Annotated in this window: 51 protein-coding genes and 1 pseudogene (2 of these 52 running past the window's edge); 25 read left to right on the top strand and 27 right to left on the bottom strand. The window is 50.7% G+C overall.

Annotated features, from left to right (window positions below; all coding sequences use genetic code 11):
• The 3 genes from tal to M977_RS07895 form a co-directional block, all read left to right on the top strand.
• Nucleotides 1-126 carry the 3' portion of a transaldolase gene (tal, locus tag M977_RS07905; protein ID WP_064513817.1) on the top strand. 828 nt of this gene lie to the left of the window's left edge, so only the last 126 of its 954 coding nucleotides appear in the window; its start codon lies beyond the left edge, outside the window; it ends in the stop codon at nucleotides 124-126.
• A 110-nt stretch (nucleotides 127-236) separates the two neighbouring features.
• A complete protein-coding gene (mog, locus tag M977_RS07900) occupies nucleotides 237-824 on the top strand; it encodes a molybdopterin adenylyltransferase (RefSeq protein ID WP_064513815.1) in 588 nt (195 codons plus the stop codon).
• Between the two features lie 123 nt (nucleotides 825-947).
• Nucleotides 948-2,273, top strand: a complete 1,326-nt coding sequence (locus M977_RS07895) for an MFS transporter (protein ID WP_064513813.1) — start codon at nucleotides 948-950, stop codon at nucleotides 2,271-2,273.
• 55 nt (nucleotides 2,274-2,328) lie between these two features.
• Here M977_RS07895 and satP read toward each other — a convergent pair whose 3' ends face one another.
• Nucleotides 2,329-2,898 (bottom strand): acetate uptake transporter, encoded by a 570-nt coding sequence (satP, locus tag M977_RS07890; protein ID WP_064513811.1) that lies wholly within the window; start codon nucleotides 2,896-2,898, stop codon nucleotides 2,329-2,331.
• A gap of 123 nt (nucleotides 2,899-3,021) precedes the next feature.
• Here satP and M977_RS25215 point away from each other — a divergent pair, with 123 nt between their 5' ends.
• From M977_RS25215 to nhaR, 5 genes are all read left to right on the top strand, one after another.
• Nucleotides 3,022-3,195, top strand: coding sequence for a hypothetical protein (locus M977_RS25215; RefSeq protein WP_154150710.1), 174 nt, complete (start codon nucleotides 3,022-3,024; stop codon nucleotides 3,193-3,195).
• Nucleotides 3,196-5,115: a molecular chaperone DnaK gene (gene dnaK / locus M977_RS07885; RefSeq protein WP_064513809.1), complete on the top strand. Its 1,920-nt coding sequence runs from the start codon at nucleotides 3,196-3,198 to the stop codon at nucleotides 5,113-5,115. It abuts the gene before it with no gap.
• 97 nt (nucleotides 5,116-5,212) lie between these two features.
• Complete coding sequence (dnaJ, locus tag M977_RS07880) at nucleotides 5,213-6,352, top strand: molecular chaperone DnaJ (RefSeq protein ID WP_034459395.1); 1,140 nt, start codon at nucleotides 5,213-5,215, stop codon at nucleotides 6,350-6,352.
• Between the two features lie 222 nt (nucleotides 6,353-6,574).
• Complete coding sequence (nhaA, locus tag M977_RS07875; RefSeq protein WP_064513807.1) at nucleotides 6,575-7,753, top strand: Na+/H+ antiporter NhaA; 1,179 nt, start codon at nucleotides 6,575-6,577, stop codon at nucleotides 7,751-7,753.
• A 66-nt stretch (nucleotides 7,754-7,819) separates the two neighbouring features.
• On the top strand, nucleotides 7,820-8,713 hold the full coding sequence (nhaR, locus tag M977_RS07870) for a transcriptional activator NhaR (RefSeq protein WP_064513805.1): 894 nt from the start codon (nucleotides 7,820-7,822) through the stop codon (nucleotides 8,711-8,713).
• A gap of 74 nt (nucleotides 8,714-8,787) precedes the next feature.
• On the opposite strand, the gene rpsT is transcribed toward nhaR, so the two are convergent.
• Nucleotides 8,788-9,051, bottom strand: coding sequence for a 30S ribosomal protein S20 (gene rpsT / locus M977_RS07865; RefSeq protein WP_064513803.1), 264 nt, complete (start codon nucleotides 9,049-9,051; stop codon nucleotides 8,788-8,790).
• A 326-nt stretch (nucleotides 9,052-9,377) separates the two neighbouring features.
• On the opposite strand from rpsT, the gene ribF reads away from it, so the two are divergent.
• Genes ribF through ispH form a run of 5 tightly spaced genes read left to right on the top strand, consistent with a single transcriptional unit; the run spans nucleotide 9,378 to nucleotide 15,066 of the window.
• Nucleotides 9,378-10,310 carry a bifunctional riboflavin kinase/FAD synthetase gene (ribF, locus tag M977_RS07860; RefSeq protein ID WP_064513801.1) on the top strand — a complete coding sequence of 311 codons (933 nt, stop codon included), beginning with the start codon at nucleotides 9,378-9,380 and terminating at the stop codon, nucleotides 10,308-10,310.
• A gap of 28 nt (nucleotides 10,311-10,338) precedes the next feature.
• Nucleotides 10,339-13,155 carry an isoleucine--tRNA ligase gene (gene ileS, locus M977_RS07855; RefSeq protein ID WP_064513799.1) on the top strand — a complete coding sequence of 939 codons (2,817 nt, stop codon included), beginning with the start codon at nucleotides 10,339-10,341 and terminating at the stop codon, nucleotides 13,153-13,155.
• Nucleotides 13,155-13,661 (top strand): signal peptidase II, encoded by a 507-nt coding sequence (gene lspA / locus M977_RS07850; protein ID WP_064513797.1) that lies wholly within the window; start codon nucleotides 13,155-13,157, stop codon nucleotides 13,659-13,661. Before ileS ends, lspA begins: the two co-directional genes overlap by 1 nt.
• Before the next feature lie 3 nt (nucleotides 13,662-13,664).
• Nucleotides 13,665-14,135, top strand: coding sequence for an FKBP-type peptidyl-prolyl cis-trans isomerase (gene fkpB, locus M977_RS07845; protein ID WP_064513795.1), 471 nt, complete (start codon nucleotides 13,665-13,667; stop codon nucleotides 14,133-14,135).
• Nucleotides 14,116-15,066 carry a 4-hydroxy-3-methylbut-2-enyl diphosphate reductase gene (ispH, locus tag M977_RS07840; RefSeq protein WP_034459385.1) on the top strand — a complete coding sequence of 317 codons (951 nt, stop codon included), beginning with the start codon at nucleotides 14,116-14,118 and terminating at the stop codon, nucleotides 15,064-15,066. Before fkpB ends, ispH begins: the two co-directional genes overlap by 20 nt.
• A gap of 71 nt (nucleotides 15,067-15,137) precedes the next feature.
• On the opposite strand, the gene M977_RS07835 is transcribed toward ispH, so the two are convergent.
• The 6 genes from M977_RS07835 to M977_RS07810 form a co-directional block, all read right to left on the bottom strand.
• Nucleotides 15,138-16,043, bottom strand: coding sequence for a dihydrodipicolinate synthase family protein (locus tag M977_RS07835; protein WP_064513793.1), 906 nt, complete (start codon nucleotides 16,041-16,043; stop codon nucleotides 15,138-15,140).
• Nucleotides 16,043-17,755, bottom strand: a complete 1,713-nt coding sequence (gene ilvD / locus M977_RS07830) for a dihydroxy-acid dehydratase (RefSeq protein WP_064513792.1) — start codon at nucleotides 17,753-17,755, stop codon at nucleotides 16,043-16,045. Before ilvD ends, M977_RS07835 begins: the two co-directional genes overlap by 1 nt.
• A gap of 14 nt (nucleotides 17,756-17,769) precedes the next feature.
• Nucleotides 17,770-19,176, bottom strand: coding sequence for an MFS transporter (locus M977_RS07825; protein ID WP_064513789.1), 1,407 nt, complete (start codon nucleotides 19,174-19,176; stop codon nucleotides 17,770-17,772).
• Nucleotides 19,177-19,236: 60 nt separating this feature from the next.
• The gene (locus M977_RS07820; protein ID WP_064513787.1) at nucleotides 19,237-19,878 is read right to left on the bottom strand and encodes a 2-dehydro-3-deoxy-6-phosphogalactonate aldolase; all 642 of its coding nucleotides are present in this window, start codon (nucleotides 19,876-19,878) and stop codon (nucleotides 19,237-19,239) included.
• Nucleotides 19,875-20,777 carry a 2-dehydro-3-deoxygalactonokinase gene (locus M977_RS07815; RefSeq protein WP_064513784.1) on the bottom strand — a complete coding sequence of 301 codons (903 nt, stop codon included), beginning with the start codon at nucleotides 20,775-20,777 and terminating at the stop codon, nucleotides 19,875-19,877. Before M977_RS07815 ends, M977_RS07820 begins: the two co-directional genes overlap by 4 nt.
• 98 nt (nucleotides 20,778-20,875) lie before the next feature.
• Nucleotides 20,876-21,607: a FadR/GntR family transcriptional regulator gene (locus tag M977_RS07810; protein ID WP_064513783.1), complete on the bottom strand. Its 732-nt coding sequence runs from the start codon at nucleotides 21,605-21,607 to the stop codon at nucleotides 20,876-20,878.
• Nucleotides 21,608-21,707: 100 nt separating this feature from the next.
• On the opposite strand from M977_RS07810, the gene rihC reads away from it, so the two are divergent.
• From rihC to M977_RS07795, 3 genes are all read left to right on the top strand, one after another.
• Nucleotides 21,708-22,625 (top strand): ribonucleoside hydrolase RihC, encoded by a 918-nt coding sequence (gene rihC / locus M977_RS07805; RefSeq protein WP_064513781.1) that lies wholly within the window; start codon nucleotides 21,708-21,710, stop codon nucleotides 22,623-22,625.
• 102 nt (nucleotides 22,626-22,727) lie between these two features.
• The gene (locus M977_RS07800) at nucleotides 22,728-23,291 is read left to right on the top strand and encodes a glucose-6-phosphate isomerase family protein (protein ID WP_064513778.1); all 564 of its coding nucleotides are present in this window, start codon (nucleotides 22,728-22,730) and stop codon (nucleotides 23,289-23,291) included.
• Nucleotides 23,284-24,066 (top strand): glucose-6-phosphate isomerase family protein, encoded by a 783-nt coding sequence (locus M977_RS07795; protein WP_064513777.1) that lies wholly within the window; start codon nucleotides 23,284-23,286, stop codon nucleotides 24,064-24,066. The genes M977_RS07800 and M977_RS07795 overlap by 8 nt, the downstream gene beginning before the upstream one ends.
• 84 nt (nucleotides 24,067-24,150) lie before the next feature.
• Here the strand turns inward: M977_RS07795 and M977_RS07790 are convergent, their stop codons facing one another.
• From M977_RS07790 to M977_RS07770, 5 genes are read right to left on the bottom strand one after another with little or no spacing between them, the layout of a single operon-like run.
• The gene (locus M977_RS07790; protein ID WP_034459364.1) at nucleotides 24,151-24,966 is read right to left on the bottom strand and encodes a PTS system mannose/fructose/sorbose family transporter subunit IID; all 816 of its coding nucleotides are present in this window, start codon (nucleotides 24,964-24,966) and stop codon (nucleotides 24,151-24,153) included.
• Entirely contained in the window at nucleotides 24,966-25,763 is a 798-nt protein-coding gene (locus M977_RS07785) for a PTS mannose/fructose/sorbose/N-acetylgalactosamine transporter subunit IIC (RefSeq protein WP_064513773.1), read from the bottom strand. Before M977_RS07785 ends, M977_RS07790 begins: the two co-directional genes overlap by 1 nt.
• Before the next feature lie 11 nt (nucleotides 25,764-25,774).
• Entirely contained in the window at nucleotides 25,775-26,269 is a 495-nt protein-coding gene (locus M977_RS07780; RefSeq protein ID WP_064513771.1) for a PTS sugar transporter subunit IIB, read from the bottom strand.
• 9 nt (nucleotides 26,270-26,278) lie between these two features.
• Nucleotides 26,279-26,707 carry a PTS sugar transporter subunit IIA gene (locus tag M977_RS07775; RefSeq protein WP_064513769.1) on the bottom strand — a complete coding sequence of 143 codons (429 nt, stop codon included), beginning with the start codon at nucleotides 26,705-26,707 and terminating at the stop codon, nucleotides 26,279-26,281.
• Nucleotides 26,708-26,711: 4 nt separating this feature from the next.
• On the bottom strand, nucleotides 26,712-28,457 hold the full coding sequence (locus tag M977_RS07770; RefSeq protein WP_064513766.1) for a class I mannose-6-phosphate isomerase: 1,746 nt from the start codon (nucleotides 28,455-28,457) through the stop codon (nucleotides 26,712-26,714).
• Nucleotides 28,458-28,655: 198 nt separating this feature from the next.
• Between M977_RS07770 and M977_RS07765 the strand changes: the two genes are divergently transcribed.
• From M977_RS07765 to kefC, 7 genes are all read left to right on the top strand, one after another.
• The gene (locus M977_RS07765) at nucleotides 28,656-29,663 is read left to right on the top strand and encodes a LacI family DNA-binding transcriptional regulator (protein ID WP_064513763.1); all 1,008 of its coding nucleotides are present in this window, start codon (nucleotides 28,656-28,658) and stop codon (nucleotides 29,661-29,663) included.
• 169 nt (nucleotides 29,664-29,832) lie between these two features.
• Nucleotides 29,833-30,654 (top strand): 4-hydroxy-tetrahydrodipicolinate reductase, encoded by an 822-nt coding sequence (gene dapB, locus M977_RS07760; protein WP_064513762.1) that lies wholly within the window; start codon nucleotides 29,833-29,835, stop codon nucleotides 30,652-30,654.
• Nucleotides 30,655-31,120: 466 nt separating this feature from the next.
• Nucleotides 31,121-32,281 carry a glutamine-hydrolyzing carbamoyl-phosphate synthase small subunit gene (gene carA / locus M977_RS07755; RefSeq protein WP_064513760.1) on the top strand — a complete coding sequence of 387 codons (1,161 nt, stop codon included), beginning with the start codon at nucleotides 31,121-31,123 and terminating at the stop codon, nucleotides 32,279-32,281.
• A gap of 19 nt (nucleotides 32,282-32,300) precedes the next feature.
• The gene (gene carB / locus M977_RS07750) at nucleotides 32,301-35,525 is read left to right on the top strand and encodes a carbamoyl-phosphate synthase large subunit (protein WP_064513758.1); all 3,225 of its coding nucleotides are present in this window, start codon (nucleotides 32,301-32,303) and stop codon (nucleotides 35,523-35,525) included.
• A 162-nt stretch (nucleotides 35,526-35,687) separates the two neighbouring features.
• A complete protein-coding gene (locus tag M977_RS07745) occupies nucleotides 35,688-35,921 on the top strand; it encodes a YgdI/YgdR family lipoprotein (protein ID WP_064513757.1) in 234 nt (77 codons plus the stop codon).
• Between the two features lie 104 nt (nucleotides 35,922-36,025).
• Entirely contained in the window at nucleotides 36,026-36,556 is a 531-nt protein-coding gene (kefF, locus tag M977_RS07740) for a glutathione-regulated potassium-efflux system oxidoreductase KefF (RefSeq protein ID WP_064513756.1), read from the top strand.
• A complete protein-coding gene (kefC, locus tag M977_RS07735) occupies nucleotides 36,549-38,405 on the top strand; it encodes a glutathione-regulated potassium-efflux system protein KefC (RefSeq protein WP_064513755.1) in 1,857 nt (618 codons plus the stop codon). The genes kefF and kefC overlap by 8 nt, the downstream gene beginning before the upstream one ends.
• A 54-nt stretch (nucleotides 38,406-38,459) precedes the next feature.
• On the opposite strand, the gene M977_RS07730 is transcribed toward kefC, so the two are convergent.
• Nucleotides 38,460-39,074, bottom strand: a complete 615-nt coding sequence (locus M977_RS07730) for a LysE family transporter (protein ID WP_064513754.1) — start codon at nucleotides 39,072-39,074, stop codon at nucleotides 38,460-38,462.
• A gap of 282 nt (nucleotides 39,075-39,356) precedes the next feature.
• Between M977_RS07730 and folA the strand changes: the two genes are divergently transcribed.
• Entirely contained in the window at nucleotides 39,357-39,836 is a 480-nt protein-coding gene (gene folA / locus M977_RS07725; RefSeq protein WP_064513752.1) for a type 3 dihydrofolate reductase, read from the top strand.
• Nucleotides 39,837-40,007: 171 nt separating this feature from the next.
• On the opposite strand, the gene apaH is transcribed toward folA, so the two are convergent.
• From apaH to lptD, 6 genes are read right to left on the bottom strand one after another with little or no spacing between them, the layout of a single operon-like run.
• Nucleotides 40,008-40,859, bottom strand: a complete 852-nt coding sequence (gene apaH, locus M977_RS07720; protein ID WP_064513751.1) for a bis(5'-nucleosyl)-tetraphosphatase (symmetrical) ApaH — start codon at nucleotides 40,857-40,859, stop codon at nucleotides 40,008-40,010.
• A 4-nt stretch (nucleotides 40,860-40,863) separates the two neighbouring features.
• Nucleotides 40,864-41,241, bottom strand: coding sequence for a Co2+/Mg2+ efflux protein ApaG (gene apaG / locus M977_RS07715; RefSeq protein ID WP_034459334.1), 378 nt, complete (start codon nucleotides 41,239-41,241; stop codon nucleotides 40,864-40,866).
• 2 nt (nucleotides 41,242-41,243) lie between these two features.
• Nucleotides 41,244-42,068: a 16S rRNA (adenine(1518)-N(6)/adenine(1519)-N(6))-dimethyltransferase RsmA gene (rsmA, locus tag M977_RS07710; RefSeq protein ID WP_064513749.1), complete on the bottom strand. Its 825-nt coding sequence runs from the start codon at nucleotides 42,066-42,068 to the stop codon at nucleotides 41,244-41,246.
• Entirely contained in the window at nucleotides 42,065-43,054 is a 990-nt protein-coding gene (gene pdxA / locus M977_RS07705) for a 4-hydroxythreonine-4-phosphate dehydrogenase PdxA (protein ID WP_064513746.1), read from the bottom strand. Before pdxA ends, rsmA begins: the two co-directional genes overlap by 4 nt.
• Entirely contained in the window at nucleotides 43,047-44,339 is a 1,293-nt protein-coding gene (gene surA, locus M977_RS07700) for a peptidylprolyl isomerase SurA (protein ID WP_064513744.1), read from the bottom strand. The genes pdxA and surA overlap by 8 nt, the downstream gene beginning before the upstream one ends.
• Before the next feature lie 53 nt (nucleotides 44,340-44,392).
• Nucleotides 44,393-46,756, bottom strand: a complete 2,364-nt coding sequence (gene lptD / locus M977_RS07695) for an LPS assembly protein LptD (RefSeq protein WP_064513742.1) — start codon at nucleotides 46,754-46,756, stop codon at nucleotides 44,393-44,395.
• Between the two features lie 183 nt (nucleotides 46,757-46,939).
• Between lptD and djlA the strand changes: the two genes are divergently transcribed.
• On the top strand, nucleotides 46,940-47,749 hold the full coding sequence (gene djlA, locus M977_RS07690) for a co-chaperone DjlA (RefSeq protein ID WP_034459322.1): 810 nt from the start codon (nucleotides 46,940-46,942) through the stop codon (nucleotides 47,747-47,749).
• Nucleotides 47,750-47,780: 31 nt separating this feature from the next.
• On the opposite strand, the gene rluA is transcribed toward djlA, so the two are convergent.
• From rluA to araA, 7 genes and pseudogenes are all read right to left on the bottom strand, one after another.
• The gene (rluA, locus tag M977_RS07685) at nucleotides 47,781-48,440 is read right to left on the bottom strand and encodes a bifunctional tRNA pseudouridine(32) synthase/23S rRNA pseudouridine(746) synthase RluA (RefSeq protein WP_064513740.1); all 660 of its coding nucleotides are present in this window, start codon (nucleotides 48,438-48,440) and stop codon (nucleotides 47,781-47,783) included.
• A 137-nt stretch (nucleotides 48,441-48,577) separates the two neighbouring features.
• Nucleotides 48,578-51,484 carry an RNA polymerase-associated protein RapA gene (gene rapA, locus M977_RS07680; RefSeq protein ID WP_064513737.1) on the bottom strand — a complete coding sequence of 969 codons (2,907 nt, stop codon included), beginning with the start codon at nucleotides 51,482-51,484 and terminating at the stop codon, nucleotides 48,578-48,580.
• 222 nt (nucleotides 51,485-51,706) lie between these two features.
• Nucleotides 51,707-54,067, bottom strand: coding sequence for a DNA polymerase II (gene polB, locus M977_RS07675; protein WP_064513735.1), 2,361 nt, complete (start codon nucleotides 54,065-54,067; stop codon nucleotides 51,707-51,709).
• 435 nt (nucleotides 54,068-54,502) lie between these two features.
• Nucleotides 54,503-55,378 (bottom strand): hypothetical protein, encoded by an 876-nt coding sequence (locus M977_RS07670; RefSeq protein WP_064513733.1) that lies wholly within the window; start codon nucleotides 55,376-55,378, stop codon nucleotides 54,503-54,505.
• A gap of 80 nt (nucleotides 55,379-55,458) precedes the next feature.
• Nucleotides 55,459-55,855: pseudogene (locus tag M977_RS24315) on the bottom strand (Hcp family type VI secretion system effector); the annotation flags it as partial.
• A gap of 177 nt (nucleotides 55,856-56,032) precedes the next feature.
• The gene (gene araD / locus M977_RS07660; RefSeq protein WP_064513731.1) at nucleotides 56,033-56,728 is read right to left on the bottom strand and encodes an L-ribulose-5-phosphate 4-epimerase; all 696 of its coding nucleotides are present in this window, start codon (nucleotides 56,726-56,728) and stop codon (nucleotides 56,033-56,035) included.
• Nucleotides 56,729-56,799: 71 nt separating this feature from the next.
• Nucleotides 56,800-57,671 carry the 3' portion of an L-arabinose isomerase gene (araA, locus tag M977_RS07655; RefSeq protein ID WP_064513729.1) on the bottom strand. Its footprint extends 631 nt past the window's final position, so the window shows 872 of its 1,503 coding nt (coding positions 632-1,503); its start codon lies beyond the right edge, outside the window; the stop codon is at nucleotides 56,800-56,802.

Raw genomic sequence — 57,671 nt, 5'->3', positions numbered from 1 at the left:
ACTGAATCCCAGTTCCTGTGGAGCCACAACCAGGATCCAATGGCAGTTGATAAACTGGCTGACGGCATCCGTAAGTTTGCTATCGACCAGGAAAAACTGGAAAAAATGATCGGCGACCTGCTGTAATCATTACGTGTGGCAGGCTCCGCCCTGCCACGCTTTTTAGTGTTTCACCTCTGTCTGCTGCTCCCTCCACCGTGTATCATTCCGTTAAGTTTTGAATCTCCGGGAATGATATGAATACCTTACGCATTGGCTTAGTTTCCATCTCCGACCGCGCTTCGAGCGGTGTATATCAAGATAAAGGCATTCCGGCGCTTGTTGACTGGCTGGAGCGCACCATAACGACTCCTTTCCAAATTGAAACGCGCTTAATCCCTGATGAACAACCGCTTATTGAGCAGGCGCTGTGTGAGCTGGTGGATGAAATGGCATGTCATTTGGTGTTAACCACTGGCGGCACAGGCCCTGCACGCCGCGATGTCACTCCTGATGCAACGCTTGCGGTTGCGGATCGTGTAATGCCTGGCTTTGGCGAGCAGATGCGCCAGATAAGCCTGCACTTTGTGCCGACGGCAATTCTTTCACGCCAGGTTGGAGTGATTCGCAAGCAGGCACTCATTCTGAATTTACCTGGGCAGCCGAAGTCAATTCAGGAAACCCTGGAAGGCGTAAAAGATGCTGACAACAAGGTGGTAGTGTCGGGTATTTTCGCAAGTGTACCGTATTGTATACAGTTATTAGATGGTCCTTACATTGAGACGGATAGCTCTGTGGTAGCAGCTTTTCGCCCTAAAAGTGCCATTCGCGATACAAACTCCTAAAACCAAGTTGTTTGCGGTATAAGATGTAGTCACTCTGGTATGTGGAGTGTGGTTCGTTATAGTGAATTTGCTTTACAGCAAAATGGAAGCTAATAACCACACTCACTCTGGAAGCAGGCTCTTATGGCACAACAACTCAATTCAACACATCGCACCAGGCCCTTGAATCGTCAGGATTACAAAACCCTGACCCTTGCCGCTTTGGGTGGTGCGCTAGAGTTCTACGACTTCATCATTTTCGTCTTTTTTGCCACCGTCGTTGGAGCGCTTTTTTTCCCGGCCGATATTCCCGAGTGGCTTCGTCAGCTACAAACTTTTGGTATCTTTGCTGCAGGCTATCTGGCTCGTCCGCTGGGTGGAATCATCATGGCGCACTTCGGCGACCTGGTTGGTCGTAAAAAAATGTTCACCTTGAGCATTTTACTGATGGCGCTGCCAACGCTTGCGATCGGGATGTTGCCAACCTATGAAACGTTGGGTATCGCGGCACCTGTATTATTGCTGCTGATGCGCGTTCTTCAGGGGGCGGCAATCGGTGGTGAAGTGCCCGGAGCATGGGTATTTGTCGCAGAACACGTTCCCTATAAACGTATTGGTATTGCATGTGGCACCTTAACTGCTGGTTTAACTGCCGGTATTTTGTTGGGGTCCGTGGTTGCTACCATCATTAATACCTCGATGACCCAGCAGGCAATTCACGATGGCGGCTGGCGTATACCGTTCTTCCTCGGCGGGATTTTCGGCCTGGTGGCAATGTATTTGCGCCGCTGGTTGCAAGAAACTCCCATCTTCCTTGAGATGCAGCAACGCAAAGCGCTGGCGGAAGAGTTGCCGTTGAAATCGGTCATCGCAAACCATAAAAAAGCGGTCGTGATTTCGATGCTGCTGACCTGGTTGTTGTCAGCGGGGATTGTGGTGGTCATTTTGATGGCGCCAACCTGGCTGCAAAAACAGTTGGGTATTGCACCCGCGTTGACGCTTCAGGCGAACAGTATCGCCATCGTAATGTTGTGCATTGGTTGTATTCTGGCTGGGCTGATTATTGACCGTATCGGTGCCAGCAAAACCTTTACTTTCGGCAGCTTACTATTGGCTGTGTGCAGTTGGATGTTCTATCACCTGACGGCAATTTATCCTGAATATCTTTTCTTATTCTATGGGCTTGCTGGTTTGAGCGTTGGGGTTGTGGGGGCAGTGCCGTTTGTGATGGTGCGAGCGTTTCCGGCGGAAGTGCGTTTTAGCGGTATCTCGTTCTCTTACAATATGTCGTATGCCATTTTTGGTGGCCTGACGCCAATCTTTGTCACGATGTTGTCTGCCATATCACCAATGGGACCTGCCTGGTATGTACTGGCACTGGCAATGGTTGGGCTGGGATTGGGGATTTGGTTGCGCAAAGATTTAACGCATGAAGATAAGGTGGTTGAAAGGCCGCTGCAACATTCATAAAAAAACGCGGAGGCTAGCCTCCGCGTTTTTGTTTTCTTACACGTAAGTGCAGGAATTAGTGTTTTTCACCAATTGGCAGCACGGTTCGGCCAAACTGCTCATTGAGCACTTCGCCCATTGCCAGATAAATGGCGCTTGCACCACAAACCAGGCCAATCCAACCCGCAATGCGAACGATGCTTTCGTTATCTACCAGGTGGCCAATAGCCAGCAGGGCAAACAGTACTGTCAAGCTACCAAACACGAACTGCAGCATGCGTGGCGCAGAAGCCAGGGTGCCGAAGAACATGAACAGTGTGAATACGCCCCACAAACCGAGGTACGCACCGAGGAAGTGTGCGTTCGCAGCATCTGCAAGACCCATCTTAGGCATGATCAGAATGGCGACCAGAGTCAGCCAGAAAGAGCCATAAGAAACGAAAGCTGTCAGGCCGAAAGTATTACCTTTCTTAAATTCTAACAGGCCGGCAAAAATTTGTGCGATACCACCGTAGAAAATGCCCATTGCAAGGATGTTGACATCAAAAGGGAAGATGCCGGTGTTATGCAGATTGAGCAGAATGGTGGTCATGCCGAAGCCCATCAAGCCCAGGGGAGCTGGATTAGCCAACTTAGTGTTGCCCATAGTTCCTCTAAAATTCGTCTGAAAATGATTATATGTAGTCGCCACACAACTGCTAAAGGGCAGCGGGGCGCGGCATCATAATCAGGTCGAGAGCCTGAGTCCATGATCTAAACAGGTGTGAAGATGAAAATTTTTTTTGCCTTGCCCCTTGATGGCGAGCCGAGTGACCCCATCTTGTATGCAACCGCAGTTGATGGACCTGTAAAAAATCATGTTTGGGCAGTTGAAAGACTCTTGTTTGCCCGCATAACAGGTTCACGACCATATGACGAACAAATTTTAAGTGGAGACGTTTAGATGGGTAAAATTATTGGCATCGACTTGGGTACTACCAACTCTTGTGTAGCGATTATGGATGGTACTACTGCTCGCGTTCTGGAAAACGCCGAGGGCGACCGCACCACTCCTTCTATCATTGCTTATACGCAAGATGGTGAGATTCTGGTTGGTCAGCCGGCTAAACGTCAGGCAGTGACTAACCCGCAGAACACACTGTTCGCGATCAAACGCCTGATTGGCCGTCGCTTCCAGGATGAAGAAGTGCAGCGTGATGAAGCTATCATGCCGTACAAAATTATTGGCGCTGATAACGGTGATGCATGGATTGACGTTAAAGGCCAAAAAATGGCACCTCCGCAGATCTCTGCTGAAGTGCTGAAGAAAATGAAGAAAACCGCTGAAGATTACCTGGGCGAACCAGTAACTGAAGCTGTTATCACCGTTCCTGCATACTTCAACGATGCTCAGCGTCAGGCAACTAAAGATGCTGGCCGTATCGCAGGTCTGGAAGTAAAACGTATCATCAACGAACCAACCGCAGCGGCTCTGGCCTACGGTCTGGATAAAGAAGTTGGCAACCGTACTATCGCGGTATACGACTTGGGTGGTGGTACTTTCGATATCTCTATTATCGAAATCGACGAAGTTGATGGCGAGAAAACCTTCGAAGTTCTGGCAACCAATGGTGATACCCACCTGGGTGGTGAAGACTTCGATAGCCGTCTGATCAACTACTTAGTGGAGGAGTTCAAGAAAGATCAAGGCATCGATCTGCGTAACGATCCACTGGCTATGCAGCGTCTGAAAGAAGCTGCTGAAAAAGCGAAAATTGAGCTGTCTTCTGCTCAGCAGACCGACGTGAACCTGCCGTACATCACAGCAGACGCGACTGGTCCAAAACACATGAACATCAAAGTGACTCGTGCGAAACTGGAATCCCTGGTCGAAGACTTGGTAAACCGTTCTATCGAGCCGCTGAAAGTTGCGCTGCAAGATGCTGGCCTGTCTGTATCCGATATCCAGGATGTAATCCTGGTTGGTGGTCAGACTCGTATGCCAATGGTGCAGAAGAAAGTTACTGAGTTCTTTGGTAAAGAACCACGTAAAGACGTTAACCCGGACGAAGCTGTTGCAATCGGTGCAGCTGTTCAGGGTGGTGTGCTTGCTGGTGATGTGACTGACGTACTGCTGCTGGACGTTACCCCGCTGTCTCTGGGTATCGAAACCATGGGCGGTGTGATGACTTCACTGATCAACAAAAACACCACTATCCCGACTAAGCACAGCCAGGTGTTCTCCACAGCTGAAGATAACCAGTCTGCGGTGACTATCCATGTGATTCAGGGTGAACGTAAACGTGCAGCTGATAACAAATCTCTGGGTCAGTTCAACCTGGATGGTATCAGCCCAGCACCACGTGGCATGCCGCAAGTCGAAGTTACCTTCGACATCGATGCTGACGGTATTTTGCATGTGTCTGCAAAAGACAAAAACAGCGGTAAAGAGCAGAAAATCACCATCAAGGCTTCTTCTGGTCTGAATGAAGAAGAAATCCAGAAAATGGTGCGCGATGCGGAAGCTAACGCCGAGGCTGACCGTAAGTTCGAAGAACTGGTTCAGACTCGCAACCAGGGTGACCACCTGATGCACAGCACTCGTAAGCAGGTTGAAGAAGCAGGCGATAAACTGCCAACTGACGACAAAACTGCAATCGAGTCTGCACTGAGCGCACTGGAAACTTCTCTGAAAGGCGAAGACAAAGCTGACATCGAAGCGAAAATGCAGGCGCTGGCAGAAGTTTCTCAGAAACTGATGGAGCTGGCTCAGGCACAGCATGCAGAACAGCAAGCAGGTAACGCTACTGACGCTGGTAACTCTGCAAGCAAAGACGACGATGTTGTTGATGCTGAGTTCGAAGAAGTTAAAGACAAAAAATAATCGCCCTTTTGTAAGTTAAAGTGTGATGTGAATAGAAGCACGGGCGTTGAGGTTTTCCTCTGCGCCCGTGCCCGCATGTTAGGGGCAGACAAAAAAGATGGCGAAGAGAGACTATTACGAGGTTTTAGGCGTTCCGAAAAACGCGGAAGAGCGTGAAATCAAGAAAGCCTATAAACGCCTGGCAATGAAGTTCCACCCAGATCGTAATCAGGGTGACAAAGAGTCCGAAGGCAAGTTTAAAGAAATTAAAGAAGCCTACGAAATCCTGACCGACGAGCAAAAACGTGCAGCCTATGACCAGTATGGTCACGCCGCGTTTGAGCAAGGCGGTATGGGCGGTGGTGGTCACGGCGGATTTGGCGGTGGCGGTGCTGACTTTGGTGATATCTTTGGCGACGTATTCGGTGACATCTTCGGTGGTGGCCGTCGTCAGCGTGCATCCCGCGGTGCCGATTTACGCTACAACATGGACTTAACGCTGGAAGAAGCGGTTCGTGGCGTCACCAAAGAGATCCGCATCCCAACGCTTGAAGAGTGTGGCGTTTGTCACGGTAGCGGCGCGAAAGCGGGCTCCAAGCCACAGACTTGCCCGACTTGTCATGGACAAGGCCAGGTGCAAATGCGTCAGGGCTTCTTCACCGTGCAGCAAAGCTGTCCACACTGTCAGGGTCGCGGTTCAATTATTAAAGATCCGTGCAACACCTGTCATGGACATGGTCGTGTTGAAAAAACCAAAACGCTGTCGGTGAAAATCCCGGCTGGCGTTGATACAGGCGACCGTATTCGTCTGGCAGGTGAAGGCGAAGCGGGTGAGCACGGTGCACCATCAGGTGATTTATACGTCCAGGTTCAGGTTAAACAGCACCCAATCTTTGAGCGTGAAGGTAACAACCTGTATTGCGAAGTGCCTATTAACTTTGCAATGGCCGCTTTGGGTGGTGAGATTGAAGTCCCAACACTGGATGGGCGTGTAAACCTGAAAGTGCCTGGTGAAACGCAAACTGGTAAATTGTTCAGAATGCGTGGTAAAGGGGTGAAATCTGTACGTGGCGGGGCCCAGGGTGACCTGTTATGCCGCGTTGTTGTAGAAACCCCAGTTAGCCTGAATGAAAAGCAGAAACAATTGCTGCGCGATCTGGCGGAAAGTTTTGGTGGGCCGAGTGGCGAAAAGAACAGTCCGCGTTCAAAGAGCTTCTTTGACGGCGTGAAGAAATTCTTTGACGATCTAACCCGCTAAACCTAACTTCCTTATTGGTAGTAAAAAAGCCTGAATCGAATATTTTTGATTCAGGCTTTTTTTATGCGCCAGGTATTCATTAGTTTTTTATGTGATTTGATTCGTTATTTCCGATCATTGAATGCAATATAATCTACTTTTATCGATGTGTTAGGCGCGCTATGCTTAATACATATTAATGCCCTAAATGATTTAAGGCAGTTTGAAAACCGGGATGAAAAGATGACAAAAAAACTAAAATACTTTTTCAATAATGATGCCTCCAGCGGCATCTTTTTAATCCTTGCCGCTGTGTTGGCAATGGTTCTTGCCAACTTGAGCTCCACCAGTGACCTGTACCAGTCGTTTTTAAATACGCCGGTAGAGGTGCGTATTGGTTCGCTGGATATCAGTAAAAATCTACTGTTGTGGGTCAACGATGCATTGATGGCAATCTTCTTCCTGATGATTGGCCTTGAAGTAAAACGCGAAATGGTAAGTGGCTCACTTGCCAGCATGCGCCAGGCATCGTTCCCGGTTATTGCGGCATTGGGCGGTATGGTCGTCCCTGCAGCAATCTATTTGCTGTTCAACTTCCAGGACCCGATTACCCGTGAAGGTTGGGCGATTCCGGCGGCAACCGATATCGCTTTCGCACTGGGTATTCTGGCATTGCTGGGCAATCGTGTACCGGTCGCACTTAAAGTGTTCCTGATGGCTTTGGCCATTATTGATGATTTGGGCGCGATCGTAATTATCGCTCTGTTCTACACCAGCGATCTCTCCATCCTTTCGCTGGCTGTTGCTGCTGGTGCTATTGCTGTACTGGCATTACTGAATATCTGCAATGTGCGCCGTACTGGTTTGTATATTTTGGTTGGCGTGGTGTTGTGGACCGCAGTATTGAAATCGGGCGTTCATGCAACGCTTGCTGGGGTAATTATTGGTTTCCTTATCCCACTGAAAGAAAAAGATGGGCGCTCTCCAGCTAAAGAACTGGAGCATGTGCTGCATCCTTGGGTTGCATTTTTGATTCTGCCGTTGTTTGCTTTTGCCAATGCGGGCGTTTCATTAAGCGGTGTGACTTTTGCCGGGTTAACCTCATTGTTACCGATGGGGATTATGGCGGGTCTGTTTATCGGCAAGCCACTGGGTATTAGCCTGTTCTGCTGGGCAGCACTGAAGCTGAAACTGGCAACGTTGCCTGAAGGGACGACCTGCAAGGAGATCATGGCGGTCGGTGTGCTGTGCGGGATTGGCTTCACAATGTCTATCTTCATTGCATCGCTGGCATTTGACGGTGCAGACCCGGCGCTGATTACCTGGGCCAAACTGGGTATTCTATTAGGATCACTGTTCTCAGCCGTCGTCGGTTACTGCATGTTGAGAAGCCGCTTCAGCTCGCAATTACAGCATCATTAATTTATATACTAACGGCTCCTCGGGAGCCGTTAGCTAATGGATTGTTTATCAGGGAGTGAAAAACATATGTCACACATAAATTACAACCATCTCTATTACTTCTGGCATGTCTGCAAGGAAGGGTCAGTGGTAGGTGCTGCTGAAGCGCTGTATTTAACGCCACAAACCATAACCGGCCAGATCAAAGCGTTGGAAGAGCGCCTGCAAGGTAAACTGTTCCGCCGCCAGGGGCGTGGTCTGGTGCCTTCTGAATTAGGCCAGCTTGTTTTCCGCTATGCAGACCGTATGTTTACCTTAAGCCAGGAAATGCTGGATATCGTGAACTACCGCAAAGAGTCCAGCCTGTTGTTTGATGTCGGTATTGCGGATGCGCTATCAAAACGCCTGGTGAGCGGCGTGCTTGATGCGGCTGTCGTTGAAGACGAGCAAATCCACCTACGCTGCTTTGAATCGACTCACGAAATGCTGCTTGAGCAATTGAGCCAACACAAACTGGATATGATCATCTCTGACTGCCCGATTGATTCAACTCAGCAGGAAGGGTTGTTCTCGGTGAAAATTGGCGAATGTGGCATTAGTTTCTGGAGCCAAAATCCGGTGCCAGATTTGCCTTTCCCTGCCTGTCTAGAAACCCGACGCTTATTGATTCCAGGCCGCCGGTCGATGTTAGGGCGTAAGATTTTGAACTGGATTAACACTCAAGGATTGAAGGTTGAAATTCTCGGTGAGTTTGATGATGCGGCGCTGATGAAAGCCTTTGGTGCGGCACACAATGCGATTTTTGTCGCGCCGACCCTATACGGGCAGGATATCTATAACGACGAGAATATTGTTGAGATTGGGCGAATCGAGAATGTTATGGAAGAGTATCACGCCATATTTGCTGAACGAATGATTCAACACCCGGCGGTGCAGCGTGTGTGCAATCGGGATTACTCGGCTTTGTTTAAAGAGATTTAAATCAGGACTCAAATTTCAGATATAAAAAAACCGGCATAAGCCGGTTTTTTTTCAAGCTAACAACAAGTTGGCGATTAAGCCAGTTTGTTGATGTGCGCTACAAGGTTAGCCTTATGACGCGCAGCTTTGTTTTTGTGGATCAGACCTTTGCTAGCCTGACGATCCACGATTGGTTGCATTTCGTTAAATGCTTTCTGTGCAGCAGCTTTGTCGCCAGTTTCAATCGCTGCGTATACTTTCTTGATGAAAGTACGCATCATAGAGCGACGGCTTGCGTTGTGCTTACGAGCCTTTTCAGACTGTACAGCACGTTTCTTAGCTGATTTGATATTAGCCAAGGTCCAACTCCCAAATATGATCTATGTAGACAATTCAAAGGCCGAGGAATATGCCCTCTTAGCCTTCTTTTGTCAATGGATTTGTGCAAATAAGCGCCGTTAAATTTCCGGAGCCTCTTACGTTGTGATGGCGCGGATTCTACCAGCATAACGGTCATGAATACAGCTTTAAGCAACAAAAATCGTCCAGTGATGTGCATCCATGTAGAAACCAGGCGCCAGTTCGATGAAATCCTTGATGCTTTATGCCAAAGGGTACAATCGCCGGTTAACCTTCACCGTGGTAATTGATATAATCCGCCGATTTCCACTGTTTTGAGCCAGCCATGAAGCTGATACGCGGCATACATAATTTACGCCAGAACCACCACGGGTGTGTCCTCACCATTGGTAATTTTGATGGCGTGCATCGAGGCCACAAGTCCCTTTTAAAAGGGTTGTGTGCACAAGGGCGTGCGCGAAATCTTCCGGTGATGGTCATGATCTTTGAACCGCAACCGCTTGAGCTGTTCGCGGGTGATAAAGCCCCAGCGCGTCTCACACGCCTGCGCGAGAAGCTGCGTTATCTGGCTGAGTGTGGTGTGGACTATGTACTATGCGTGCGGTTTGATCGCCGCTTTGCGGCACTCACAGCACAAAGTTTTGTCAGCGATCTGTTGGTAGACCGCCTCGGGGTAAAATTCCTCGCGGTCGGTGATGATTTCCGCTTTGGTGCTGGTCGCCAGGGGGATTTCTTGTTATTACAGAAGGCTGGCCTCGAATATGGTTTTGACGTTACCAGTACGCAAACTTTCTGCGAAGGTGGCGTGCGAATCAGTAGCACGGCTGTTCGCCAGGCACTGGCTGATGACGACTTAACGCTTGCCGAAAGTCTATTGGGTCATCCGTTTATTATCTCCGGGCGTGTCGTCCATGGTGATGAACTGGGAAGAACCATTGGTTTCCCCACGGCGAATTTACCGCTGCGTCGTCAGGTTTCCCCGGTGAAAGGGGTGTTTGCAGTAGAAGTCGCAGGCCTTGGCGATAAACTGCTGCCGGGTGTTGCCAATATTGGTACACGGCCAACGGTGGCGGGCCTGCGCCAACAGCTGGAAGTCCATTTGCTGGACGTTGCAATGGACTTATATGGGCACCATATTGATGTGGTGCTACGTAAAAAAATACGAAATGAACAACGGTTTGCTTCGCTTGATGAACTGAAAGCGCAAATCGCCAAAGATGTGGTAACCGCCCGCGAATTTTTTGGGCCCAATACCTGAGCAAGCTAACTACGGAACCGAGAATCTAATGAGTGACTTTAAATCTACCCTGAATTTACCGGAAACAGGGTTCCCGATGCGTGGCGACCTCGCCAAACGCGAACCGGGCATGCTGGCTCGCTGGAATGATGATGACCTGTACGGCATCATCCGTAATGCAAAGAAAGGCAAAAAATCCTTCATTCTGCATGATGGCCCTCCATACGCGAACGGCAGCATTCACATTGGTCACTCAGTTAACAAGATTCTGAAAGACATTATCGTGAAGTCCAAAGGTCTTTCCGGTTTTGACTCTCCGTATGTTCCAGGTTGGGACTGCCACGGTCTGCCAATCGAACTGAAAGTAGAACAGCTGATCGGCAAGCCAGGTGAGAAAGTTTCTGCGGCTGAATTCCGCGCTGCATGCCGTAAATACGCGGCAGAGCAGGTAGACGGGCAGCGTGCCGACTTCATCCGTCTGGGTGTGTTGGGCGACTGGTCACGTCCGTACCTGACTATGGATTTCAAAACCGAAGCGAACATTATCCGTGCGCTGGGTAAAATCGTCGGTAACGGCCATCTGCATAAAGGGGCTAAACCTGTGCACTGGTGCGTTGACTGCCGTTCAGCTCTGGCTGAAGCGGAAGTTGAGTACTACGACAAAACCTCTCCATCTATCTTCGTTAGCTTCCAGGCTGTTGATGCTGACGCGGTAAAAGCGAAATTTGGCGCAACTCAAGTTGATGGCCCGGTTTCTATGGTTATCTGGACCACCACTCCGTGGACTCTGCCAGCTAACCGTGCGGTTTCTCTGAATGCAGAATTCGAATATGCACTGGTGCAGGTTGATGGCCAGGCGTTAATCGTTGCTAAAGATTTGCTCGAAAGCGTAATGAAGAGCGCGGCTATCACCGAATGGACTGTTCTGGGCACCGCTAAAGGCGCCGATCTGGAACTGACTCGCTACAAGCACCCGTTCTTAGATTTCGATGTGCCGGCGATTCTTGGCGAGCACGTTACGCTGGAAGCAGGTACTGGTGCAGTGCATACCGCTGGCGGCCACGGCCCTGACGACTACGTGATCAGCCAGAAATACAATCTGGAAATCGCTAACCCGGTTGGCCCGGACGGTTGCTACCTGCCAGGTACTTATGAAGGTCTGGATGGCGTACAGGTGTTCAAAGCGAACGACCTGATCGTTAACATCCTGCGTGATAAAGGCGTTCTGCTGCACGTTGAGAAACTGCTGCACAGCTATCCGCACTGCTGGCGTCACAAAACACCAATCATCTTCCGTGCAACACCTCAATGGTTCATCAGCATGGATCAAAAAGGCCTGCGCGCGCAGTCACTCAAAGAGATCAAAGGCGTGCAGTGGATCCCGGACTGGGGCCAGGCGCGTATTGAATCTATGGTTGCTAACCGCCCTGACTGGTGTATTTCCCGCCAGCGTACCTGGGGCGTGCCAATGTCGATGTTTGTACACAAAGACACTGAAGAGCTGCATCCGCGTACTCTGGAATTGATGGAAGAAGTTGCTAAGCGTGTTGAGCAAGATGGCATCCAGGCGTGGTGGGATCTCGACCCGCGCGACATTCTGGGTGACGACGCTGACAACTACACCAAAGTGCCAGACACCCTGGACGTGTGGTTCGACTCCGGTTCAACGCATTCATCTGTTGTTGATGTACGCCCTGAATTCAACGGCCATGCAGCAGATATGTATCTGGAAGGTTCGGATCAGCACCGCGGCTGGTTCATGTCTTCACTGATGATTTCGACGGCGATGAAAGGCAAAGCGCCTTACCGCCAGGTACTGACTCACGGCTTCACCGTTGATGGTCAGGGCCGCAAAATGTCCAAATCCATCGGTAACACCGTTTCTCCGCAGGACGTGATGAACAAACTGGGCGCGGATATTCTGCGTCTGTGGGTGGCATCAACGGATTACACCGGTGAAATTGCGGTGTCCGATGAGATCCTGAAACGCGCTGCTGATTCTTATCGTCGTATCCGTAACACCGCTCGTTTCCTGTTGGCGAACCTTAACGGCTTCAATCCAGAAACCGATATGGTGAAACCGGAAGAGATGGTTGTTCTGGATCGCTGGGCTGTCAGCTGTGCGCAGGATGCACAAACCGATATCCTCGCGGCTTACGAAAACTACGATTTCCACGAAGTGGTGCAACGCCTGATGCGTTTCTGCTCCATCGAAATGGGCTCGTTCTATCTCGACATTATCAAAGACCGCCAGTACACCGCGAAGCCTGACAGCATAGCGCGTCGTAGCTGCCAGACTGCACTGTTCCACATTGCAGAAGCGCTGGTTCGCTGGATGGCACCAATCATGTCCTTCACCTCTGACGAAATCTGGGCGTTCCTGCCAGGCAATCGTGAGAAATACGTCTTCACCGGCGAGTGGTACGAAGGTCTGTTCGGCCTGGCTGACAGCGAAACGATGAACAATGAATACTGGGACACGCTTTTAACTGTGCGTGGCGAAGTGAACAAAGTTATCGAACAAGCGCGTGCTGATAAGCGTGTGGGCGGCTCTCTGGAAGCAGCAGTTACCCTGTATGCCGACAGCGAACTGGCGGCGAAGCTCAACAGCCTGGGCGAGGAATTGCGATTTGTCCTGTTGACCTCAGGTGCTGAAGTTGCCGATTATTCGCAGGCAACTGATGACGCACAGCAAAGCGAAATCCTGAAAGGATTGAAAGTTGCCCTGCGTAAAGCCGACGGTGAAAAATGCCCGCGTTGCTGGCATTACACTACCGACGTCGGTCTGGTTGCGGAACACGCAGAAATCTGCGGCCGCTGTGTCACCAACGTAGCCGGTGACGGCGAAAAGCGTAAATTTGCCTGATGAGTAAATCGATTTGTTCGACCGGACTGAGCTGGCTGTGGCTGGTGGTCGTGGTACTGATTATCGATCTGGGCAGCAAATACCTGATCCTCCAGCATTTCATGCTGGGGGACACCGTATCGCTGTTCCCGTCGCTGAATCTGCACTATGCCCGCAATTACGGTGCCGCGTTTAGTTTCCTTGCGGATAAAGGCGGCTGGCAGCGCTGGTTCTTCGCGGGTATCGCCATCGGTATCTGTGTGATTCTGGCGGTGTTGATGTATCGCGCCAAAGCAAGCCAGAAGCTGCATAATATCGCCTATGCTTTAATCATTGGCGGTGCACTCGGTAACTTGTTTGACCGGTTATGGCACGGTTTTGTGGTCGACATGATTGATTTCTATGTCGGCGACTGGCACTTCGCCACGTTTAACTTAGCTGATACGGCAATCTGTATCGGTGCGGCGCTGATTGTCCTGGAGGGGTTCTTTGTCTCCTCCGACAAGCCCGCAAAGCAAAAAGGGTAACCCATGGCTGAGTCTATCCAGGCCAATAGCAGAGTTTTTGTGCATTTCACGCTGAAACTCGAAGATGGTTCCACAGCCGAGTCGACCCGTAATAACGGCAAACCGGCACTCTTCACGCTGGGTGACGAAACACTGTCACCGGGCATGGAAGACCAGCTTGTCGGCCTGAAAGCAGGGGACAAAAAAGCCTTCTCACTGGCACCTGAGTCGGCGTTTGGTATTCCAAGCCCGGACATGATTCAGTATTTCTCACGTCGTGAATTTATTGATGCGGGTGAGCCGGTGCCAGGGGCGATTATGCTGTTTACTGCAATGGATGGCAGCGAGATGCCAGGTGTTGTGCGTGAGGTTAATGGTGATTCCATCACCGTTGACTTTAACCACCCACTCGCCGGGCAAACCATTCATTTTGATATCGAAGTACTGGAAATTGACCCGGTACTGGAGGCGTTGAATGCAGATCCTGTTGGCTAACCCTCGCGGCTTTTGTGCCGGGGTAGACCGCGCTATCAGCATTGTTGAAAACGCGCTGGCCATTTACGGCGCGCCAATTTATGTCCGTCACGAAGTGGTGCATAACCGCTACGTGGTTGACAGCCTGCGCGAACGTGGGGCGATTTTCATCGAGCAAATCAGTGAAGTGCCTGATGGCGCAATCCTGATTTTCTCCGCACATGGTGTTTCCCAGGCGGTGCGTAACGAAGCCAAAGGCCGTGATTTAACGGTATTCGATGCGACCTGCCCGCTGGTGACCAAAGTGCATATGGAAGTGGCTCGCGCCAGCCGCCGTGGTGAAGAATCCATTCTGATTGGCCATGCTGGTCACCCGGAAGTGGAAGGCACCATGGGCCAGTACAGCAACCCAAAAGGTGGTATGTATCTGGTTGAATCACCTGAAGATGTCAGCAAGCTGGATGTGAAAAACGAAGCCAAACTTTCGTTTATGACCCAGACCACGCTATCTGTGGATGACACTTCTGATGTGATTGACGCGCTGCGTAAACGCTTCCCGAAAATCATTGGCCCGCGTAAAGACGATATTTGCTACGCCACTACCAACCGTCAGGAAGCTGTGCGTGCGCTGGCTGATGAAGCGGATGTGGTGTTGGTGGTTGGCTCGAAAAACTCGTCCAACTCCAACCGTCTGGCAGAGCTTGCACAACGTATGGGCAAGGCCGCATATCTGATTGACGATGCGACCGATATCCAGGAATCCTGGGTTAAAGATGCGGTTTGTGTTGGCGTTACGGCAGGGGCTTCTGCGCCAGATATTCTGGTGCAAAACGTTCTGGCTCGCCTGCGTGAGTTAGGCGGCAGCGAAACCCGTGAGCTTGTCGGGCGCGAAGAAAACATCATTTTTGAAGTGCCGCGTGAACTGCGTATGGATGTGAAAGAAGTCGAGTAATCGTTATCCATCGCAAACACCAAATTCAAAAGGGGAGCTCATGCTCCCCTTTTTTGATCAAGCGTCACTCCTCACAGTTGGAAGTCAGTCAGGAAGCGATCAATTATCTGATAGTCTTCACTGGACAGTTGCCAGCCAGGCTTGCGGCAATAGTCCGTTGCGATAATCCCACGCTTCATCAAAATCGTTTTCTCAACCTGAATGATGTATTCGCAATGCGTCATCCAGCGTTGGATATAGGGTAACAGCGCCTGATGCAGTGCCTCTGCCTGTGCTGTTTCGCCCCGCTGCCAGTGCTGATAAATCCGCACATACACTTCAGCAAAAGAACAACCCGGCATCACGCCTTTTCCGCCTGCTGTCAGCATTTGCAACATGTACAAACCGGCATATCCATTGAGTACGCTGGCCTGTGGGGCTTTAACGAGAAACTCCCTTGTATAATCCACTGGTGGATTACACTCGATTTTGAATACCGCATGCGGGTAGCGGTCTGCGACTGCTGCTAGTTGTTCAGGCGTAATCGGCAACCCGGTTTCACCCGGCGCGTACTGCACCATCACCGGAATATCCACCGCTTCCAGCACGGCAAAAATATGTGCCTGAATCGCTTGTGGATTAGGGCTGAGGAAAAACGGTGGCAGCAGCATCAGCGCATCCACACCCAGAGAGGCGCAGTATCGGGCGCGTTTCACGGCCACTTCCGTGCTGTGATCGGTCACCGACATCGCCCGATAAAGCGGGCTACCTGCCAGTGTGCTGACAAACATTTGTGCAAGCCGGTTACGCTCGCTGTCTTCCAGTTTGGGAAACTCGCTGGCGATACCAAAAAGCGTGGTGCCTTGCACGCCAGTCGTCGCGAGATGCTCCAACAGGCGCACAAAACTCACTTCATCAATTTCGCCGCTAGAGGTAAAAGGCATCGCAACAATCGGATTTACCCCGACGATATTCGTCGCGCTATAGCGCTGAGTCATCAGTCTTCCTCCCGGTCAGCCAGCACGGCACCCTGTGCGGCTGGCAGTGCCCAACGGCGATACAAACGCAGGAAGCCGCGTGGCACTTCTTTATCTACCGGTTTCCAGTGCTCGCGACGGGTTGCCAGTTCGGTTTCTGAAACGTGCAATGTCAGCGTGCGGGTTGGGATATTTATAGAGATTTCATCGCCATCTTCTACCAGACCCAATTCGCCGCCATCCACCGCTTCCGGTGAAATATGGCCGACGAACAGACCACGGTTGGAGCCTGAGAAACGCCCGTCAGTAATCAACGCACAAGTATCAGAAAGCCCCATACCTTCAAGCGATTTCATGGGCTTGTACATCTCTGGCATTCCCGGCCCGCCTTTTGGCCCTTCATAACGCAGCACCAGCACGCTACCCGGCTGGATTTGGCCGGACATGATGGCTTCCACAGATTCCTGCTCACTGTTAAACACCACCGCAGGGCCACGGAACACCATCAGGTTTTCCGGTACGGCAGCAGGTTTCACCACGCATCCTAGTGGCGACAGATTGCCGTGCAGCACAGCAACACCGGCCTCATTACGCACGGGAATGGCTAAGGTATGGATGACTTCCGGGCGGCAACTCCGGGTTGCTTCGGTCAGCAACTCAGCTTTGGTTTTTCCAGCCACGGTCAGCGCATTCAGATCCATCAATTTGCTGATTTCATATTCGACCGCTTGCACACCACCGGCTTCCCAGAAGTCGATCATGTCGTGTTCAGAGGCCGGATAAAGCGAGGCAACCAATGGCACCTGATGGCTTAACTCATCAAAAGCAGACAGCGGCAAATGGCCCAGCTCTGCTTCATAATAGATTGCCTGTAAATGCAGAATTGCGTTGGTCGAACCACCCGTAGCCAGCAAATAAATCATCGCATTGCGGATGGATTCAGCGGTAATGATCTGGCGTGCATTAACGCCATCCAATACCAGTTTGACGGCCTGACGACCGGTTTCCACAGCACATTCGCGGCGCTCTTTTGAGATAGCAGGCAGCGTACTGCTACCCGGTAAACTCATTCCCAGCACTTCTCCGATACAGCACATGGTGTTCGCGGTGCCATACATGGTGCAGGAGCCAGGGCCGGGTTCGGCTATATTTTCAATGTGGGCGAACTCTTCTTCGCTGATTTCACCGCGCATTTTCCAGCCAATGGCTTCGGTGACGATATTGCCGTCCCAGTGTTTACCTTTATATTCAGCCGGGTACATTGGGCCGCCGTTAACCATAATCGCTGGGATATCCAGGCGTGCAGCGGCCATTAGCATCGCCGGAACGATTTTGTCGCACGAGCCGAGTAGCACCATGCCGTCAAAACGGTGGGCGCGCATCATCACTTCAATCGACGCGGTGATCACTTCACGGGCAGCGAGGATGTAACGCATCCCCAGATGCCCTTCAGCTATCCCGTCGCAAGGGGCGATAGTGCCAAACACCATTCCGACACCACCGGCTTCATCAATGCCTTCGAGCACTTTGGCGGTCAGTTCATTCAGGTTTGCATGTCCCGCCGTCGCATTGGTGTAGCTGTTCACTACTGCGATTACAGGCTTACGCAGTTGTTCATCGGTATGACCCATGGATTTGTACAGCGCACGTTTCAGTGCGCCATCGTCACCTTCGAGGATCGGGTTGAAATGCGTGCCACAACTGGCACATCCGCCACCGCCACATCCACTCATAGTTTCTATCTCTTCTAAACGTTGCGATTAATAGTCGCGTTAATATGTTGGGCAGCATCAAGCTGCTCACCGCTCTGTTCGGGTACAGCGATAACTTTCTTCGGATTCGCCAGCCGTGCTGGCAGGGCGAGAATGAGTGGCGCACACAGCAGCAAGAAGGCCGCGAGGATATATAAGCCCGTGTCGGTGCGCCCGGTGGTGTCTTTCAGCCAGCCCAATACTGTCGGGCCAAAGAAACCTGCCAGGTTGCCGATGGAGTTGACGAAGGCGATACCTGCGGCTGCGGCCGTGCCGGAAAGCAGGGCGCCAGGCAGGCTGATGTAGGTTGGAATCAATGCCAGGGTGCCGGACATCGCCACGCAAATCCACGCCATCATCCAGAAGGTGGATCCGCTGCAATACGCACTCAATGCCAGGCCCACGCAGCCAATCATGGCGGGAATAGCGATGTGCCAACGACGTTCTTGTTTCAGGTCAGAATGGCGACTGTTCCACACCATAAAACAGGCACCGAAGACATATGGCAGTGCCGCGAGCAGGCCGATATGGAAATCGTCGCTGACGCCTGAGGATTTGATGATCGACGGTAGCCAGAAGTTGATGCCGTAGTAACCGATGTTGAAGCTAAAGAACACCACCGCCAGCAGCCAGACGTAGCCGTTTTTCAACATTCCTTTCACGCTGCTATCCACTTTGCCTTGGTTGGCACGTGCACGATTGGCGGCATCTTTTGCCAGATCGTTAATGACGACCTGTTTTTCGGCATCGCTCAGCCACTTCGCTGACTTCACATCGTTATCGAGATAACGCAGCACCACAAAAGCGAGCAGGAAAGAGGGAATTGCTTCAACCAGGAATAGCCACTGCCAGTTGTGCAGGTGGCCAACTCCTTCAAACATCTTTAGGATCAAGCCCGAAAGCGGGCTGCCGATAATGGTCGAAAGCGGCGTAACCAGAATAAACAGACCGAGCGTGCGAGCAGAGCGCCACGACGGGAACCACAGCGTGAGATAGAACACGATTCCAGGGAAGAAGCCGGCCTCTGCCACACCGAGTAAAAAACGCACTATGTAAAACTGTGTCGGGGTGGTGACAAACATCATGCCAGCCGAAAGCACCGCCCAGGTTGCCATAATGCGGGCAATCCAGAAACGCGGCCCGAAACGCTGCATCAGCAAGTTGCTCGGCATCTCAAACAGGAAATAACCGATAAAGAAGATGCCCGCACCCAACCCATACACGGTGTCACTGAAGTTCAGTGCATCTTGCATGTGTAGTTTAGCGAACCCGACGTTAACGCGGTCCAGATAGGCGAAGAAATAACATAAGATCAAAAACGGGATTAGGCGTCGCGTTATCTTGCTATAAACCTTTGACTCCGCTGTCGAAGCTGTGGGTTTGTTGTCCAGAGTTTTGCTCATTGTTCTGTCTCCAGAAAATTCAGGGTAAGAGGTTTTTTATTGTGTAGGGAATCTAATGTTCTATTGCTCAAGCCAGGCTTGCTGATATGCCTGCGCCCGTTCACGTAATACAGCCATGCTCATACCTGCCTGATACAACCCGCCACCCAGGCCAAAACCATCGGCTCCTGCCTGAATATAGCTACGCATTTGCGCGGCATCCGGTTGGATACCACCGACGGGTAAACAGGCCACTTCACGTGGGACGACTGCGCGGAACGCTTTGGTTATTACTGGGGTGATATGCTCGGCCGGGAATAATTTCAGCGCGCTCGCCCCGGCATCTATGGCGCTAAAAGCCTCGCTGGGTGTCATGACGCCAGGGAGACTTATCAAGCCGCGTTTCACCGAATGGCGAATCACATCGGGATTACAGTTTGGGGAGATGATCAATTGCCCGCCGCATTCAGCAACGCTATCAACTTGTTCCACATTTAACACCGTGCCCGCACCCACATAGCCACGGTTGCCTACGGTGTCTCTCATCAGGTGAATAGATTTCAGTGCAGATGGGCTATTAAGGGGGACTTCCAGGTAATGGAAACCGCACTCCAACAGAATTTCTGCGGCTTCAACAGCGTGCTCGGGCGTTATACCGCGCAAAATGGCAATCAACGGTAGAGGCTCTTGTTGCCAGCGGGCAATAAATTGTTCCGGGCTCATTTTTGCATTCCTTGTAGTCGAGTAAAGAGGTGACTGAGGCCCGTCACGAAGCAGGCGTCGCCATCAGCCGATAGCAGATTGAGATCCATCTGGTTTGCTGCAAGTTGATATCGAGCTATCAGCGCCGGGTTGCCCACAACCCAGGCGTGTTGGCCTGCGGGAAGTGCTTTAAGTTCATAGCCAATCACCAGGCCTGAGAGATAGCTGTGAACGTGGGATTCCTGGATTTCTAAGGCCAGACGGAGTGTTCGCGCTGAAAAGATCAGGTGACTGAATGGCGCATCACGCAGGGCTGTTGCCACGCCAAGCAAGAAAGCCTCTTCACTTTCTTTCTGTTCTGGTAGTGCGCGCCCAAGGATTGAGTGCTGGCTTAAAAGCGAGAAGAGTTCACCGCTCATAAATGTTGAGAAGGCGGTGATTTCCCCGTTCACGATCGTCGCGTGTTTGCTGTGAGTGCCTGGCAGCAAGACCAGATGTTCATTTGCAGGATGTAATGCGGCGAGCCCCAGTAATTGGACTTCTTCGCCACGCATGACGTCGGGCTGGTGGTATTGGCTCATCCCCTGTACGCCAGGCACAATCCACGCTGGACTGCCCCATGGTGTCGTGAAAGCCAGTGTCCGAGTGATTAAATTGTCGATGTCGCAAGGCAGCGGAGCGTAGGGTACTTCCCGCCAGCCTTGCTGTGAGCCGACCATCCCCGCCATCACGACGGGCAATGCTCCATGCTGCTCAAGCCACGGTTGCAGTAAGTTTTGCAGCGTGCTGGCAAATTGCCCTTGTTCAATGGACAACAACCCGCAGGCTTGATTGATTTGGGCAACTTGTACACTTTCCTGCATCAAAAATGCCCGGAAATTAGTCGTGCCCCAGTCGATGGCGATCCAGTTGTTTTTCATTTCAAGTAATACAAACCATGTAATCTTGTAATACAAGAATGCTAGAGCAAAAAACACCCACAATCTGTGAGAGAGATCGAAATTACATCAGGAGAGGATCAAATAATGTGGTCGAACATTTCCGGACGATCTTGCCAGATGCGTTTTTTGGCCGCATTCAACAAGATGGTGCGCATTTGCTGGCGGGCAGTCTCGACTTGTTTAAGGCGAATAGCATCAAACAGTTGAAAGTGATCATCAACGGCGGCTTTGGTCTGGCGAACATCTTTCTCAATCGTCTGTTTGAAAGACAGTTCCATGGCTGCGGAAAGCGCATTACCGAGAGCCAGTAAGAAAGGATTATGAGTAGCACGCAGCAGCGCATGGTGAAATGCCAGATCACCTTCTTCAAATAAGGCTCTTTGCGCTTCAACCTGACCTTTACGCATCAACTGGAGTGCGTCTTCCATCGCTGCCAAATCATGTCCGTTGGCGTTTAATGCTGCGAGTGTTGCCACATTTGGCTCGAAAATCAGGCGTGTCACAATCAGTTGTTCAACCAGTTTCAGGTCAACTTCACCTTCGGCAAGCCACCCCAGAACATCAATATCCAACAGACTCCACTGTTCACGATTATTTACCGTGCTGCGTTTTTTGGCCTGAATGGAGATAAGCCCTTTTGCGGCAAGTACCTGGAGGGCGTTGCGTACTGAAGTGCGGGAGACTTCATACTCCACGGCCAGTTCGTTTTCACCTGGTAAAGAAAGCCCCGGCGCGAGATCGCCATGCATGATACGGCGTGCAAGATGCTGGGTGACAGATTCAGAAATATTTGTCTGTGGGACTTTCATTACACTTTCTCGGTCGTGACTAAACATGGAAATGAGCTACATAGTAAGCTAATCGCGCCGTAATCGCACCGTATGTACTTAAAAGATAAGAGAGCAATGTATGAGTAGAACTCCAATCATTCTCGATACCGACCCTGGCATCGACGACGCCGTAGCTATTGCCGCTGCACTTTTTGCCCCGCAGCTTGATTTGAAGTTGCTGACCACGGTCGCAGGCAATGTCAGCGTCGAGAAAACGACCCGCAACGCGCTGCAACTGATGCACTTCTGGCACAAAGATATTCCTGTTGCTCAAGGGGCAGCCACGCCGCTGGTGCGTAAATTGCGCGATGCGGCCTACGTGCACGGCGAGTCCGGCATGGAAGGTTATGCATTTGTCGACCACCAACGCCAGCCGCTGGATAAACCCGCTTTTCAGGCTATTTATGAATGCCTGAACGCAAGCCCTGAAGCTATCACGCTGGTGGCCATCGGGCCGTTGACCAATATTGCGCTGTTGCTCACGCAATACCCGCAATGCAAAGCGAAGATCAAACGGCTGGTGATCATGGGCGGATCGGCGGGGCGCGGCAACTTCACACCAAACGCCGAGTTTAATATCGCCATTGATCCAGAAGCTGCAGCACGAGTGTTCGAAAGTGGGCTGGAAATTGTGATGTGCGGCCTGGATGTCACCAATAAAGCGATGTTAAGCCCTGCATATTTAGAGCAGCTCCCATCTCTTAACCAAACCGGAAAAATGCTACACGCGCTATTTAGTCATTACCGCAGCGGCAGCATGGTGACAGGTTTGCGGATGCATGATTTATGCGCCATTGCCTGGTTGGTGAAGCCTGAGTTGTTCGTTGTGAAGCCTTGTTTTGTGGCTGTTGAAATCCACGGAGAATTCACTTCTGGCACGACTGTTGTGGATATCGAAGGGCGCTTTGAACGGCAACCCAATGCTCAGGTTGCGCTGGATTTGGATGTCGATGGTTTTCAGGCATGGGTGGCGCAAGTCCTGGCGTTGGCACCCTGAGAATTTGCGCGACATAGATCGACTTTCTCCGGTCTGATTAAACGGTTAATCGATTAACCTGCTATGCTAATTTTGCAGTTCTCCTTGGGCCGGAGAAACAACATGACTATTCCTTTCTTTATGCCACCAGGTGTGGCGTTCGCTAACGGCCATTTCACGGCTGAAAATATCATTACTAAGGTCACGCATAGCGGGGATCTGGCTGGCATATTTCACGATCAAACTGCCTGGCGGGCGATCTCTTCAGAAACGCCAATTTACCAGGTTGAAATGCTGAGTTCAGCGCAAGGTGACGGCGAGCTTTATGTGGGAACCACGCATCTGAATCCGGGGCGTGTTGGCGACGAATTTTACATGACCAGAGGGCATTTTCATCAACGGCGCGAGCAAGGTGAGGTTTACTTTGGCCTGCGTGGAAGTGGCCTGTTGCTACTGCAAACTGAGCAGGGTGAGACGAGGCTGGAGCAAGTCTTCGCTGGCTCTGTCCACATCATTCCAGGTTTTACAGCACATCGTCTAATCAACACCGGAACGGAAATTCTCTCAGCACTGGCAGTCTGGCCAACCATTGCCGGGCATGACTATGCCTCGTTGGCAAAGGGCTTTGCGCTACGCGTTATAGAGCAGGATGGCAAAATTCAGGCGAAGGAGGTGCAAAATGGCTGAGCCGCTCCTCAATTTCGGACTGGATATGCAGGTCCATCACCAGCCAATGGGTTTTAGCTACGGCGAAGAGGTAATTGGGCCAGTGCCGGAGATCCGTAAACTCGATCAGATCCGTGCTTCATTGCGTGATCCTTTGTGCCAGGGGCCGGAAGATGTTTATGCGATCGTCATGGATGTTGCTCGATTGCAGGACAGAGAAGAACTTAAAAAACGGATGTTACTGTTTGGCGTGGTGACTTACGCTTCCGGGCGGTTGGGCGATGAACCTGTCCGCAGCCAGGGGCATATTCATCGGATTAGTGCGCACAGTGGCTGGTCGCCGCCAGAGTTATATGAAATCTGGCAGGGTAAAGCGATTATTTACATGCAGGAATATGTTTCCGACGATCCGGGGCGCTGCTTTGCAATCGTGGCCGGGCCTGGCGAAAAAGTGCTGGTGCCGCCGGGTTGGGCGCATGCCACGATCTCAGCTTCACCTGATGAACCGCTGACATTTGGTGCCTGGTGCGACCGGGAATATGGATTTGAATACGAAGCCGTGCGGGCATACAAAGGGCTGGCGTGGTATCCACTATTGCAGGATGAGCATATTGCCTGGCAGCATAACCGTCGCTATATGCCGGGGCGTTTGCAGGTGACTTCACCACGCAGCTATACCGAATTTGGGATTACCGATGAGCCGCTATATCAACAATTTATTGATGATCCCGCGCGTTTTCAATTTATCTCAAAGCCAGGAATGATGAGCCAGAAGTGGGTGGGTTTCCATCCTTAAAAGAGTCGGATGTCGCTCACGCTAATCCGACCTTCGGGCTTGGTGTTGTACGGTGGATAGGCGTAAGCGTCATCCACCGTTTTTTTAAGAGAACAACCCCACTGCTACGCCTACTGCCGCTAACACTAATAACAGCAACATCGCTTTCACCGGTGACACGCCGCGTTTTGCCATCAAATACCAGGTACCAATCACCACCAACAATGGCAATAAATTCGGGAAAATCCCGTCCAACATTTGTTGCACATGAATATTCACGCCGTCTTTGGTGACAAATTCAAGTCCGGTGCCGAGCTTCACGTAACTTGCCGCCACGCCACCCATCACGAATACGCCGAGCAACGATAGCGCTTCACGCAGGCGAGTCGATTTGCTGCTCACCAGCATCTCAACGGACGTCGATCCCATGCGGTAGCCTTTCAGGAACAGGAACCACGAGCCAGGAATAATAATCGCCAGCCACGCCACGCAGTAAAACAGTGGCCCTAGAATATTCCCTCCCGCCGCCAGCGCCATCCCGATACTGAGCAGAATCGGGATTAACATCCCTGGAATCATTGAATCGCCAATCCCAGCCACTGGCCCCATCAGTCCCACTTTCAGGGTGTTGATAGTTTCGCCGTCGATTGGCTCACCGTTGGCGCGCTTCTCCTCAAGACCCAGCACCATGCCGTTGACTATCGCACCCAACTGCGGCTCGGTGTTATAGAACGACGCGTGGCGTTTGAGCATCTCTTTGCGTTGTTCATCATCGGGATAGAGCTTTTTCGCCACCGGCAACATACTCAAGCAAAAGCCGAATGACTCCAGGCGCTCAAAGCTCATTGAGGAGAGGTTGTACATCATCCAACTACGCCAGCAACGGCGCAGATCCTGGCGAGTGAGTTTACGTTCTTCCATCAGAATTCATCCTCATCATCAGCGGGCGTGGAGGCTGTACGTTCAGCCTGTGGCTCAGGTTTGTAGTTGTAGTGAATCAGTGCCAGCAACGCGCCGACAATCACCAGCGCCACCATATTTAGCTTCAGGAAAACAATGCAGATAAACCCCACAAGGAAGTAAATCAACATGCTGTAATTCTTGATGATTTGTTTAAGCAGAATGGCGATACCGACAGCTGGCAGAATCCCGCCGAGCACGTTCATAGTGGAAAGAACGATGTGCGGCAGGCTGTCCATAAAGGCGTTGATATACTGCGCGCCGAAATAGACCGCGATAAACGTTGGAATAAAACGCATCAGGAAGTTGGTGGCTTGCGGCCAGATAGCGCTGTTGAGATACACGCCGCGCTCGTCGCCCTTTTCCAGCGCGATATCCGCACGGTGGTTCCACCAAGAATTGAGCACCATCATGGCGTTGAATAACACGGTGCCCGCAATACCTATAGTGGCAGCTAACGCTACAGCCACTTCAGGGCCTTTATTGGAAAGAATACCCAGTGCAATGGCCGGGAAGGCCACAAAGTTGAGATCCGCAGGCATAGAACCACCGGGGGTTACCATGGCGATATACACGGCCTGAACCGCCACGCCGATGATAATCCCGGTTTGCACATCGCCGAGAATAAAACCTACCAGCATCCCTGAAACCAGTGGGCGGGTAATCAGATACCAGCCGCCAGTCAACCCCAGTAGCCATGGGCTACTAAGCGCACCGAGGTAACAGAGAATGCCGATTAGAGCTGCTTCGAAAGCCATAATGCACTCCTTTATTTGAGTTTTTGTCGAGCATCTTGCCAGCTGTAACTGCTGGCATCGGGTACCAGTCGAAATTCAATCTGGTGCCCGTGCTGCGAGAGATAGTCGAACGCCGCTATCTCTTCGGGATTCACAGACTGATTCGGGCCAATGGTGGTGGTAGTGGCTCGTGCGCTCATCGGACCAACGTTGATTTTCTTATTGCTGTTTTGCAGGCTGATACCGGCTTCTTCAATGCGTTTAAGCGTCACCGGAGATTTACCAATCACGAAATAGTGCTTCTCACTGGCGATGATCTTCGGCAGTTTTTCAATCGCGGTGGCGGTATCAAACAACCAGACTTTGGTGTCCTGCACCGCACCTTTCATCACCGAAGACAACAACGGATCGGCGGCAACAGCGTCATCAATGGCGATGATCCCATCGCACGGCAACTCCTTTGCCCAGCGGGTGATCAACTGGCCGTGGATCACCCGATCGTCAATGCGTACAAAAGAAATACTCATCGCTGCCCCTTAGAAATCATCAGATTGTGTGGTTTCAGCCAGTTGGGCCTGAACCAGCGAGTCGCGCGACTCTTCCAGTAAAACCGCTGCTGCTTGGGCGACATCGGTCAGATCTTTTATTTCATCGCTTAGCAATAGCATCGGGAAATTAACACCTCCCAACACCGCCATTGGCGGCTGCGTTTGCGGATCGAACGCATGATGGCAGGCGATATTCCACGGCGTGCCGCTTTGCAAATCGCACAACACCAGCACACCATCAGCATCTTTGGCGGCCTGTTTCAGCACCGCGGCAAACTCATCGCCAAAACTATTGATGCCCTTGTTCTCAGTGAGCATCACCGGGAATACATGCGGCAATTCGCCATAAACCATTTTGCTACCGGCCAGTAGTGCTTCGGCAAGCGAGCCATGTGTTGCCAGAATTACGTTAATCATCTTGTTATCCTCTTACCCAGGCTTTCATGGTGGCGAGCTGTTGACCTACACCGCTGCCATATGGGGAAATGCGATATTCGCCGACTGCCGCTGGAACAATGAAGGTTTCGGCGTAATGCACCACAAAGGGTTCGAATGCGCCGCTCGGGCTTTCAACCAGCGCTTCACTGCCTTCCACCAGATTCAGTACGTTCACGCCACCATGAGTGTGGTGCGTGACTGGCTGTGTAAACCAGTGGCGGCGGGTTTCGATAAACTCACGTTCATGTAGACCCGTACGTTCTTCGCGCCAGCCATCACCTTCCGCGATAGGCTCGAAATGATTCACCAGATGCTCGGTGACCCATTGCGTATCACGTTGCCAGTCAATCACTTGCGCGCCATGTTCCAGATGTACCGGACGTGGTAGACCATCCAAACCGAGGCGGCCCCAATCCCACAATTTGAAAGTGAAAATATACGGCGTTGCGCTGATCTCCAGCACCATTGCACCGGATCCAGAGCAGTGAACGGTACCTGCCGGGATCAGGAAGTGATCGTGTTTACGTGCCGGGAAACGGTTAACGAATTTCTCATCATCAAAAGCTTTTTCACCCCGCTGCGCACTCGCAAGATCGTCGAGCATTTCCTGTGGATTAATACCGGTTTTGGTCCCCAGATACACTTCCGCACCAGGCTCTGCTTCCAGCATGTAATAGCTCTCATCCTGGGTGTAATGCATGCCGAAATGCTGCTGGATGTATTCGGTAATCGGGTGAACCTGGAAGCTTAAATTCTGCCCGCCGATGGTATCGAGGAAGTCGAAGCGGATCGGGAATTCCGCACCAAAACGGGCATGCACACGCTCGCCAAGCAACGGGCGAGGGTAGAGCAATACCAGATCCTGAGAGGGGATCTCGATCCGCACATCACCAAAACGCAGTAACAGGCTGTTCTCCTCGGGCACACAGTCAAAACACCATGCGTAATTTGGTTTTGAGGGATCGAGATCGAATTTGTCTTTCATCCATTGACCGCCCCAGACTCCTGGGTCGAAGAATGGCACTACGCGGAACGGTTGTTGCGTGGTTTGTTGCAGCGCGTAGCGTAGCGCTTCACCGCTGACCATTGCTGGTTGTTCGGCATTGGTATCGAGTAGGAAATCTGCACGTTTCAGAAGCGGCGTTTTATGACGATCAAACACACGCCACTCAATGAAAAACGCGCGTTTGTAGCGGCGCAGAATATCTTCATCTGTATTATTCGCGCCCCAGTTGCCTAGTTCACCACGGCGAAAACGCTGCTGGATTTCCCAGCGCGCCAGATCCGCATACACCAGAACATCCCCTGAATGAATAAGTGCTGCTCCCGGGCCGTAAACCACTACCAATCCTTCGGTTATTTCAGCGACCTCTAGCTGTGCGGCGGCGAGTTTTTCCGGGCAAAGAAACTCATTTAATTCATGGCATGAGAGTACGCCAAACACCCGGTCATCCGTCAGGTTGCGTGCCAGCAAATCATGCAGATGTTGTTCACTTAAGCGCGCAGATTCGGCATTAATGGTGAGTGTTGGGTTGAGTTGTGCAATGAGTTGCGCGTGAATCTCTTCGAGTTGAACGCCTGGGTAGCAGTCAATAACCAACACGGTTTTTCCCGAGCGAGCAAGTTGCTTACTGACAGCTTGTTGGATTGCGGGCCAACCCTGCCATGCGTGATGGTCAAATCCCGAAACGCTGACTTCGGGATACTTATCGTATGATGCCGGATGCATATTCTTCTCCCTGTTCTTGATAAATTAAGATTAATCGATTAACCGACTTTGAACAGGGTGGTAAACGCGATTAACCCGCCACTTTTAGCAAGATGTCGCCTGAAGTTGAGTTATCTGTGATGGCTTTCACATGGAGAAATGCATTTTTTTGGTTATTCGATTAATCTGAGAATAATTGCTAAATACCAAGGAGTGCTAATGAGCACCGTAACCCTTGCCAAAGTCGCAAAGCAGGCGGAAGTTTCAACTGCTACCGTTTCAATGGTGTTGCGTAACCGAGGCAGAATTTCTGACGCCACTCGAACCCGTGTGCTGAAAGCTCTGGATGACCTGGGGTACGTGTATAACCAAACGGCAGCCAATTTACGCAATCGCACCAGTAATCAGGTCGGACTGCTGCTGCACGATATTACCAACCCTTTTTACGGTGAAATGACTGCCGGGCTAAGCCAGGAAATGGAACGTCACGATCTGCTGCTATTTTTGGCAAACAGTGAAGAGTCCGGCGAGCGCCAGCAAAAATTTGTCGATTCTCTGATGCGCAATAACGCCTGCGGCATGGTGTTGTGCGCGGCACGGGAAACGCCATCGATATTTTTCGAAACCCTGAAGCGCCGTAATATTCCGGCGATTATGGTGGTGCGCCCCATGGACGATGTGGACTTCGATTTTGTCGGCACCGATAACTTTTTGGGCACTCAGTTGGCGACACAGCATCTGTTACGTCTTGGGCATCGCAACATTGCATTTATCGGCGGTAGTGAAAATTCTATTAGCCGTGCACAGCGTATCGGCGGCTACAGCAGCAAACTGCTAGAGCACCGTATCCAGCCGAAAAGTGAATGGGTGGTTTCATCGCTCGCGAGTCAAAGTGATGGTGCCCGCGTGGCTGAAGAGCTATTCCGGCAGTATCCGGAAATCACGGCCGCTGTCTGTTATCAGGATATTGTGGCACTCGGCGTCATGCAGACACTGCGTAAAATGGGACGCCAGCCAGGCATCGACTTCGCGCTTGTAGGTTTTGACGATATTACCGAGGCATCTTTGGTTCAGCCGGCGCTGACGACAGTTTCGGTCGCCGCTAAAGAGATTGGTCGCAAAGCTGGAGAGCTGTTATTTAGCCGTATTCAGGGTAACGATGAGCCCCCAAAACGTATCATCCTGCCTCCAACGCTAGTGGTGCGGGAGTCATGTGGGTTTGCATAATGGGTGATTTAAAACCTTTTGATTATCAGGTGAATGATGGGTTTTACTGATAACTTCAGCGTTTTGTCATAAATTTCTTATTATCGGTGTTTTCGAGTGGCGGCTTGTGAGCGGGCTGGTTAACCTGAGAACGTTATATATGCAGATTAATATAGAAAAGAGAGTGAATATGGATGGATCACAAGTCCGTGTAGCAATCGCGGGTGCGGGTGGTCGCATGGGGCGACAACTGATTCAGGCTGCATTACAGCTGGATGGCATCAAACTCGGTGCAGCACTTGAGCGTACAGGGTCATCCCTGGTTGGTAGTGATGCAGGTGAATTAGCCGGTGTAGCGAAAACAGGCGTTATCGTGAGCGACAGTCTGGATGCCGTGGTCAACGACTTCGATGTCTTTATCGATTTCACTCGTCCTGAAGGCACGCTGAACCATCTGGCTTTCTGCCGCCAACACGGTAAGGGCATGGTTATTGGGACGACGGGTTTTGATGATGCGGGCAAACAGGCGATTACTGACGCTTCAACACAGATCCCAATTGTCTTTGCCGCCAACTTTAGCGTTGGTGTGAACGTGATGCTCAAGCTGTTGGAAAAAGCTGCAAAAGTGATGGGCGACTATACCGATATCGAAATCATCGAAGCGCATCATCGTCACAAAGTTGATGCTCCATCGGGTACCGCTCTGGCGATGGGCGAGGCTATTGCTCATGCGATGGATAAAGACTTAAAAGAGTGTGCGGTCTATTCCCGTGAAGGGTACACCGGCGAGCGCGTTCCAGGCACTATTGGTTTTGCCACAGTGCGTGCAGGCGACATTATTGGTGAACATACGGCGATGTTTGCGGACATCGGCGAGCGTATTGAAATCAGCCATAAAGCATCCAGTCGTATGACTTTTGCAAATGGTGCAGTTAAGTCTGCATTATGGCTGAGTGCTATGAAAAGTGGTCTTTATGACATGCGTGATGTCCTTGATCTTAATAGTTTGTAGTCGTTATTACCCATCGTGATGTGGTTATTTCAATCGTAATTACTTGATTGATAGGGCAATATTTTATTGCCCTTTTTATTTAATGTAATTTTTGTTGTTTGTTTTAATTATTTGTTTGTAATGCTTGTAATTGTACCTTTATGACCCGTTAATCATTGTTTCTTTATCATTTTTGACCATTTGGTCCACCTTTTACCTTCTTGCAATCAGATTCCCATTCATCCAGGCCCGCAACCGATTACGCACCGTAAGTTAGCTGTTGATTTCACCGGTCAATTCCTCTTTTTCACATCAGATCGCTAAAAAACACATAAAAAGTTGCGCTTATGGTAGACTTTTCCCCGGCCGCTCACTAGAATGCCGCCGTTTGTCAAAAATCCAAATGACAGGCTGTTTTGCATTGATTCCTGAATTCGTTTTGAATTAATATGCAAATAAATTGACTGTTTATTCCCTGGAGGGCGTTTTGATTAAGTCAGCAATATTGGTTCTGGAAGACGGAACCCAATTCCACGGTCGGGCCATTGGGGCATCGGGTTCGGCCATTGGGGAAGTCGTTTTCAACACCTCTTTGACCGGTTATCAAGAAATCCTCACTGATCCTTCCTACTCCCGCCAGATTGTCACTCTTACTTATCCTCATATCGGAAATGTCGGCACTAATGCTGCTGACGAAGAATCCTCCCAGGTACATGCGCAAGGCCTCGTTATCCGTGACCTACCACTGATTGCCAGCAACTACCGCAATACCGAAGACCTTTCTTCCTATCTTAAGCGCCATAACATTGTGGCCATCGCCGATATCGATACCCGTAAGCTGACCCGAATCCTGCGTGAGAAAGGTGCACAGAACGGCTGCATCATCGCCGGTGATAACCTGGATGCCACTCTGGCTCTTGAGAAAGCAAAAGCCTTCCCTGGCCTTAATGGTATGGATCTGGCGAAAGAAGTGACCACTCAGGAAGCTTACGCTTGGCAGCAGGGGAGCTGGACACTTGAAGGCGAGTTGCCTGAAGCGGCTAAAGAAGAAGATTTACCGTTCCATGTCGTCGCCTACGATTACGGCGTGAAGCGCAACATTTTGCGCATGTTGGTTGACCGCGGCTGCCGCCTGACGGTGGTTCCGGCGCAAACATCAGCTGAAGATGTGTTGAAGATGAATCCAGACGGCATCTTCTTATCTAACGGCCCAGGTGACCCGGCACCATGTGATTACGCTATCAGCGCAATCAAATCCTTCCTGGAAACCGACGTGCCGGTATTCGGTATCTGCTTAGGCCACCAGTTGCTGGCTCTGGCAAGCGGCGCGAAAACCGTGAAGATGAAGTTTGGTCACCACGGTGGTAACCACCCGGTTAAAGATTTGGATCGCGATTGCGTGATGATTACTGCTCAGAACCACGGTTTTGCGGTAGAGGAATCAACACTTCCGGCGAACCTGCGCGTGACCCATAAGTCACTGTTCGATGGCACGCTGCAAGGCATCCATCGTACCGATAAAGCGGCATTTAGTTTCCAGGGCCACCCTGAAGCAAGCCCGGGTCCACACGATGCGGCACCACTGTTTGACCACTTTATCGAATTGATTAAGCAATACCGTTCTACCGCCACTCTTAATAGCAAGTAAGTATCAGGAGCTAAATAAAATGCCAAAACGTACAGATATAAAAAGCATCCTGATCCTCGGCGCAGGTCCAATTGTTATCGGCCAGGCGTGCGAGTTCGACTACTCCGGTGCTCAGGCGTGTAAAGCGCTGCGTGAAGAGGGTTACCGTGTCATTCTGGTGAACTCCAACCCTGCAACAATTATGACCGATCCGGAAATGGCCGATGCGACTTACATCGAGCCGATTCACTGGGAAGTGGTGCGCAAAATCATTGAGAAAGAGCGCCCGGATGCGGTTCTGCCAACCATGGGCGGCCAGACTGCGCTGAACTGTGCGCTGGAACTGGAACGTGAGGGCGTGCTGGCTGAATTCGGCGTCACCATGATTGGTGCGACCGCTGATGCGATTGATAAAGCTGAAGACCGCCGCCGTTTCGACGTAGCGATGAAAAAAATCGGCCTTGATACTGCGCGTTCTGGCATTGCACACAATATGGAAGAAGCGCTGGCTGTTGCGGCTGACGTGGGTTATCCGTGCATTATCCGCCCTTCATTCACCATGGGTGGCAGCGGCGGCGGTATCGCTTACAACCGTGAAGAATTCGAAGAAATCTGCGAGCGTGGTCTGGATCTTTCGCCAACCAAAGAGCTGCTGATTGATGAATCCTTGATCGGCTGGAAAGAGTACGAAATGGAAGTTGTGCGTGATAAAAACGACAACTGCATCATCGTTTGCTCTATCGAAAACCTTGACCCGATGGGTATCCACACCGGTGACTCCATCACTGTTGCGCCAGCGCAAACGCTGACCGACAAAGAATACCAAATCATGCGTAACGCCTCGATGGCGGTGCTGCGTGAAATCGGCGTAGAAACGGGCGGTTCTAACGTGCAGTTCTCGGTCAACCCGAAAACTGGCCGTCTGATTGTTATCGAGATGAACCCGCGCGTGTCGCGTTCTTCGGCGCTGGCTTCTAAAGCAACCGGCTTCCCGATTGCGAAAGTTGCTGCGAAACTGGCAGTTGGTTACACCCTCGATGAGCTGATGAACGACATCACCGGCGGCAAAACGCCTGCGTCGTTTGAACCGTCTATCGACTACGTTGTGACTAAAATTCCTCGTTTTAACTTCGAGAAGTTCGTCGGCGCTAACGACCGTCTGACCACGCAGATGAAATCTGTGGGTGAAGTGATGGCGATTGGTCGCACACAACAGGAATCACTGCAAAAAGCGTTGCGCGGCCTGGAAGTGGGCGCAACCGGTTTTGACCCGAAAGTGAATCTTGATGACCCTGAAGCGCTGACCAAAATTCGCCGCGAGCTGAAAGACGCTGGTGCTGAGCGTATCTGGTACGTTGCTGATGCATTCCGCGCGGGCATGTCTGTTGATGGCGTGTTCAACCTGACCAACATTGACCGCTGGTTCCTGGTACAGATTGAAGAGCTGGTGCGTCTGGAAGAGAAAGTCGAAGAGATTGGCATTACTGGCCTGACTCACGACTTCCTGCGCTTCCTCAAGCGTAAAGGTTTTGCTGATGCGCGTCTGGCTAAACTGGCTGGCGTTCGCGAATCTGAAATCCGCAAACTGCGTGAGCAATACAAATTACACCCGGTTTATAAGCGTGTTGATACCTGTGCGGCGGAGTTCTCAACCGATACCGCGTATATGTACTCCACGTATGAAGACGAGTGCGAAGCTAACCCGAACAACGACCGTGACAAAATCATGGTGTTGGGTGGCGGCCCGAACCGTATCGGCCAGGGTATCGAGTTCGACTACTGCTGCGTTCACGCATCCCTTGCGCTACGTGAAGATGGTTACGAAACCATCATGGTTAACTGTAACCCGGAAACCGTTTCTACCGACTACGACACTTCTGACCGCCTGTACTTCGAGCCTGTAACCCTCGAAGACGTGCTGGAAATTGTCCGCGTTGAGAAACCAAAAGGCGTTATCGTGCAGTACGGCGGCCAGACTCCGCTGAAACTGGCTCGTGAACTGGAAGCAGCTGGCGTACCGATTATCGGCACCAGCCCGGATGCCATCGACCGTGCAGAAGACCGTGAGCGTTTCCAGCACGCTGTTGACCGCCTGAAGCTGAAACAGCCTGCCAACGCCACCGTCACCGCCATCGAAATGGCGGTAGAGAAAGCGGCACACATTGGTTACCCGCTGGTTGTGCGTCCATCCTACGTTCTGGGTGGCCGCGCGATGGAAATCGTCTATGACGAAGTCGATTTGCGCCGTTACTTCCAGACAGCGGTTAGCGTTTCAAACGACGCGCCAGTGCTGCTCGACCGCTTCCTCGACGATGCGGTAGAAGTGGATGTTGACGCAATTTGCGACGGTGAAACCGTGCTGATTGGCGGCATTATGGAACACATCGAACAGGCAGGCGTTCACTCCGGTGACTCCGCATGTTCATTGCCAGCTTACACGCTGAGCCAGGAAATCCAGGACGTGATGCGCCAGCAGGTGCAGAAACTGGCTTTCGAACTGCAAGTTCGCGGTTTGATGAACGTGCAGTTTGCGGTGAAAGATAACGAAGTCTACCTGATTGAAGTTAACCCACGTGCAGCGCGTACTGTACCGTTTGTCTCTAAAGCAACCGGCATGGCGCTGGCTAAAGTAGCGGCGCGCGTGATGGTTGGGCAAACCCTTGTACAGCAGGGCATGACCAAAGAAATCATCCCACCGTACTACTCCGTAAAAGAAGTGGTGTTGCCGTTCAACAAATTCCCGGGCGTTGACCCACTGTTAGGGCCAGAAATGCGCTCAACCGGTGAAGTCATGGGCGTTGGCCGCACCTTCGCAGAAGCTTTCTCCAAAGCAATGCTGGGCAGCCAGTCCACCATGCGTAAACCAGGCCGCGCACTGCTGTCTGTTCGCGAAGGTGACAAAAAACGTGTGGTAGACCTGGCGGCTAAATTGCTGAAGCAGGGCTTCGAACTGGACGCAACCCACGGTACTGCGGTTGTGTTGGGTGAAGCAGGTATTAACCCGCGTCTGGTGAACAAGGTGCATGAAGGTCGTCCGCACATTCAGGACCGTATCAAGAATGGCGAATACACCTACATCATCAACACCACGGCTGGCCGTCAGGCAATTGAGGATTCCAAGCTCATTCGCCGCAGCGCACTGCAATACAAAGTGCACTACGACACCACGCTGAACGGTGGTTTTGCTACCGCGATGGCGCTGAACTCTGACGCGACAGAAAAAGTGATTTCAGTGCAGGAAATGCACGCGCAAATCACTAAGTAATCGCTTCGTAAAGCTTTCTAAACCCGCCTCGGCGGGTTTTTTTTCGCTTATTGTCCGCACCGGGATGCCTTCAGAGTGTTCTGTATTTTCCAGCGAAGCCGGAAAATCCTGCTAATGTTTTTAGTCTGAAGATGAGAAATGACTACAAACAGGGAGAACAACATGAAAAACAAAATTCTACTGGCGTCCTTATTCGCTACCGCAACGTTGCTGACCGTAGCAGGCTGTTCATCTAACCAGGCGGTAAAAACCACAGATGGCAAAACCATTGTCACAGATGGTAAGCCACAGGTTGATGACGAGACTGGCCTGGTTTCTTACAAAAATGCGGAGTCCGGCAAGACTGAGCAGATCAACCGCGATCAGGTTAAATCGATGGGCGAACTGGATAATTAATTCTAGACTTCCCACTTAGCCCGACTGGAATTATGACTATTAGCCTGTTGAATTACTGACTACACTCTTTGAGAAAAGAATGCGGTAAAACAACAGGCTAATTGATGATTTTAATTATTTATTCACACCCTTACCCGCAACACTCTCACGCAAACCGAAAAATGCTTGAGCAAGCCTCGCTTTTGCCCGATGTAGAAGTGCGCTCCCTCTATGAGTTATACCCCGATTTCAACATTGATATTGCCGCCGAGCAGGAAGCATTAAGCCGCGCAGATTTGGTTATCTGGCAGCACCCGATGCAGTGGTACAGCACTCCGCCATTAATGAAACTGTGGATCGACAAAGTCCTTGCTCACGGCTGGGCCTACGGGCATGGCGGTAAGGCACTACACGGAAAAAACGTCATGTGGGCGGTAACTACTGGCGGTGGCGATAACCACTTTAATCTGGGTGACCATCCAGGCTTTGATGTGCTTGGGCAACCCTTGCAGGGGACCGCGCTTTACTGTGGCATGAACTGGCTGCCGCATTTCACCGTTCATTTCACTTTCGTTTGTGATGAGAACACGCTCGAAGTTCAGGCCGAGCAATATAAACAACGGTTACTCGACTGGCGGGAGGCGAACCATGGATAGTCACAGCATGATTCAGGCGCTGATTTATCTCGGCTCCGCCGCGATCATTGTGCCGATTGCGGTGCGCCTAGGATTAGGTTCGGTGCTTGGCTACCTGATTGCCGGGTGCATTATCGGCCCGTGGGGATTACGTCTGGTTACCGATGCCGAAACTATTCTGCATTTTGCGGAGATCGGCGTGGTGTTGATGTTATTTGTGATTGGTCTGGAGCTTGACCCTCGTCGCTTGTGGACGCTACGCGCCTCGGTGTTTGGCGGAGGTGCCCTGCAAATGGTGGCGTGTGGTTTGCTGCTCGGCTTGTTCTGCATGTTCTTAGGGCTGCGTTGGCAGGTGGCGGTTTTAATCGGCCTGACGCTGGCGCTTTCTTCTACCGCCATCGCTATGCAAGCCATGAACGAGCGTAACCTGACAGTTTCGCAAATGGGGCGCAGCGCGTTCGCCGTGCTGTTATTCCAGGATATCGCAGCAATCCCGCTGGTGGCGATGATTCCGTTATTAGCCAGTAGCGGTGCGACTACGACCCTGGCTGCATTTTCCATTTCAGCTCTGAAAGTGGTTGGTGCATTGGCCATCGTTATATTGCTGGGCCGCTATGTGACGCGCCCGTTGCTGCGGTTCGTTGCGCGTTCCGGCCTGCGTGAAGTCTTCAGCGCCATGGCGCTGTTTATGGTGTTTGGTTTTGGCTTATTGCTTGAAGAAGCTGGGCTTTCGATGGCGATGGGAGCGTTTCTTGCCGGTGTGTTACTGGCAAGTTCCGAGTATCGCCATGCTCTGGAAAGTGATATCGAACCGTTCAAAGGTTTGCTGCTCGGGTTGTTCTTTATCGGTGTGGGCATGTCGATAGATTTCGGTACGTTGCTTGAGAATCCGCTGCGGATTATCGCGCTGCTGTTCGGATTCCTGGCGATCAAAATCATTACGCTCTGGATTGTGGCAAAACCGCTCAATGTGCCGCGTAAACAACGGCGCTGGTTTGCTGTTTTGCTGGGACAAGGTAGTGAATTTGCTTTCGTGATTTTTGGTACAGCAAGAATGGCTGAGGTGTTAGATGACAGTTGGGCGAAATCTCTGACCCTTGCTGTTGCGCTATCAATGGCGGCAACGCCGCTACTGCTGGTATTGCTCAACCGCCTGGAGAAGTCGGGTAAAGAGCAGGCGCGAGAAGCGGACGAAATCGATGAAGAACAGCCGCGAGTGATTATCGCAGGCTTCGGTCGTTTCGGGCAGATTTCCGGCCGTTTGTTACTCACCAGCGGGGTAAAAATGGTCGTTCTTGATCACGACCCAGACCATATTGAAACGCTGCGTAAGTTTGGCACCAAAGTCTTTTATGGTGATGCAACACGCGTGGATTTACTGGAGTCCGCCGGGGCTGCAAAAGCTGAAGTGCTGATCAATGCTATCGATGATCCTGATGCCAATATGCAACTTGCAGAGCTGGTGCAGGAACATTTCCCGCATCTGAAAGTGATTGCGCGAGCACGCGATCTTGACCACTTCATTCGCCTGCGGCAGTTGGGTGTTGAACAACCAGAGCGTGAAACATTCGAAGGCGCATTAAAAGTGGGGCGCCGGGCACTGGAAGGCCTGGGCGTTGGCAGCTACGAAGCGCGTGAGCGAGCCGATCACTTCCGACGTTTTAATACGCAGATGGTTGAAGAGATGGTTCCGGCTCCAGACTGGTCGGCGCGAGCCGATGTGCTCAAACGCACCAGTGCCATGCTGACTGAGGTGATTAACGAAGATCGTACACATCTGAATGTGATTCAGCGCCACGGCTGGCAGGGGACGGAAGAAGGGCTTCATTCGGGGATACAGGCCGATGAGCCGCCAGTGAAACCGGAATAACTAAAAAGCTCCCAAATTTGGGAGCTTTTTTAAATCTATTGGTTTGAGCAAAAGTCAGCTCAAAGCTACTTTAATCCCTAGCGCAATCAACATTCCACCCAGCAGTTTATCGACAATTTTCTGTGCCTTAGCCAGGCCGCGACGAACAGGCTCGCTTTGGATTAACACGACCAACAGAGGCCACCAGACCACGGACAGCATCAGAATAACTCCGGCGTACCAAAGTTTTTCCATGGTCCCCGAATTCACGTTCAATACCTGGGTGAAAACAGAAAGGAAGAATAGGGTCGCTTTGGGGTTCAGCAGGTTGCACAAATAGCCCTGTAAAAAGGCTTTCTTAAGGGTCGTTTGTTGGCGCTCAACATTGCTGACATCCATTTTACTGCTGCCGCGTGCGAGTAATGCCTGGAAACCAATCCAGATCAGATAAGCGGCCCCGGCATATTTCAACAGGTCAAATAACCATGGCGTGGTGGTAATAACCACCGCTAAACCCGCAACACAATAAGTCATGTGAGTTGCCACGCCGCTGATGACGCCCAGCGAGGTCATCATTGCCGCAGTGCGTGAATAGCGGGCGGCATTCTTAATGACCAGAAAGAAATCAGGCCCAGGAGAGAGCATCCCCAAAGTGGCAATTGTGGCGACAAAAAGCGTGGTTTCCAGCATGGTTTTATCCGGCAAAATAGAGGAAAAGTGTGAACTGCGACAACTATAACGCAGCTATCACGTAAACTTATAGTGGATGGTCTTCCACAGTTAAGAATTTTTTACGTTCCTTCTGGCAATTTTAAGCTAACTCATTGTTCCTGCTGTATCAGGAAGCAATGCGTTACAGGTTTACAGTCGCAGAATAAAAAAATTCTTACGGACAGGCTTGCGGATAGTCGACGAAAGAATGCGCTTTCCGTATAGTGGCGGCAATTTTTTCACCACCCTTGGGTTAATAGAATGATCAGTCTGATTGCTGCATTAGCGGTAGATCGTGTAATTGGCATGGAAAACGCCATGCCCTGGGATATCCCTGCCGATCTGGCATGGTTTAAACGTACTACGCTCAATAAACCTGTCATCATGGGGCGTTTGACCTGGGAATCGATTGGTCGTCCTCTTCCTGGTCGCAAGAATATCGTCATTAGCAGCAAGCCCGGCACCGACGATCGCGTTGAGTGGGTTTCATCCGTAGAAGATGCCATTAAAGCCTGTGGCGATGCGGAAGAGATTATGGTGATTGGCGGTGGGCGTGTTTACGAACAGTTCCTGCCGAAAGCACAGCGCCTGTATCTGACGCATATTGATGCGGAAGTGGAAGGGGACACGCACTTCCCAGATTACGACCCGGATGAATGGCAGTCTACCTTCAGCGAATTTCATGACGCCGACGAGCTCAACTCGCACGGCTACTGCTTCGAAGTACTGGAACGTCGTTAAGGCGTTGAGAATGAAAAAAACGGTTAGCTAGTATATCCAAAATAATTCGAGTTGCAGGAAGGCGGCAAAGGAGTGAATCCCCAGTCACTTACTAACGTAAGTGACTGGGGTGAACGAGAGCAGCCAACGCTCATGCAACTTGAATTATGACGGATATAACCGGGGTTTTTATTATGAAGCGATAGCCGTTTCTCCACCGCCAACATCTTGCTGGCGATTCGATGGCTGGGTGAAATATTTTTTATCTTCCCAGCGTAGGCATGTTAGCTCACCACCCCAGCAGCATCCTGTATCCAGCCCGTAAATCCCTTCTGGTGTGCCTTTACCTTCCAGTGATGCCCAGTGCCCGAAGATAACAGAGTATTCATTGGTAACCGGCCCTGAAATAGCAAACCACGGTTTAAGCGGCGCAGGAGCGCTTTCTGGTGTGTCTTTGCAGTACATATCCAGTTGCCCGTTCGGGAAGCAATAACGCATGCGGGTCAGCGAATTGGTAATAAAGCGCAGACGAGCGAGCCCTGAAAGTTCAGGCGACCAATTGTTAGGCATATCGCCATACATTGCATCGAGGAATAATGGATAGCTGTCGCTTGAAAGCACGGCTTCAACATCACGCGCACAGGCCATTGCAGTATTCAAATCCCACTGCGGCGTAATCCCGGCATGCGCCATCACCAGTTTTTTATCTTCATCAACCTGAAGCAAAGGTTGGCGACGTAACCAGTTCAGCAGTTCGTCGGCATCTGGCGCTTCCAGCAATTGGGAAACGCGATCTTTAGGTTTATTACGGCTAATGCCTGCATAAACCGCCAGCAGATGCAGATCGTGGTTACCGAGAACAATACGCACGCTATCGCCAAGGCCACGTACGTAGCGCAGAACTTCAAGCGAGCCGGGTCCACGCGCGACGAGATCGCCCGTAAGCCATAAAATATCTTTGCCAGGCGTAAATTCAACCTGTTGTAGCAGGGCTACCAGTTCATCGTAACAACCATGAACATCGCCAATCAGGTATGTAGACATCGTATCAGTGAATAAAGGCTGGGATAGCCAGACGGAATACGGGAATAGCGACACGGAAAGCATCGCCCTGAGAGTCGACCATTTCGTAATGGCCTTGCATGGTGCCAAGCGGTGTTTCAAGTACCGCACCGCTTGTGTAGCTATATTCGTTGCCCGGTTCAATATGCGGCTGGACGCCAATCACGCCCTCGCCCTGAACTTCAGTTTCATGGCCGTTTCCATTGGTGATAAGCCAATAACGACCAAGCAATTGCACCGGTGTTCGCCCCAAGTTACGGATGGTTACAGTGTAAGCAAAGACGAAACGTTCGTTCTCCGGGGAGGACTGCGCTTCGATATAAACGCTTTGTACCTGAATGCATACGCGGGGCGAATTTAACATCGTTAACTCTCCTTTGGCTGCTGCGGATTGTCAGCCAAATAGTTTGCCAGTTGGCAATACTGTGCGACTGAGATGTTCTCAGCGCGTAGGGTTGCGTCGATTCCCAGTTCCGCCATCACCTCTGGACTAAACAGATGCCCAAGGCTGTTACGAATCGTTTTGCGACGCTTGTTAAAGGCTTCAGTGGTGATGCGGCTTAACACACGCAGCTCTTTAACAGGGTTCGGTATTACTGCATGTGGCACCAGGCGCACGACGGCAGAATCCACTTTCGGTGCCGGTGTGAAGGCCGTTGGTGGCACTTCAAGTACTGGGATCACATTGCAATAATACTGCGCCATGACTGATAAACGACCATACGCTTTACAGTTAGGGCCAGCAACTAAACGATTTACCACCTCTTTTTGCAGCATAAAGTGCATGTCAGCAATGGCATCAGTATAGCTAAAGAGATGGAACATCAATGGCGTGGAGATGTTATACGGCAGGTTGCCAAAAACGCGCAACGGCTGACCGATTTTTTGCGACAGCTCTCCAAAATCCATTGTCATGGCATCTTGCTGATAAATAGTCAGCTTCGGTGCCAGGAATGGGTGCGTTTGCAGACGGGCTGCAAGATCACGGTCTAGTTCGATGACGGTCATTTCATCAAGGCGTTCACCCACAGGCTCGGTTAATGCGCCAAGGCCGGGGCCGATTTCAACCATCGCCTGGCCTTTCAGTGGATTAATAGCAGAGACAATACTGTCGATAACGAACTGGTCATTAAGGAAGTTTTGTCCAAAACGTTTACGGGCTAAATGGCCTTGGTGGACACGAGTATTCATTGAGTATTAGCAATCATCTTGATGGCGAGATTAAGCGCCGTAATAAAACTGCCGACCTCGGCTTTCCCCTGGCCGGCTAGATCTAGCGCGGTGCCATGGTCAACCGAAGTGCGGATAAAAGGTAAGCCTAGCGTGATATTTACCGCTCGACCAAAGCCCTGATATTTGAGTACAGGTAAGCCCTGGTCGTGGTACATCGCCAGCACTGCATCGGCGTTATCGAGATACTTAGGCTGAAACAGCGTATCTGCCGGTAGCGGGCCAGAAAGCTTCATTCCAAGACCGCGCATTTCATTTAGTACTGGAATGATGGTATCAATTTCTTCAGTACCCATGTGGCCACCTTCCCCGGCATGGGGGTTGAGGCCACAAACCAGTACATGCGGCTGCGCGATACCAAACTTGGTTTGCAGGTCATGATACAGGATGGTGATTATCTGGCGTAATAATTCTGGCGTTATCGCATCACTAATGGCTTTAAGGGGCAGATGTGTCGTCACCAGCGCAACGCGAAGTTCTTCGGTCGCCAGCATCATCACGACTTTTTCGCTGTGCGATCGCTCTTCGAAAAACTCGGTATGCCCGATAAAGGGAATACCAGCATCGTTAATGATGCCTTTATGTACCGGCCCGGTGATCAGCGCTGCAAATTCACCCTTGATACAACCATCACATGCCCGAGCCAGCATATCCACCACATACTCACCGTTCTTCACATCAAGCAACCCCGGTTTGACTGGTGCTCGTAGTGGTATGGGCAGTATGGTGAGTGTTCCGGCAGTTTGCGGGCTTGCAGGAGCGTCAGGCGAGTAAGGAATGAGCTGAAGAGGAAGACCGAGAAGAGCTGCACGTTCCAGGAGTAATTCGGGAGACGCTGCGACAACCACTTCGACAGGCCAGTCGCGCTGTGCCAGCGCGATGACCAGATCAGGACCAATCCCGGCAGGTTCGCCGGGAGTGATGACTACACGTTGGATATTAGCCATTGCTACCTATGACTTTCACATAAGCAGATGCGCGTTGTTCTTGCATCCAGGTCTGTGCTTCTTCAGAGAACTTACGGTTGAATAGCATGCGATACGCGCGGTCTTTCTGCGCAGCATCAGTCTTATCAACGCTACGAGTATCCATAAGTTCGATCAAGTGCCAGCCGAAGGAGGAGTGAACCGGTGCACTCAACTCACCTTTATGCATTTTCGACAGTGCATCACGGAAGGCAGGATCATAGATATCGGTAGCAGCCCAACCCAAGTCACCGCCCTGATTTGCTGAACCTGGATCTTCAGAGAAGGATTTTGCTGCCGCAGCGAAGGTCGTTTTTCCACTCTTAATATCAGCTGCAATCTGGTTTAACTTAGCTCGCGCTTGGTCGTCACTCATGATTGGCGATGATTTCAGTAAGATATGACGTGCATGAACTTCAGTCACAGAAATGCTCTGGCTCTGGCCACGCAGATCGTTCACTTTCAGGATATGGAAACCAACACCTGAACGAATCGGACCGATTACGTCACCTTTTTTCGCCGTGCCTAATGCCTGAGCGAAAATAGTTGGCAGTTCCTGGATACGACCCCAACCCATTTGACCGCCTTTCAGTGCTTGCTGGTCAGCAGAGTAGGTGATTGCCAATTTTCCGAAATCGCCACCATTTTGCGCTTGTGAAACGATGTCACGCGCTTGCTTTTCCGCATCGTCTACCTGAGTAGAAGTAGGGTTTTCCGGCAATGGAATCAGGATGTGGCTCAGGTTAAGTTCGGTGCTGCTGTCGTTTTGGCTACCAACCTGTTGCGCAAGGGAATCAACCTCCTGCGGCAGAATAGATACACGACGACGAACTTCACTATTACGCACTTCCGAAATGGTCATCTCTTTGCGGATCTGTGCACGGTAAGAATTGTAATTAACTCCGTCATAGGCCAGACGACTACGCATCTGATCCATGTTCATTTTGTTCTGGGCAGCGATATCAGCAATAGCTTTATCAAGCTGCTCATCCGTCACTTTAACGCCCATTTTCTGACCCATCTGCAGCATGATCTGGTCCATGATCAGACGTTCCAGAATTTGATGACGCAGAGTGTTGTCGTCAGGAAGTTGTTGCCCTGCTTGTTGGGCGCCGCTCTTCACTGACTGCATCATGCCGTCAACGTCACTTTCCAGTACCACACCGTTATTCACTACGGCTGCAACTTTATCGACCACTTGTGGGGCCGCGAAAGAGGTGTTCGCCACAAGGACGACACCGAGAAGCAGCGTTCTCCAATTCTTCATACTTTTTCCATTTCTTAGCCGCAAAGCGGACTGCTAATTCAAGTCAAAGTGAATTACATCGAGCTCTGATACGGCAGAATGTTTGAACGCAACATCTGCTGTGTGCCCAGGCCGTAGTTAGAACTCAGGCCACGTAACTCGATGTTAAAGCCAATTACGTTGTCGTATTTGCTTTGGTTATCTTCCCAACCGTTAATTTTTCGCTCATAACCTAAACGAATCGCATAACAGCAAGAGTTGTACTGCACGGCTAACATGGAGTCAGCCGCTTGTTGTGCATTGGTATCGTAGTAATACGCGCCAACAACAGACCAGCGATCAACGATAGGCCAGCTTGCCGTCATCCCAACTTGTGAGATTCCATCTTTGTACTGGTCAGCATTAATGTTGATGTTAGAAACAGTGGCGCCGATGTATTCAGGGCTTGCGTAACGGTAGTTAAATTGTACCAGGCGATCGTTATCTTTACGATATTCGATAACGCCGTTACCGGTCGCAATATTATCAAGCCGTGTATCGTACTGTAAGCCACCGCGTAAACCCCAGCGGTCAGTCATGCGCCAATAGGTATCGCCAGCCCATACCACAGAACCTGTTTCGTCACCTTTTTCACTGTTAATCGTTTCATCACCAGTACGAGACTTGGTGAAGTAGTAGATTTGACCAACAGAAACATTAAAACGTTCAACAGCTGCGTCATCATAAACACGAGTTGTAACCCCCGTGGTGACCTGGTTGGCTGAAGCTATACGGTCAAGGCCGCCGTAAGTACGATCACGGAACAAGCCATTGTAGTCAGATTGCAACAACGCAGAATCGTAGTTGTTGATGTTACTTTGGTCGCGGTACGGCACATACAGATACTGTACGCGTGGCTCAAGGGTTTGCGCCCAGCCTGCTGCAGAGTCCATATCGCGGTCGAAAATCAGTTTACCGTCCATTTTGAATTGAGGCAGGGTACGGTTAACCGTAGACTCTAACTTGCTGTTGCTATTGACATTTTTTTCGTATTTTTCGAGATTGTCCTGCTGATAGTGTGTTGCCATCAGCTTTGCTTCGGTATTCAGGCTTGCCCAACCATTGGATAACGGTAGGTTAATTGTTGGCTCAATATGCAGGCGTGTAGCTTCCGGCATGTTGTTATTAAAGTTAGTAAACTTAACAGCCTGACCATAGATACGCGTATCAAACGGTCCAACGTCGTTTTTATAGTAGTTCATATCCAACTGTGGCTGAGCACTGTATGAATTTGCACCGCTATTACGTTGAGAATCGAAAATCTGGAACTGTTTTGTTGCAAGTGTGGCGTCGAAGTTTTCAACGGCATAACCAACACTGAATTTCTGTGTGGCATAACCGTCAGTACTAGAACCATATTGCGAAGTAAAGTCGTTGAAGTAGTTTGGATCACTGACTTTGGTGTAGTCGATATTAAAACGCCACACCTGATCCATCACACCGCTGTGATTCCAGTAGAACAACCAACGGCGTTCATCCCCTTCAGGGTTCTTCGCGGTATCGTCTTTGTATTCCTCATCAGACAACAGGTAGTCGAACTCCATAATACCCGCGCCAGCTTTGGTCAAGTAACGGAATTCGTTCTGCCATTGAGTACCACGTTGCTCCATATAGTGCGGAGTGATTGTGGCATCAAAGTTTGGTGCGATGTTCCAGTAATACGGCAGAGAAAACTCAAGGCCATTATTGGTACTGTACTTCGCATTTGGGATCAGGAAACCGGAACGACGTTTATCACCGATTGGCAACTGCAGATAAGGGCTATAGAAGACCGGAACCGGGCCCAGTTTAAAACGGGCATTCCAGATTTCCGCGACTTCTTCTTCACGGTCCTGAATGACTTCACTTCCCACAACGCTCCAGGTATTAGAACCCGGCAAACAGGAAGTAAATGTGCCATTTTCCAGAATGGTGTAGCGATTATTGCCGCGCTGTTTCATTAGATCGGCAGTACCCCGCCCCTGGCGGTCTACCATTTGGTAGTCACCTTCCCAGACGTTGGTATCTTTGGTGTTCAGGTTTGACCAGGCTTTTGGCCCTTTAAGAATAACCTGATTATCATCGTAGTGTACGTTGCCGACAGCATCGACCGTGCGGACAGGGTCCGGCTGACCTTCAACCTGTTTTTGGTGTAGCAACACTTCATCAGACTGTAGGCGGCTATTGCCTTGCTGAATATCAACATTGCCAGTAAACACCGCATCATCAGGATAATTTCCTTTTGCGTGATCGGCATTTATAGTAACGGGTAGGTTATTGGTATCTCCCTGAATTAAAGGGCGATTGTAACTTGGGATACCAAGCATACACTGCGACGCAAGATCGGCAGCCATACCTTGTTGACTATACAGCGCTGCGCCAATCAAGGTGGCCAGCAAGGTGGGAATACGTTTTTTCATACGTGTTATTCGTTGTTCCATCATCAATGGCTTAGCGTCGGCAAACGGTCAGAGACTAACTTACTCATCACCACAGCGCTAGTGTTAATCCTTCCCGTTCAGCAGAGTGCCGTTAGGCACCGCTATCAATGACGGGTATGATAAAGCAAATTCTAGCCGACGGCATGACGATTTGGGGAGTATATGCAGTATTGGGGAAAAGTACTCGGTGTCGCAATAGCACTAATTATGGGTGGTGGCTTCTGGGGTGTGGTTTTAGGATTGCTGATTGGCCATGCCATCGATAAGGTGCGTAGCCGTCGTCAGTCCTGGTTTTCTAACCAACAACAGCGTCAGTCACTATTTTTTAGCACCACATTTGAAGTGATGGGCCACCTGACTAAGTCAAAAGGGCGCGTCACAGAAGCAGACATCCAGATAGCCTCGCTATTAATGGATCGCATGCAATTACATGGTGATGCGCGCAGTGCGGCACAACACGCATTTCGTGTAGGTAAAGAGAACGGTTATCCGCTGCGTGAAAAAATGCGTCAGTTACGCAGCGTGTGCTTTGGCCGTTTTGACCTAATTCGGATGTTTCTTGAAATTCAAATTCAGGCGGCGTTTGCTGATGGCTCTTTGCACCCTAACGAACGGGAAGTGTTGTACGTTATTGCGGAAGAGCTTGGCATTTCACGCATCCAGTTCGATCAGTTCTTACGCATGATGGAAGGCGGGCAGCAATTTGGTGGCGGATACAATCAGTCGCAAGGCGGTGGTTTCCAGCAACAGCGTGGTCCGACACTCGAAGATGCGTGCAATGTACTCGGCGTTAAAAGCACGGATGATGCGACTGCCATTAAGCGTGCGTATCGCAAATTAATGAGCGAGCATCACCCTGATAAGCTTGTTGCTAAAGGTTTACCGCCAGAGATGATGGAGATGGCCAAGCAGAAAGCGCAGGATATCCAGAAAGCGTACGATCTGATTAAGACGGCGAAAGGATTTAAGTAATAGAAAAGCCTCTCAAGTTGAGAGGCTTTTTTTAGAAGTCAGACGGGGCGCGGAACGTCATGGGGGTTCCATACTCTGGGTGGGTAATGGTCAGCATTTCAGCATGAAGCTGTAAACGTGGAGCCATTGCCAGGGCTTCTGGTGTCGCGTAAAAGCGATCGCCAAGAATGGGGTGACCCATTGCCAGCATATGCACGCGTAACTGATGTGAACGCCCGGTAATCGGTTTTAACAGCACTCGAGCCGTGTTATCCGCTGCATAATCCAGAACCTGATATTCCGTCTGCGCCGCTTTGCCGGTTTCATAACACACTTTCTGCTTTGGCCGGTTTGGCCAGTCACAAATCAGCGGTAAATCCACCAGACCCTCTTCCGGCTGAGGATGGCCCCAAACCCGCGCCACATACTGCTTTTTCGGCTCACGTTCACGGAACTGACGCTTCAGCTCGCGCTCTGCCGCTTTAGTCAGCGCAACGGCGATTACGCCGCTGGTTGCCATATCCAGGCGATGCACTGATTCTGCCTGCGGGAAGTCACGCTGAATGCGGGTCATCACGCTGTCTTTGTGCTCATCCAGACGGCCCGGTACAGACAACAAGCCCGAAGGCTTGTTGACGACCATGATGTGGTCATCTTGATAAAGGATGACCAGCCAGGGATCGGTTGGCGGGTTATAGGGTTCCATAATCATTTACTCTACATCCTTCAAGCTGCAGCGGCGTTGGCTGCTTTCGCCCACCCCAGTCACTTACTTTTGTAAGCTCCTGGGGATGTTCTCTCTTGCCGCCTTGCTGCAACTCGAATGATTTGAGTAAAGCGGCGTGCAAACTACTGATGTGTCACCACGATCAGACGCAAAGCATCGAGACGCCAGTTGGCTTGCGCAAGGCTTTCCAACACTTGTTGACGGTTGCTTTCGATTGCTTCGAGTTCATCATCACGAATGTTTGGGTTCACCGCTTTCAGCGCTTCCAGACGGGAAAGCTCAGAGCTTAACTTCTCATCAGCTTCTTCGCGCGCCGCTTTAATCAGCACTTGTGCCGCAGCTTCCACTTTCTCTTCTGCCAGTTGCAAAATTGCGTGAACATCTTGCTGAACTGCGTTCACCAATTTGCTGCCAGTATGGCGATTCACCGTGCTGAGCTGGCGGTTAAAGCTTTCAAACTCAACCTGAGCAGCAAGGTTGGTGCCATTTTTGTCCACTAACATACGCACTGGCGTTGGCGGCAGGAAGCGGTTGAGCTGCAATTGCTTCGGTGCTTTTGCCTCTACAACATAAATCAGCTCCAGCAATAATGTCCCAACAGGTAGCGCTTTGTTTTTCAACAAAGAGAGTGCACAGCTGCCGGTATCGCCAGACAGAATCAGATCCAGGCCATTACGGATGATCGGGTGTTCCCAGGTAACAAACTGCGCATCTTCACGCGACAGGGCCACTTCACGTTCGAAGGTGATAGTACAACCATCTTCTGGAAGCCCTGGGAAATCAGGCACCAGCATGTGATCGCCTGGGGTCAGTACCACCATGTTGTCGCCGCGGTCGTCCTGGTTGATGCCGACGATATCGAACAAGTTCAGGGCAAAACTCACCAGATTGGTGTCGTTGTCCTGCTCGGAAATGGACTGCGCCAACGCTTGTGATTTCTCACCTCCGTTGGAGTGAATTTCCAGCAGGCGGTCACGACCCTGCTCGAGCTGAATCTTCAGCGCATCATGCTGCTCGCGGCACTGCTTAATCAGCGTATCAAAACCGTCGGTATTCTCAGGTGCTGCCAGATACTCAATCAGTTGTGGATAGACACTGTCGTAAATTGTGCGGCCGGTTGGGCAAGTGTGCTCGAATGCATCCAGACCTTCGTGGAACCATTTCACCAGTACTGATTGCGCAGTTTTCTCGAGGTACGGAACGTGGACCTGGATATCGTGCGCCTGGCCGATACGGTCCAGACGGCCAATACGTTGTTCCAGCAGGTCCGGGTTAAACGGCAAATCGAACATGACCAGCTGGCTTGCGAACTGGAAGTTACGGCCTTCGGAACCAATCTCGGAACACAGCAGAACCTGAGCACCGGTATCTTCTTCGGCAAACCATGCGGCTGCACGGTCACGTTCGATGATGGACATACCTTCATGGAACACGGCGGCACGAATGCCTTCACGCTCACGCAGAACTTGCTCAAGTTGCAATGCTGTCGCCGCTTTGGCACAAATCACCAGCACCTTCTGAGAGCGGTGGCTTGTCAGGTAACCCATCAGCCATTCAACACGCGGGTCGAAGTTCCACCACGTGCCGCTATCACCTTCAAATTCCTGATAAATCTGCTCCGGATAGAGCATGTCGCGTGCACGTTCTTCCACGGATTTACGTGCGGCCATGATGCCGGACACTTTAATCGCGGTTTGATACTGCAGCGGCAGTGGCAAACGAATGGTATGCAGTTCGCGTTTCGGGAAACCTTTCACGCCATTACGGGTGTTACGGAACAGCACACGGCTGGTACCATGGCGGTCCATCAGCATGGAGATCAGCTCCTGGCGTGCCGCAGCGCTACCTTCACGGTCGCTGTTTGCGGTTTGCAGCAGAGGCTCGATATCCTGCTCGCCAATCAATTCACTCAGCATATTGAGTTGATCGTTGGTCAGGTGATTGCCTGCTAACAGCAATGCAACAGCATCGGCCACAGGGCGGTAGTGTTGCTGCTCTTCAACAAATTGCTCGAAATCGTGGAAACGGCTCGGGTCCAGCAAACGCAAACGTGCGAAGTGGCTTTCCATTCCCAACTGCTCAGGCGTTGCTGTTAACAGCAGGATACCCGGAATATGTTCTGCCAGTTGTTCGATGGCCAGGTATTCACGGCTCGGAGCATTTTCGCTCCACACCAAATGGTGGGCTTCATCCACCACCAACAAATCCCATTCGGCTTCACAAAGATGCTCAAGGCGTTGCTTGCTGCGGCGCACGAAATCAAGCGAACAGATAACCAGTTGTTCTGTTTCGAATGGGTTATCACTGTCGTGCTGGGCTTCGGCGTAACGCTCGTCATCAAAGAGAGAAAAACGCAGGTTAAAGCGGCGAAGCATCTCGACCAGCCACTGGTGTTGCAGGGTTTCCGGCACCACGATCAGTACGCGTTCAGCGCTGCCAGCCAGCAGTTGCTGGTGCAGAATCATTCCGGCTTCGATGGTTTTACCTAAACCGACTTCGTCCGCCAGCAACACGCGTGGTGCATGGCGACGACCCACGTCGTGAGCGATGTTCAACTGGTGCGGGATAAGGCTAGTGCGCATGCCGCGCAGGCCGCTCCACGGTTGGCGATACTGCTCGCTTTGGTAAACACGGGAACGGTAACGCAGGGCGAAGCGGTCCATACGGTCAATTTGCCCGGCAAAGAGACGGTCTTGCGGCTTGCTGAACACCAGTTTGCTGTCGAGAAAAACTTCGCGCAGTATCGTACCGGCTTCTTCGGTATCCAGACGAGTACCGATGTAGGCCAGTAAGCCGTTTTCTTCTATAACTTCATCAACTTTGAGTTGCCAGCCTTCATGGCTGGTGACGGTATCACCCGGGTTAAACATCACGCGCGTGATAGGTGAGTCATTTCTGGCGTACAGTCGATTTTCACCGGTGGCAGGGTAGAGCAGGGTTACCATGCGTGTGTCTAAAGCGACCACGGTTCCCAGTCCCAGTTCGCTTTCGGTATCGCTGATCCAACGTTGACCAAGTGTAAAAGGCATAAGATTTCGGCTCTATTATCAGTGACTAAGATTTGCAGGCAATAGTAAAACGACCGCGCGCAAAGGGGGCGGTAGTTCAAAAGTAGATTTAAGGATGATTCAGGAGGGCGCTATGGTACTGGAAGGAAACGCGTTCGTCACCTACTCGTCATACTTCAAGTTGCAGTGGCGTGGGTCGAACTCCCTTGCCGCCTGGCTGCAACGCGAATTATTGAGAGAATGTCAAAATAGCCCTAACTGTCCTGTCATCAGTGTAGCAAAGTCATCTTCAAGGAAGGGTAAAATTCCTTCAGCCACGGGTTGGAGCTGGCGGGTCAGGTAGTGATCGTAGTCCAGCGGTGATTCCTGATAATCCACAGGCTCAGGACCATTAGTGGTGATCACATACTTGATTGTCCCGCGGTTCTGATATTGTGCAGCCCGCCCAAGCCGTTGATTATGCTCATCCGCAAGGCGTGCAGCACGGACATGCGGCGGCACATTTTTTTGATATTCGCTTAATGGCCGACGCAGGCGTTTACGGTAAATCAGCTGATCATCCAGTTCACCAGCCATCAAACTGGCGATAGTTTCGCGAATATAATCCTGATACGGTTCGTGGCGAAAAACCCGTAAATAAAGCGTTTTCTGGAACTCTTGCGCCAGCGGCGTCCAGTCAGTACGCACGGTTTCCAGCCCTTTAAACACCATTCGCTGCTTGTCATTTTCCTGAATCATTCCGGCGTAGCGTTTTTTGGAACCTTCAACGGTGCCGCGAATGGTTGGCATCAGGAAGCGGCAAAAGTGGGACTCGTATTCCAGCTCAAGCTGGCTGTCCAACTGCCGAGTCTGTTGCAGATGGGCTTTCCACCACGCATTAACGTGATTCACTAATTGCTGGCCGATACGCGCCGCATCTTCTTCTGAATGGGCTTTTTTTAGCCAGACAAACGTGGAATCCGTATCTCCGTAAATCACGTCATAGCCCTGAGATTCAATCAGCTCTCGGGTTTGCAGCATGATCTGGTGCCCACGCATGGTGATCGACGAGGCAAGGCGAGGATCGAAGAAGCGGCAGGCACTGGTACCTAATACGCCGTAAAACGCATTCATTATGATCTTTAGCGCCTGGGATAAAGGCTTGTTGCCATGGCGTTTGGCTTCATCGCGCCCTGACCAGATTTGCCCGACGATTTCCGGCAGACAATGTGTGGTTCGGGAAAAATGCGCGCCGAGAAAACCCTCAACGGAATGCTCAGGTTCCGGGTGCGCCATTCCTTCAACCAGGCCTACAGGGTCGATGAGAAACGTGCGGATAATCGACGGATAAAGGCTTTTGTAATCGAGCACTAACACCGAGTCATAAAGGCCCGGGCGTGAGTCCATCACATATCCGCCGGGGCTCGCCTGCGGGGGGACGCTGCCAAGATTTGGGGCAACATAACCGGCGCGGTGCATACGCGGAATATAAAGGTGGCCAAATGCGGCAACCGAGCCACCATGCCTGTCCAACGGCAAACCGTTGACCGTTGCCCGTTCCAGTAAAAATGGCATCAGCTCGGTTTTATGAAAAATATGTGTCACCAGCTCACAGTCTTTAAGGTTGTATTTCGCCAGTGCCGGTTTATCTTCCGCAAAACGCCGGTCAATTTCGTCCATCCGTTGCCACGGGTTATCAATCGCTTTGCCTTCACCAAGCAGTTCCCGGGACACTGTCTCCAGGGAAAACGAGGAGAAATTCCAGAATGCGGAACGCAGGGCTTCGATACCGTCGATAATTACGCGCCCTGCGGCCTGCGCGAAAAACACACCTTGTTTAAAACCGTGCTCACGCCATTCGAGCAAATTGTTCTCGCGCCCAAGGCGCAGCGGAACCTGATAACGATCGGCCATTTTTTGCAGCACACGCAAGTCGAACTGCACCACGTTCCAGCCGATCACCACATCGGGATCGTGCTCGGCAAACCAGCTATTGAGTTTTTCGATAAGCAGCGGCCGGCTGGCAACGTATTCCAGCGTGAAATCCAGCCCGCTGGCGTCACCGTTTTCCGGTCCAAGCATGTAGACGACACGCTGCCCGCAACCTTCCAGGCCGATGCAATAGAGCTCGCCATGGCGATTTGTTTCGATATCCAGCGACACCCATTTCAGCGGCGGGCGGTACTCCGGTGCGGGTTTCAGCTTCGTTTCAACCACCCGATTGTTTTGCTGCTCGCCGCTAAACCAGACGGGAGCGGTAATAAAACGCTCCATCAAAAAACGTTCTGGCGGGCGAATATCGGCTTCGTAAACGGTTATTCCGCCATCACGCAGCACTTTTTCGATTCGCATAAGCTGGCGATGCTGTCGGCAATAAAGGCCGCAAACAGGTTGGCGGTGGAAATCTTTGAGGGGCAGCGGTGTGAGCCGATACTGGCTTTCTTTCGCGAGCAAGCGAGCAACTTCGGATTGTTGCGACTGGGGGATAAACGCGACCGACTCCTGGCGCGGCAGACGCACCTTAACCGGGCCATCGTCCGTAGCCAGCCAAAACTCAACATCAGTACCGAGCGGGGTATCTCGCCAGTGACGCGTTAGCAAAAAACCTTGGCGGGCTTGTGACACGCTGCATTCTCATAAAGGAAAAAGTGGTCTGATTATATACCACGTCATGGAGGATTACTGACTTTATGTACAGTGGGAATGCATTTGGAAATCTAATAGCGGCTCACACTGATAAGCTCAATACTGATAGAGTGATCTCCCCAAACGATGCTGTATTGTTCAGAATCTGTACGGCTCTTTGCCCAATAGGCGTTCCAGACTCTCCCACCGCTATATAGTTGGTAATTATTTTTAACAAAGTATTGCTCTAATTTTTTAGATGCTTTGGTGACATTGTCAATATTATTCCAGGTGATACTGTCAAAACTGTAGCCATAATTATCATCTCCGGCAGTGCCGTAACTAATTTCATCTGAGAGATGAGGTAGTGTATGAAAAAATGACGGGGTTATTACTACGTAATATATTAAATCCTTTTTGGTATATGTTGCACCATCAAAAGTTGTTAGTTGAATGAAAATAATCAGGAGAAGAAGGCTTATGATTGTTAATATAAAAATGAGAAGGCATTTCAAAGTTTTTTTGCCGTAATAAATTATCTTCTTTACTCGGTTTTCTGCGAAGTGAAACATATAATTCTTCATTTAATCTATTATTGTCAGGGAAGAAGTTATTTTTAGGTGCATCATAATGGCGATTTGATAGACTATTTTCATTTAAATCATTTAATGGTTGGATGTAATTTAGCCATGATGGCAAGTATCCTTTTCTCGGTGTCTGTTTCTTCGGTGGAACTGGTTGTGGAAATAATAATGGTCGAAATTCTTTATTTTTAAAGTTACCAATTGGGCCATAATGGTCCCAAATTGATAAAGCGTAATTTTTAGTTGTTGGCATTGCTAAAATCAAGGGATCAATACCGGTCCCAAAAACACGATAAAAACCTAGTAAATCTGAAACTAGATCTTCCCCACTGAAGCCGCTATCTGTAAATTTAGCGATCATCGTCGTTGCCTGGAATGCTTCAAAGCGCCATGCAGTTTGTTTCATTATTGTCAGAGCAATACGTTTTTTCATCTCATTGCTAAGACAAGACCGTACCATCAATGGAGCATGTACACCTGCCCAAAGATCTAATCCAAATCTTAAATGTTTGACCATTTCCTGAAAATAATCGACAGGGAAATACCAATCATTAAACTCAGGAAAATATTTTCTGTCTTTTTCTTCAAATAAAATTGCCTTAAGTCTCTTGGCATCATCCCCACATGCATGCCCGAGATCAATCCATCCAAGAATCTTAGTATAAACTAAACCTGATTTTCTATTTGAGGATGAAAAGCCATCCTTGATCTCTTCTCTTTTACTCATGACCACTCCTAATAAACATTATCTTCCCAAAAACTATAGCCAGAAGTCCCTGCTACGTGATGATTCCATGTAATACTTTTAAAACTGAGGAGGAGAGTTTCTTCTGGTTGGGCATCGTTATGATCTATCGAATGAGGAATATTAAGAGAAACGTCAACCAAGAATGCGTCCCTGAGCTCAATGGAATAGAATTTCCGGTTAAAACCTGTTTTATCTGTGCTGTAGACATCGATTACACACTGTAGTTTTTCGTTATTGGCGATTGCCACTCCAAGTAATGGGGATGATTTATCGATTAATTTAGTTATGCTTATGGGCTGATGATTGATGATTGATGTGCTGTTGTCGGTGGGTGCTATGAGTGAGTGCCAGAACAAAGATTTGGTCAAGGTGATTGATTTGGCATTTATTACCTAAGGAATCATAGGTTCCGCATCCCTGGGAAATGGAGCCTTGTTTTTCACCTGTTATTGTCATGTAAACTAAGTTAGCCATATAAACTCTCCTTTTTAACTGAGTTATATGCCTATGTTTTAATAAATACAAATGCTAAAAATGTATTATATAGGATTAAGTAATTTACGAGATTAATATCAGGGTGTTAATGAGGAGTTTTTTTTAGAACTAAGTGGCACTTATTAGCGCCACTTTTAACTACTGCCCGTAATAAGCCTTCGCGCCATGCTTACGCAAATAATGTTTATCCAGCAGCGTTTGTTGCATATCTGGTAATTCAGGGGAAAGTTGTCGACAGAATATTCCCATATAGGCCACTTCTTCCAGCACGATGGCGTTATGCACCGCATCAACCGGATCTTTACCCCACGCAAACGGGCCGTGAGAATGCACCAGCACACCAGGCATTTGTGCGGCATCGATCCCTCGTTCAGCAAAGGTTTTTACGATGACTTCACCGGTTTGCCATTCGTAATCACCGTTGATCTCTTCATCGGTCATTTTTCGAGTGCAAGGAATGGTGCCGTAAAAGTAATCCGCGTGAGTGGTGCCCGTTGCGGGAATGGATTTCCCGGCTTGCGCCCAAATGGTCGCGTGGCGCGAGTGGGTGTGGACGATGCCGCCGATGTGCGGAAATTGCAGATACAGCAGGCGATGGGTTGGTGTGTCGGACGAAGGTTTTTTATTGCCTTCAACCACTTCGCCGGTTTCGAGGCTCACCACTACCATGTCTTCAGCCGTCATGATGCTGTAATCGACGCCGGATGGTTTGATGACCAGCACCCCCCGTTCACGATCGACGGCGCTGACGTTACCCCAGGTCAGCGTCACCAGATTGTGTTTTGGCAGCGCGAGATTCGCTTCGAGTACCTGACGTTTGAGTTGTTCTAACATATCGTTCTCCGGGATTTCCCCTCACCCGAACCCTCTCTCAGGGAGAGGGCCGGGGTGAGGGGCAAAACGTCTTAGCGTTTGAAGCTGTAATAAACCTCGTTCCAGCGCAGCGAATCTTTAAATGCAGGCAGGCGGGTGTCGTTGTCGATAACCGACAGTTCGATGCCATGCAGTTCGCTGAACAAGCGCATATCGTCAAGCGTCAGAGACTGGCTGAACACCGTGTGGTGTGCGCCACCAGCCAGGATCCACGCTTCAGAAGCGGTTGGTAGATCGGGCCGTGCTTTCCACAGAGCATTAGCCACTGGAAGCTTCGGCAACTGGTGCGGGGCTTCAACGGTATCAACGCAGTTCACCAGCAGGCGGAAACGATCGCCAAGATCGATAAGGCTTGCGTTAAGTGCCGGGCCAGTTTGGGTGGAGAAGATCAAGCGGGCAGGATCGTCTTTGCCACCGATCCCTAAATGCTGCACATCGAGAATCGGTTTTTCTGCAATGGCGATCGAAGGGCAGACTTCCAGCATGTGAGAACCGAGCACCATATCGTTGCCGTTTTCGAAGTGATAGGTGTAGTCCTCCATGAAAGAGGTGCCGCCTTGCAGACCGGTTGACATCACCTTCATGATGCGAAGCAAAGCGGCGGTTTTCCAGTCGCCTTCGCCCGCAAAGCCGTAGCCTTGCTGCATCAGGCGTTGCACAGCCAGGCCCGGAAGTTGTTTCAGGCCATGCAGGTCTTCAAAGGTGGTGGTAAAGGCGTTGAAACCGCCATGTTCGAGGAACTGTTTCATCCCCAATTCAATGCGCGCGGCATCAATGACGTTCTGGCGTTTTTCACCATTGATTTGCGCAACGGCGGTCAGGCGGTAACTGCTTTCGTATTCATCGACCAGCGCGTTGACATCCCCTTCGCTGACAGCGTTAACCACTTCAACCAGGTCGCCGA

The organism is Buttiauxella gaviniae ATCC 51604, from assembly GCF_001654835.1.
Taxonomy (GTDB): domain Bacteria; phylum Pseudomonadota; class Gammaproteobacteria; order Enterobacterales; family Enterobacteriaceae; genus Buttiauxella; species Buttiauxella gaviniae.
Note: the sequence above shows the minus strand (reverse complement) of the source record. Positions and strands in the feature narration are given on the sequence as shown.

What these genes read in the sequence shown, in the direction of transcription:
- M977_RS25215 (WP_154150710.1), top strand. Translation starts at nt 3,022, where the DNA reads ATGAAAATTTTTTTTGCCTTGCCCCTTGATGGCGAGCCGAGTGACCCC.
- surA (WP_064513744.1), bottom strand. Translation starts at nt 44,339, where the DNA reads ATGAAGAATTGGAGAACGCTGCTTCTCGGTGTCGTCCTTGTGGCGAAC.
- fkpB (WP_064513795.1), top strand. Translation starts at nt 13,665, where the DNA reads ATGGCTGAGTCTATCCAGGCCAATAGCAGAGTTTTTGTGCATTTCACG.
- araD (WP_064513731.1), bottom strand. Translation starts at nt 56,728, where the DNA reads ATGTTAGAACAACTCAAACGTCAGGTACTCGAAGCGAATCTCGCGCTG.
- dapB (WP_064513762.1), top strand. Translation starts at nt 29,833, where the DNA reads ATGGATGGATCACAAGTCCGTGTAGCAATCGCGGGTGCGGGTGGTCGC.
- M977_RS07770 (WP_064513766.1), bottom strand. Translation starts at nt 28,457, where the DNA reads ATGCATCCGGCATCATACGATAAGTATCCCGAAGTCAGCGTTTCGGGA.
- kefC (WP_064513755.1), top strand. Translation starts at nt 36,549, where the DNA reads ATGGATAGTCACAGCATGATTCAGGCGCTGATTTATCTCGGCTCCGCC.
- rsmA (WP_064513749.1), bottom strand. Translation starts at nt 42,068, where the DNA reads ATGAATACTCGTGTCCACCAAGGCCATTTAGCCCGTAAACGTTTTGGA.
- M977_RS07815 (WP_064513784.1), bottom strand. Translation starts at nt 20,777, where the DNA reads ATGAAAAACAACTGGATCGCCATCGACTGGGGCACGACTAATTTCCGG.
- ilvD (WP_064513792.1), bottom strand. Translation starts at nt 17,755, where the DNA reads ATGAGTGGATGTGGCGGTGGCGGATGTGCCAGTTGTGGCACGCATTTC.
- M977_RS07790 (WP_034459364.1), bottom strand. Translation starts at nt 24,966, where the DNA reads ATGGAAGAACGTAAACTCACTCGCCAGGATCTGCGCCGTTGCTGGCGT.
- kefF (WP_064513756.1), top strand. Translation starts at nt 36,026, where the DNA reads ATGATTTTAATTATTTATTCACACCCTTACCCGCAACACTCTCACGCA.
- folA (WP_064513752.1), top strand. Translation starts at nt 39,357, where the DNA reads ATGATCAGTCTGATTGCTGCATTAGCGGTAGATCGTGTAATTGGCATG.
- M977_RS07795 (WP_064513777.1), top strand. Translation starts at nt 23,284, where the DNA reads ATGGCTGAGCCGCTCCTCAATTTCGGACTGGATATGCAGGTCCATCAC.
- dnaJ (WP_034459395.1), top strand. Translation starts at nt 5,213, where the DNA reads ATGGCGAAGAGAGACTATTACGAGGTTTTAGGCGTTCCGAAAAACGCG.
- nhaR (WP_064513805.1), top strand. Translation starts at nt 7,820, where the DNA reads ATGTCACACATAAATTACAACCATCTCTATTACTTCTGGCATGTCTGC.
- lptD (WP_064513742.1), bottom strand. Translation starts at nt 46,756, where the DNA reads ATGAAAAAACGTATTCCCACCTTGCTGGCCACCTTGATTGGCGCAGCG.
- M977_RS07810 (WP_064513783.1), bottom strand. Translation starts at nt 21,607, where the DNA reads ATGAAAGTCCCACAGACAAATATTTCTGAATCTGTCACCCAGCATCTT.
- apaH (WP_064513751.1), bottom strand. Translation starts at nt 40,859, where the DNA reads ATGTCTACATACCTGATTGGCGATGTTCATGGTTGTTACGATGAACTG.
- ribF (WP_064513801.1), top strand. Translation starts at nt 9,378, where the DNA reads ATGAAGCTGATACGCGGCATACATAATTTACGCCAGAACCACCACGGG.
- apaG (WP_034459334.1), bottom strand. Translation starts at nt 41,241, where the DNA reads ATGTTAAATTCGCCCCGCGTATGCATTCAGGTACAAAGCGTTTATATC.
- M977_RS07670 (WP_064513733.1), bottom strand. Translation starts at nt 55,378, where the DNA reads ATGAGTAAAAGAGAAGAGATCAAGGATGGCTTTTCATCCTCAAATAGA.
- M977_RS07825 (WP_064513789.1), bottom strand. Translation starts at nt 19,176, where the DNA reads ATGAGCAAAACTCTGGACAACAAACCCACAGCTTCGACAGCGGAGTCA.
- M977_RS07835 (WP_064513793.1), bottom strand. Translation starts at nt 16,043, where the DNA reads ATGACTCAGCGCTATAGCGCGACGAATATCGTCGGGGTAAATCCGATT.
- carB (WP_064513758.1), top strand. Translation starts at nt 32,301, where the DNA reads ATGCCAAAACGTACAGATATAAAAAGCATCCTGATCCTCGGCGCAGGT.
- rihC (WP_064513781.1), top strand. Translation starts at nt 21,708, where the DNA reads ATGAGTAGAACTCCAATCATTCTCGATACCGACCCTGGCATCGACGAC.
- dnaK (WP_064513809.1), top strand. Translation starts at nt 3,196, where the DNA reads ATGGGTAAAATTATTGGCATCGACTTGGGTACTACCAACTCTTGTGTA.
- rapA (WP_064513737.1), bottom strand. Translation starts at nt 51,484, where the DNA reads ATGCCTTTTACACTTGGTCAACGTTGGATCAGCGATACCGAAAGCGAA.
- M977_RS07800 (WP_064513778.1), top strand. Translation starts at nt 22,728, where the DNA reads ATGACTATTCCTTTCTTTATGCCACCAGGTGTGGCGTTCGCTAACGGC.
- nhaA (WP_064513807.1), top strand. Translation starts at nt 6,575, where the DNA reads ATGACAAAAAAACTAAAATACTTTTTCAATAATGATGCCTCCAGCGGC.
- M977_RS07895 (WP_064513813.1), top strand. Translation starts at nt 948, where the DNA reads ATGGCACAACAACTCAATTCAACACATCGCACCAGGCCCTTGAATCGT.
- M977_RS07775 (WP_064513769.1), bottom strand. Translation starts at nt 26,707, where the DNA reads ATGATTAACGTAATTCTGGCAACACATGGCTCGCTTGCCGAAGCACTA.
- ispH (WP_034459385.1), top strand. Translation starts at nt 14,116, where the DNA reads ATGCAGATCCTGTTGGCTAACCCTCGCGGCTTTTGTGCCGGGGTAGAC.
- M977_RS07745 (WP_064513757.1), top strand. Translation starts at nt 35,688, where the DNA reads ATGAAAAACAAAATTCTACTGGCGTCCTTATTCGCTACCGCAACGTTG.
- M977_RS07780 (WP_064513771.1), bottom strand. Translation starts at nt 26,269, where the DNA reads ATGAGTATTTCTTTTGTACGCATTGACGATCGGGTGATCCACGGCCAG.
- M977_RS07820 (WP_064513787.1), bottom strand. Translation starts at nt 19,878, where the DNA reads ATGAGCCCGGAACAATTTATTGCCCGCTGGCAACAAGAGCCTCTACCG.
- M977_RS07730 (WP_064513754.1), bottom strand. Translation starts at nt 39,074, where the DNA reads ATGCTGGAAACCACGCTTTTTGTCGCCACAATTGCCACTTTGGGGATG.
- rluA (WP_064513740.1), bottom strand. Translation starts at nt 48,440, where the DNA reads ATGATTATGGAACCCTATAACCCGCCAACCGATCCCTGGCTGGTCATC.
- pdxA (WP_064513746.1), bottom strand. Translation starts at nt 43,054, where the DNA reads ATGGCTAATATCCAACGTGTAGTCATCACTCCCGGCGAACCTGCCGGG.
- M977_RS07785 (WP_064513773.1), bottom strand. Translation starts at nt 25,763, where the DNA reads ATGGCTTTCGAAGCAGCTCTAATCGGCATTCTCTGTTACCTCGGTGCG.
- M977_RS07765 (WP_064513763.1), top strand. Translation starts at nt 28,656, where the DNA reads ATGAGCACCGTAACCCTTGCCAAAGTCGCAAAGCAGGCGGAAGTTTCA.
- satP (WP_064513811.1), bottom strand. Translation starts at nt 2,898, where the DNA reads ATGGGCAACACTAAGTTGGCTAATCCAGCTCCCCTGGGCTTGATGGGC.
- ileS (WP_064513799.1), top strand. Translation starts at nt 10,339, where the DNA reads ATGAGTGACTTTAAATCTACCCTGAATTTACCGGAAACAGGGTTCCCG.
- lspA (WP_064513797.1), top strand. Translation starts at nt 13,155, where the DNA reads ATGAGTAAATCGATTTGTTCGACCGGACTGAGCTGGCTGTGGCTGGTG.
- mog (WP_064513815.1), top strand. Translation starts at nt 237, where the DNA reads ATGAATACCTTACGCATTGGCTTAGTTTCCATCTCCGACCGCGCTTCG.
- djlA (WP_034459322.1), top strand. Translation starts at nt 46,940, where the DNA reads ATGCAGTATTGGGGAAAAGTACTCGGTGTCGCAATAGCACTAATTATG.